The 57,671-nt window shown below is 37.2% G+C and carries 56 protein-coding genes and 1 rRNA gene (1 of these 57 running past the window's edge); 37 read left to right on the top strand and 20 right to left on the bottom strand.

All coding sequences use genetic code 11. The annotated features are described in order from the left end of the window. Together rrf and EIY84_RS05810 are read left to right on the top strand one after the other, a co-directional pair. A 5S ribosomal RNA gene (gene rrf, locus EIY84_RS05805) occupies positions 1-80 on the top strand; the annotation flags it as partial. Positions 81-532: 452 nt separating this feature from the next. After that, positions 533-1,804, top strand: coding sequence for a DEAD/DEAH box helicase (locus tag EIY84_RS05810; protein ID WP_124641132.1), 1,272 nt, complete (start codon positions 533-535; stop codon positions 1,802-1,804). Between the two features lie 5 nt (positions 1,805-1,809). Here EIY84_RS05810 and EIY84_RS05815 read toward each other — a convergent pair whose 3' ends face one another. Next, entirely contained in the window at positions 1,810-2,415 is a 606-nt protein-coding gene (locus EIY84_RS05815) for an alpha-ketoglutarate-dependent dioxygenase AlkB family protein (RefSeq protein WP_124641134.1), read from the bottom strand. Further along, entirely contained in the window at positions 2,402-3,007 is a 606-nt protein-coding gene (locus tag EIY84_RS05820) for a methylated-DNA--[protein]-cysteine S-methyltransferase (protein WP_124641136.1), read from the bottom strand. Before EIY84_RS05820 ends, EIY84_RS05815 begins: the two co-directional genes overlap by 14 nt. 225 nt (positions 3,008-3,232) lie before the next feature. On the opposite strand from EIY84_RS05820, the gene EIY84_RS05825 reads away from it, so the two are divergent. Further along, positions 3,233-6,049, top strand: a complete 2,817-nt coding sequence (locus EIY84_RS05825; protein WP_241154740.1) for an aminopeptidase — start codon at positions 3,233-3,235, stop codon at positions 6,047-6,049. Positions 6,050-6,142: 93 nt separating this feature from the next. Further along, a complete protein-coding gene (dcm, locus tag EIY84_RS05830) occupies positions 6,143-7,399 on the top strand; it encodes a DNA (cytosine-5-)-methyltransferase (protein WP_394336897.1) in 1,257 nt (418 codons plus the stop codon). Here the strand turns inward: dcm and EIY84_RS05835 are convergent. Further along, entirely contained in the window at positions 7,375-8,139 is a 765-nt protein-coding gene (locus tag EIY84_RS05835) for an Eco47II family restriction endonuclease (protein WP_124641140.1), read from the bottom strand. The genes dcm and EIY84_RS05835 overlap by 25 nt on opposite strands. 87 nt (positions 8,140-8,226) lie before the next feature. Continuing rightward, complete coding sequence (gene fmt, locus EIY84_RS05840; RefSeq protein WP_124641142.1) at positions 8,227-9,177, bottom strand: methionyl-tRNA formyltransferase; 951 nt, start codon at positions 9,175-9,177, stop codon at positions 8,227-8,229. Positions 9,178-9,313: 136 nt separating this feature from the next. Here fmt and secG point away from each other — a divergent pair, with 136 nt between their 5' ends. Beyond that, positions 9,314-9,679, top strand: coding sequence for a preprotein translocase subunit SecG (gene secG, locus EIY84_RS05845; protein WP_124641144.1), 366 nt, complete (start codon positions 9,314-9,316; stop codon positions 9,677-9,679). Between the two features lie 129 nt (positions 9,680-9,808). Here the strand turns inward: secG and EIY84_RS05850 are convergent, their stop codons facing one another. The 3 genes from EIY84_RS05850 to EIY84_RS05860 are packed head-to-tail and all read right to left on the bottom strand — an operon-like array spanning position 9,809 to position 12,211. Further along, on the bottom strand, positions 9,809-10,831 hold the full coding sequence (locus EIY84_RS05850; RefSeq protein ID WP_124641147.1) for a CgeB family protein: 1,023 nt from the start codon (positions 10,829-10,831) through the stop codon (positions 9,809-9,811). A gap of 8 nt (positions 10,832-10,839) precedes the next feature. Then, positions 10,840-11,652 (bottom strand): glycosyltransferase family 2 protein, encoded by an 813-nt coding sequence (locus EIY84_RS05855; protein WP_124641149.1) that lies wholly within the window; start codon positions 11,650-11,652, stop codon positions 10,840-10,842. Between the two features lie 10 nt (positions 11,653-11,662). Next, on the bottom strand, positions 11,663-12,211 hold the full coding sequence (locus EIY84_RS05860; protein WP_124641151.1) for an L-threonylcarbamoyladenylate synthase: 549 nt from the start codon (positions 12,209-12,211) through the stop codon (positions 11,663-11,665). A gap of 176 nt (positions 12,212-12,387) precedes the next feature. Between EIY84_RS05860 and EIY84_RS05865 the strand changes: the two genes are divergently transcribed. Both EIY84_RS05865 and EIY84_RS05870 read left to right on the top strand, forming a co-directional pair. Beyond that, positions 12,388-13,314 carry a malate dehydrogenase gene (locus tag EIY84_RS05865; RefSeq protein ID WP_124641153.1) on the top strand — a complete coding sequence of 309 codons (927 nt, stop codon included), beginning with the start codon at positions 12,388-12,390 and terminating at the stop codon, positions 13,312-13,314. Positions 13,315-13,393: 79 nt separating this feature from the next. Next, the gene (locus tag EIY84_RS05870; protein WP_124641155.1) at positions 13,394-13,636 is read left to right on the top strand and encodes a hypothetical protein; all 243 of its coding nucleotides are present in this window, start codon (positions 13,394-13,396) and stop codon (positions 13,634-13,636) included. 59 nt (positions 13,637-13,695) lie between these two features. On the opposite strand, the gene hemB is transcribed toward EIY84_RS05870, so the two are convergent. Further along, entirely contained in the window at positions 13,696-14,688 is a 993-nt protein-coding gene (gene hemB, locus EIY84_RS05875; RefSeq protein WP_124641157.1) for a porphobilinogen synthase, read from the bottom strand. Between the two features lie 123 nt (positions 14,689-14,811). Here hemB and EIY84_RS05880 point away from each other — a divergent pair, with 123 nt between their 5' ends. The 13 genes from EIY84_RS05880 to EIY84_RS05940 all read left to right on the top strand — a co-directional run bounded on the left by EIY84_RS05880 (position 14,812) and on the right by EIY84_RS05940 (position 28,025). Then, complete coding sequence (locus EIY84_RS05880) at positions 14,812-15,165, top strand: T9SS type A sorting domain-containing protein (RefSeq protein WP_124641159.1); 354 nt, start codon at positions 14,812-14,814, stop codon at positions 15,163-15,165. Between the two features lie 100 nt (positions 15,166-15,265). Further along, positions 15,266-16,174: an ABC transporter ATP-binding protein gene (locus EIY84_RS05885; RefSeq protein ID WP_124641161.1), complete on the top strand. Its 909-nt coding sequence runs from the start codon at positions 15,266-15,268 to the stop codon at positions 16,172-16,174. Positions 16,175-16,220: 46 nt separating this feature from the next. Beyond that, positions 16,221-17,531, top strand: coding sequence for an ABC transporter permease (locus EIY84_RS05890; RefSeq protein WP_124641164.1), 1,311 nt, complete (start codon positions 16,221-16,223; stop codon positions 17,529-17,531). A 16-nt stretch (positions 17,532-17,547) separates the two neighbouring features. After that, the gene (locus tag EIY84_RS05895; protein ID WP_124641166.1) at positions 17,548-18,759 is read left to right on the top strand and encodes an HD domain-containing protein; all 1,212 of its coding nucleotides are present in this window, start codon (positions 17,548-17,550) and stop codon (positions 18,757-18,759) included. A gap of 156 nt (positions 18,760-18,915) precedes the next feature. Further along, positions 18,916-19,950: a UDP-3-O-(3-hydroxymyristoyl)glucosamine N-acyltransferase gene (gene lpxD, locus EIY84_RS05900; RefSeq protein ID WP_124641168.1), complete on the top strand. Its 1,035-nt coding sequence runs from the start codon at positions 18,916-18,918 to the stop codon at positions 19,948-19,950. Next, on the top strand, positions 19,943-21,337 hold the full coding sequence (locus EIY84_RS05905) for a bifunctional UDP-3-O-[3-hydroxymyristoyl] N-acetylglucosamine deacetylase/3-hydroxyacyl-ACP dehydratase (RefSeq protein WP_124641170.1): 1,395 nt from the start codon (positions 19,943-19,945) through the stop codon (positions 21,335-21,337). The genes lpxD and EIY84_RS05905 overlap by 8 nt, the downstream gene beginning before the upstream one ends. A 4-nt stretch (positions 21,338-21,341) precedes the next feature. Beyond that, on the top strand, positions 21,342-22,130 hold the full coding sequence (gene lpxA, locus EIY84_RS05910; protein ID WP_124641172.1) for an acyl-ACP--UDP-N-acetylglucosamine O-acyltransferase: 789 nt from the start codon (positions 21,342-21,344) through the stop codon (positions 22,128-22,130). A gap of 29 nt (positions 22,131-22,159) precedes the next feature. Continuing rightward, positions 22,160-22,723 carry an elongation factor P gene (gene efp / locus EIY84_RS05915; RefSeq protein ID WP_124641174.1) on the top strand — a complete coding sequence of 188 codons (564 nt, stop codon included), beginning with the start codon at positions 22,160-22,162 and terminating at the stop codon, positions 22,721-22,723. 71 nt (positions 22,724-22,794) lie between these two features. After that, on the top strand, positions 22,795-23,697 hold the full coding sequence (locus tag EIY84_RS05920; RefSeq protein ID WP_124641176.1) for a UDP-3-O-(3-hydroxymyristoyl)glucosamine N-acyltransferase: 903 nt from the start codon (positions 22,795-22,797) through the stop codon (positions 23,695-23,697). A 112-nt stretch (positions 23,698-23,809) separates the two neighbouring features. After that, positions 23,810-24,682: a succinate--CoA ligase subunit alpha gene (gene sucD, locus EIY84_RS05925; protein WP_124641178.1), complete on the top strand. Its 873-nt coding sequence runs from the start codon at positions 23,810-23,812 to the stop codon at positions 24,680-24,682. A gap of 24 nt (positions 24,683-24,706) precedes the next feature. Beyond that, positions 24,707-25,375: a porin family protein gene (locus tag EIY84_RS05930; protein ID WP_124641180.1), complete on the top strand. Its 669-nt coding sequence runs from the start codon at positions 24,707-24,709 to the stop codon at positions 25,373-25,375. 251 nt (positions 25,376-25,626) lie between these two features. Next, on the top strand, positions 25,627-27,171 hold the full coding sequence (porX, locus tag EIY84_RS05935; protein ID WP_124641182.1) for a T9SS response regulator signal transducer PorX: 1,545 nt from the start codon (positions 25,627-25,629) through the stop codon (positions 27,169-27,171). Positions 27,172-27,266: 95 nt separating this feature from the next. Next, positions 27,267-28,025 (top strand): exodeoxyribonuclease III, encoded by a 759-nt coding sequence (locus tag EIY84_RS05940; RefSeq protein WP_124641184.1) that lies wholly within the window; start codon positions 27,267-27,269, stop codon positions 28,023-28,025. 52 nt (positions 28,026-28,077) lie between these two features. Here the strand turns inward: EIY84_RS05940 and pyrF are convergent, their stop codons facing one another. The 6 genes from pyrF to EIY84_RS05970 form a co-directional block, all read right to left on the bottom strand. Then, positions 28,078-29,439 carry an orotidine-5'-phosphate decarboxylase gene (gene pyrF / locus EIY84_RS05945; protein WP_124641187.1) on the bottom strand — a complete coding sequence of 454 codons (1,362 nt, stop codon included), beginning with the start codon at positions 29,437-29,439 and terminating at the stop codon, positions 28,078-28,080. Between the two features lie 93 nt (positions 29,440-29,532). Next, positions 29,533-29,871: a YkvA family protein gene (locus EIY84_RS05950; protein WP_124641189.1), complete on the bottom strand. Its 339-nt coding sequence runs from the start codon at positions 29,869-29,871 to the stop codon at positions 29,533-29,535. A 54-nt stretch (positions 29,872-29,925) separates the two neighbouring features. Beyond that, the gene (locus EIY84_RS05955; RefSeq protein WP_124641191.1) at positions 29,926-30,465 is read right to left on the bottom strand and encodes a TlpA family protein disulfide reductase; all 540 of its coding nucleotides are present in this window, start codon (positions 30,463-30,465) and stop codon (positions 29,926-29,928) included. Positions 30,466-30,520: 55 nt separating this feature from the next. Then, positions 30,521-31,081, bottom strand: coding sequence for a thioredoxin family protein (locus EIY84_RS05960; protein ID WP_124641193.1), 561 nt, complete (start codon positions 31,079-31,081; stop codon positions 30,521-30,523). Between the two features lie 30 nt (positions 31,082-31,111). Next, the gene (gene aroC / locus EIY84_RS05965; RefSeq protein WP_124641195.1) at positions 31,112-32,176 is read right to left on the bottom strand and encodes a chorismate synthase; all 1,065 of its coding nucleotides are present in this window, start codon (positions 32,174-32,176) and stop codon (positions 31,112-31,114) included. A 12-nt stretch (positions 32,177-32,188) separates the two neighbouring features. Next, positions 32,189-33,238 carry an NAD(P)H-dependent glycerol-3-phosphate dehydrogenase gene (locus EIY84_RS05970; protein WP_124641197.1) on the bottom strand — a complete coding sequence of 350 codons (1,050 nt, stop codon included), beginning with the start codon at positions 33,236-33,238 and terminating at the stop codon, positions 32,189-32,191. 317 nt (positions 33,239-33,555) lie between these two features. Here EIY84_RS05970 and EIY84_RS05975 point away from each other — a divergent pair, with 317 nt between their 5' ends. The 9 genes from EIY84_RS05975 to EIY84_RS06015 all read left to right on the top strand — a co-directional run bounded on the left by EIY84_RS05975 (position 33,556) and on the right by EIY84_RS06015 (position 41,921). Continuing rightward, positions 33,556-34,416: a M23 family metallopeptidase gene (locus tag EIY84_RS05975; protein WP_124641199.1), complete on the top strand. Its 861-nt coding sequence runs from the start codon at positions 33,556-33,558 to the stop codon at positions 34,414-34,416. Between the two features lie 231 nt (positions 34,417-34,647). Continuing rightward, positions 34,648-35,961 carry a M16 family metallopeptidase gene (locus EIY84_RS05980; RefSeq protein ID WP_124641201.1) on the top strand — a complete coding sequence of 438 codons (1,314 nt, stop codon included), beginning with the start codon at positions 34,648-34,650 and terminating at the stop codon, positions 35,959-35,961. Between the two features lie 7 nt (positions 35,962-35,968). Beyond that, positions 35,969-37,990: a M16 family metallopeptidase gene (locus EIY84_RS05985; protein ID WP_124641203.1), complete on the top strand. Its 2,022-nt coding sequence runs from the start codon at positions 35,969-35,971 to the stop codon at positions 37,988-37,990. A 142-nt stretch (positions 37,991-38,132) separates the two neighbouring features. Next, positions 38,133-39,791: an apolipoprotein N-acyltransferase gene (lnt, locus tag EIY84_RS05990; RefSeq protein WP_124641205.1), complete on the top strand. Its 1,659-nt coding sequence runs from the start codon at positions 38,133-38,135 to the stop codon at positions 39,789-39,791. Between the two features lie 129 nt (positions 39,792-39,920). Continuing rightward, positions 39,921-40,157 carry a 50S ribosomal protein L28 gene (gene rpmB / locus EIY84_RS05995; RefSeq protein ID WP_124641207.1) on the top strand — a complete coding sequence of 79 codons (237 nt, stop codon included), beginning with the start codon at positions 39,921-39,923 and terminating at the stop codon, positions 40,155-40,157. An 11-nt stretch (positions 40,158-40,168) separates the two neighbouring features. Continuing rightward, a complete protein-coding gene (rpmG, locus tag EIY84_RS06000) occupies positions 40,169-40,357 on the top strand; it encodes a 50S ribosomal protein L33 (protein WP_124641209.1) in 189 nt (62 codons plus the stop codon). A gap of 22 nt (positions 40,358-40,379) precedes the next feature. Next, positions 40,380-40,532 carry a DUF4295 domain-containing protein gene (locus tag EIY84_RS06005; protein WP_124641211.1) on the top strand — a complete coding sequence of 51 codons (153 nt, stop codon included), beginning with the start codon at positions 40,380-40,382 and terminating at the stop codon, positions 40,530-40,532. A gap of 96 nt (positions 40,533-40,628) precedes the next feature. Then, the gene (gene ftsY / locus EIY84_RS06010; RefSeq protein WP_124641213.1) at positions 40,629-41,582 is read left to right on the top strand and encodes a signal recognition particle-docking protein FtsY; all 954 of its coding nucleotides are present in this window, start codon (positions 40,629-40,631) and stop codon (positions 41,580-41,582) included. A 72-nt stretch (positions 41,583-41,654) separates the two neighbouring features. Beyond that, on the top strand, positions 41,655-41,921 hold the full coding sequence (locus EIY84_RS06015) for a GlsB/YeaQ/YmgE family stress response membrane protein (RefSeq protein WP_124641215.1): 267 nt from the start codon (positions 41,655-41,657) through the stop codon (positions 41,919-41,921). Between the two features lie 37 nt (positions 41,922-41,958). Here the strand turns inward: EIY84_RS06015 and sppA are convergent, their stop codons facing one another. Then, positions 41,959-43,707: a signal peptide peptidase SppA gene (sppA, locus tag EIY84_RS06020; protein WP_124641217.1), complete on the bottom strand. Its 1,749-nt coding sequence runs from the start codon at positions 43,705-43,707 to the stop codon at positions 41,959-41,961. Between sppA and folK the strand changes: the two genes are divergently transcribed. The 6 genes from folK (at position 43,628) to EIY84_RS06050 (ending at position 51,667) form a co-directional block, all read left to right on the top strand. Next, a complete protein-coding gene (gene folK / locus EIY84_RS06025) occupies positions 43,628-44,158 on the top strand; it encodes a 2-amino-4-hydroxy-6-hydroxymethyldihydropteridine diphosphokinase (RefSeq protein ID WP_316248105.1) in 531 nt (176 codons plus the stop codon). The two genes, sppA and folK, sit on opposite strands and share 80 nt — an antisense overlap. Beyond that, positions 44,155-45,636 (top strand): OmpA family protein, encoded by a 1,482-nt coding sequence (locus EIY84_RS06030; RefSeq protein ID WP_124641229.1) that lies wholly within the window; start codon positions 44,155-44,157, stop codon positions 45,634-45,636. The genes folK and EIY84_RS06030 overlap by 4 nt, the downstream gene beginning before the upstream one ends. Positions 45,637-45,671: 35 nt before the next feature. Next, positions 45,672-47,180, top strand: a complete 1,509-nt coding sequence (locus tag EIY84_RS06035; protein ID WP_124641231.1) for an OmpA family protein — start codon at positions 45,672-45,674, stop codon at positions 47,178-47,180. An 86-nt stretch (positions 47,181-47,266) separates the two neighbouring features. Continuing rightward, positions 47,267-49,168, top strand: a complete 1,902-nt coding sequence (locus tag EIY84_RS06040; protein ID WP_124641311.1) for a RecQ family ATP-dependent DNA helicase — start codon at positions 47,267-47,269, stop codon at positions 49,166-49,168. A 36-nt stretch (positions 49,169-49,204) separates the two neighbouring features. Further along, the gene (locus EIY84_RS06045; protein ID WP_124641233.1) at positions 49,205-51,229 is read left to right on the top strand and encodes a M3 family metallopeptidase; all 2,025 of its coding nucleotides are present in this window, start codon (positions 49,205-49,207) and stop codon (positions 51,227-51,229) included. 60 nt (positions 51,230-51,289) lie between these two features. Further along, on the top strand, positions 51,290-51,667 hold the full coding sequence (locus tag EIY84_RS06050; RefSeq protein WP_124641235.1) for a YchJ family protein: 378 nt from the start codon (positions 51,290-51,292) through the stop codon (positions 51,665-51,667). A gap of 59 nt (positions 51,668-51,726) precedes the next feature. On the opposite strand, the gene EIY84_RS06055 is transcribed toward EIY84_RS06050, so the two are convergent. The 5 genes from EIY84_RS06055 to EIY84_RS06075 all read right to left on the bottom strand — a co-directional run bounded on the left by EIY84_RS06055 (position 51,727) and on the right by EIY84_RS06075 (position 56,257). Next, a complete protein-coding gene (locus EIY84_RS06055; RefSeq protein ID WP_124641237.1) occupies positions 51,727-51,969 on the bottom strand; it encodes a VF530 family protein in 243 nt (80 codons plus the stop codon). Positions 51,970-51,983: 14 nt separating this feature from the next. Further along, positions 51,984-52,271 (bottom strand): GNAT family N-acetyltransferase, encoded by a 288-nt coding sequence (locus tag EIY84_RS06060; RefSeq protein WP_124641239.1) that lies wholly within the window; start codon positions 52,269-52,271, stop codon positions 51,984-51,986. 59 nt (positions 52,272-52,330) lie between these two features. After that, positions 52,331-53,140 carry a hypothetical protein gene (locus tag EIY84_RS06065; protein ID WP_124641241.1) on the bottom strand — a complete coding sequence of 270 codons (810 nt, stop codon included), beginning with the start codon at positions 53,138-53,140 and terminating at the stop codon, positions 52,331-52,333. A 127-nt stretch (positions 53,141-53,267) separates the two neighbouring features. Next, entirely contained in the window at positions 53,268-54,929 is a 1,662-nt protein-coding gene (locus EIY84_RS06070; protein ID WP_124641243.1) for a GLPGLI family protein, read from the bottom strand. 122 nt (positions 54,930-55,051) lie between these two features. Beyond that, entirely contained in the window at positions 55,052-56,257 is a 1,206-nt protein-coding gene (locus tag EIY84_RS06075) for an RsmB/NOP family class I SAM-dependent RNA methyltransferase (RefSeq protein WP_124641245.1), read from the bottom strand. A gap of 157 nt (positions 56,258-56,414) precedes the next feature. Between EIY84_RS06075 and EIY84_RS06080 the strand changes: the two genes are divergently transcribed. Further along, a complete protein-coding gene (locus EIY84_RS06080) occupies positions 56,415-56,747 on the top strand; it encodes a zinc ribbon domain-containing protein YjdM (RefSeq protein ID WP_124641247.1) in 333 nt (110 codons plus the stop codon). A 15-nt stretch (positions 56,748-56,762) separates the two neighbouring features. Further along, positions 56,763-57,671 carry the 5' portion of a ferrochelatase gene (gene hemH / locus EIY84_RS06085; RefSeq protein ID WP_124641249.1) on the top strand. It continues 105 nt past the right edge of the window, so the window shows 909 of its 1,014 coding nt (coding positions 1-909); its start codon is at positions 56,763-56,765; the stop codon falls past the right edge of the window.

Below are 57,671 nucleotides of genomic sequence, written 5' to 3' on the forward strand. Positions count from 1 at the left end.
TGTTCCCATTCCGAACACAGAAGTTAAGCCCTCTAGCGCCGATGGTACTGCTAACGCGGGAGAGTAGGTCGCCGCCAGTTTTTATTAGAATCCTCGATTACGAAAGTAGTCGGGGATTTTTTTTGCTCAAAACTCTTTGGTTGATGGTTGATGGGAGTGTTTACATAATATCCTTTTATGGAATATATTTGAATGGGGAAGAAAAAATGACCGTTTGTTTGTGCTTTGATTAAATATTGTTGGAATTATCTCTAATTCTCCATTAACTAAACACCAAACACCAAACACCAAACACCAAAAACTAAAAACCAAACCTCCATCCCGACTGGAGGGTTCTTCTCTTTGTTCTAGCCCCGATGGGAGCGGCATCCTTTTGTAAGCCTTGGGAAAGCCCAGGCACAAAAGATACAGCGGACAGCGGGTGGTGTAGTGAAAAGAGACGGAGTTGTGGTGCTCCCAAATAATCTGAAAAATGTGCTTTGTTTTTCGTATATTTGCATTTCATTTTTATTAAAATAAAATAACAAATTCATTGAGTTTTAAAGAATTAGCGTTATTGGATAAAATCCAAAAAGCGATAGACGAACAAGGTTATACACAACCAACGCCGATACAAGAAAAGGCAATTCCAGAGATATTAAAAGGTCGAGATTTTTTAGGATGTGCACAGACAGGTACAGGAAAAACGGCAGCATTTTCTATTCCGATTTTACAAAATTTGACGAATATAAATCTACAGAATAAGCATATAAAAGCCTTGATCCTAACGCCGACAAGAGAGTTGGCCATACAGATTGAAGAAAATATAAAAGCTTACGGAAAGTATCTTCCGCTTAGGAAATTGGTAATTTTTGGTGGAGTAAAGCAAGGCAATCAAGAAAGAGAGCTTAGGAAAGGTGTAGATATTTTGGTCGCTACACCGGGAAGGTTACTGGATTTTATTGGACAGGGAATTATCAGTCTAAAACACCTGGAGATTTTTGTTTTGGATGAAGCCGACAGGATGTTGGATATGGGCTTTGTACACGATGTGAAAAGGGTGATAAAATTGCTTCCACAGAAGAGACAGACTCTATTTTTCTCGGCGACTATGCCTGCAGAGATACAAAAATTGGCTTCGTCGATATTGAATAATCCAATAAAAGTAGAGGTTACTCCGGTTTCGTCCACTGCAGAAACCATCAAGCAATCGGTTTATTTTGTTGATAAGGACAATAAGTTGGAATTGCTGACGCATATTTTGAAAACGGATATTTCGGATTCGGTTTTGGTATTTGCAAGAACGAAACACGGTGCCGACAAAATTGCAAGAAAGCTACAGAAAGCTGGTATAGCAACAGAAGCGATCCATGGAAACAAATCGCAGAATGCCCGACAAAATGCACTTACCAATTTCAAATCCGGCAAAACGAGGGTCTTGGTAGCTACGGATATTGCTGCCCGAGGAATTGATATTGATGAATTGAAATATGTTATCAACTTCGAGCTGTCCGATGTTTCTGAAACCTATGTGCATAGAATAGGTAGAACGGGAAGGGCAGGAGCAGAGGGAAGTTCGATTTCTTTTGTAGACGGTTTGGATCTTATTAATCTAAAAAATACGGAGAAACTTATTGGGAAAAAGATTCCTGTCGTAAGGGATCATCCGTACCACACCGATGATTTGGTGGTCCAAAAAAGAGACTCTAATAACAAACCTATGGCTGCTGGACAATCCAACAAATCCAGAAAACCTCAAACCCATAAAAAAGAGGACATAAGTTTTAAAAAAGTAAAGAATAAGAATTTTACCAGGAAAAAATAATGGTATTATTTTTCGATAATATTTCTAAAAGTAAGGTTAATCCTTGCTTTTTTTGTTGTTGTGGTTGGTGGTAGTCGGTGCAGCCAATGGTCTTGGGTGTTTTCCTTCATCAACAATAAGCTGCCGTGTTCCAGTATAAGATCAATTTTTTCTTTAGAATTTTTATGTTTGAAAGAAAATTTTCTTTCTGCACCAAAGGTTAGGGATGCTATTGTACCCCTTTTTTTAAGATCTTTTTCTCCATCGCTGTGCCAAGCCATACCTTCTGAACCGTCATGATAAAGATTGACCAAACAAGAGTTGAAGGTTTCTTGAATTTTATTTTCAAGAATCTTTTTCAGCTCCAATAGTTCTTGTGTCCAAGGCAAAGCTTTTTTGGTATAATTGGAGTAGGTATATCCAAACGCACGATCTCCATACCAAGCTATTTTTCTTTTGGTGATGATTTCTTTCCCGAAAATATAAACTTTGTCGTTTTCCCATGCCAACGATTCTAAAAGGATTTTAAAATAACGGTCAGTATCTTTTTTGTTAAAAATAACAGACCAATATTCCACGCAACCGTCGTAAGGAAGAATATTTTGCGGATACTCTGGGTTAAATAAATCCATCTTGTCTATGATTTTCCCACTCTATCATTTCAAATTTTCTTTCGCTGGACCATTTATAATTTCCGATTTTGCCAGTTGTGTTTATAACCCTGTGGCATGGGATAAGAAAAGCGATAGAATTGCTTCCCACTGCTGTACCAACAGCTCTACTAGCTTTGGGTTGTCCAATATATTCGGCGATTCCTTTGTAAGTTGCCAGTTTTCCAATTTCTATATGCGATAGGGCTTCCCATACTTTCATTTGAAAATTCGTTGCAGCAACATGTAAAGTGATTTGGAATTTGACGGTGTTTTTTTGGTTAATAAAATCCAATGCATTTTGTTGCAATTCGGTCTTGCAATTTGTAAAATTTGCAATTGGGCAAGAAGCGATAAGATCAATCATGGCTAACTCTTCACTGTCGTAAAATTCAATTTGATAGATGCCAATATCTGTATTTGAAATGATGATTTTTCCGAATTTGCAAGTGTAAAAATTATATTTTATCTCCGAGTTTGGGGTAGGGTCAAATTTCACTAAAGAAACTTCCTCTCCATGAGCTTTACTTATTGGAGAAATTCTATTTAATAGGGTATTGGATTTCGAATTCATATTTAAAATGGTTAGACAAATTTAATGCAAAATAATTTTTTTTGTTGAAGTAAAATTAGAAGAAACTTTTAATTCGGTAAATTCGGATTCAGCTTAATTGCTCAATATTCTATGCTGCTGTGTGGTTTTATTAATTGATTCGTTCTGTGTTACAAATTTGTCATGCACTAAGTAAAAGTAGGTAAATTTCGGAATTTTATATTAAATTTGATTTTTACACTTTCATTGAAGAATATATTTGCATTTTTAGGATTGATATTTTGGGTTTGTACTTCTGCGCAAACCGATAGCATCTCTGTTTTTGCTCAGCTTTCTGAAGACAAAAAAACACTGTTGGTTCAACAAAAAATCCGCTATTACAACAACAGCGAAAGTCCATTAGACACCATAAAACTTCTGAATTGGACGGCTGCCTATCGCTCGAAGAATACTCCTTTGGCTAAGAGGAAGTTAGAAGATCGAAATTCGGATTTGTATTTTGCAAAGTCCTTAGATTATGGAAGCTTGAAGCATTTGGATCTGAACATTAACAACATATCTGTTCGGTTTCTAGAGTCCGATCAAGAGAATTTATGGATCCCTTTGGATGCTCCGCTTTCTCCCAATAATTTTGTTGATTTGAGTCTTAATTACACCTTAATTTTACCCAATCAGAAGTTTACAGGATACGGAACTTCACAAAATTCAGTTTTGTTGAAATATTTTTTCATTGTACCGGATCGATTTCAACCTTCAAAGGAAAGACATTTTTTAGACACCGAGGAAAGGGTGAGTTATTCTACATTTTGGTCGGTAAAATTGGATATTCCGCCACATTATTATTCGAGTAGTAATTTAAAGAAAATAGGTAAAAATAATTTCGAATCTTTTTCAGCGATAGACCCGGAAATATTGATCAGTTCCAGAGAGTTGCCTGAGATTTCAGCTCAAATAGATGGACAGACAGTGTTGGTTTCTTTTGGTTATGAGCTCAATCCCTATGAAAAATCAAGGTTAGAAGTTGACCTTATCAAACTCTTGACTTTTTTAAAAAACAAGTGGGGCTTTTTGCCGGAAAAGATTTTTATCTCTGAAAAATTTAAAAATAAAGAAGATTTTTTCGGAAACAACGACATCCGTTTTTGGAAGTTCAATTTTCCACTTTTTGCACCCGGCGAAAACTTGGAAATGGACTATGCCAGCATACTTTCCAAAAAATATGTAGATGAAGCCTTGGCCGTGCACAAGGAAGAAAATCACTGGATCAGCAACGGACTAAAGAGTTATTTGGAACATCAATATCTTAAAAAATATTATTCGGATGCTAAATTGTTTGGCAGTTTGCCGGATTCGTTCAGCTTGTTGGGGATTAAGCCGTTGAAATGGTTCCACGCATCCAAGTTAAAGTTGATGGAGCGGTACGGTTTGGCATATCAATATATGGTTTCACAAAATTTGGATCAAGCCATTGCCACACCCTTTTCCGAGCTTAGTAATTTTAATGAAATGGCCATTAGCCAATTCGAAACGGGAAGTGTTTTTAACTTTGTAGCGGACAAAATGAAAGTCGAAGATTTTGATCGTCTGTTGAAAACCTATATCGAACAGCATCAAAATCAAATTATTAATCAAGACGATTTGCTTTTGGAGCTGGCGAAAAACTCCAACGGAGCATCGGATTTTTTTGCACCTTTTATTAAAAATAAGCAAAGAGTCAATTTTAAAATCAATAATTTCAAACGCAAAAATGGAGATTTGTTGGTTGATGTCAGTAAAAATACAGCGCTATCCGTCCCTTTTCGTTTAGAAACTCAAAGCTCAGTAAAAAATGGTATTCGAAAACAATATTGGTTTGATACGCCGGCAAGAAAAAGTCGTGAGATCTATGTCGTTCCGGATAGTTCGGCAGTAAAATTGACTTTGAATAGCGAATATTTTTTCCCGGAATCCAATTTTAGAGACAATTATCTGTACACCAAAGGTCTATTTTCCAATGCTAAAAAATTTAAGTTCAAACTCATAAAAGACATTCCCAATCCGGAATACAACGAAATCTATCTGAATCCAAAGCTGAATTTTAACATTTATGATAAAGTACTTTTAGGGCTCAATTTTTCCAATGCTTCATTTTTTAGTCAGCCGTTTTTGTACAGTTTTACACCGTATTTCAGCACTGGAACGGGACGCGTAACGGGTTCGGGTGGCATTTCATACAGTATTTTACCGGCAAATTCTTTCTTTAATGCTCTTTCGTTTGGAGTTTCGGGATCGTTTTTTCATTATACACCAACTTTAAGTTATGGTAAATTTTCTGCAGGAGCATCTATGTTATTTTCAAAAAATCCAAGAAGCAGCATCAGTCGAACTGCATTTGCATCGTTTACTCATTTTCAAAAAGATTTGGATCTGTTGATGAAACTAAATAACGAGTACGAAAGTTATAACATCTGGTCTCTGGGTTATGGTTTTTCTGATAGGAAAATGATTCATGAAAAATCTTTAGGACTCTCACTACAAGGTATGGAAGACTATACCAAAGCTACAGCTGAGGCTTTTTATCGTTGGGAGTTTGCCAAAAATAAGAAAGTGAGTTTTAGGCTCTTTGCTGGAATGTTTTTGAACAATAAAACCAGGAATAATTTTTTTGATTTTGGAATTTCCAGAGTTTCCAATTATTCATTTTCCTATGGATTGTACGGACAAGGTGAGACGGATGGTTTTTGGTCGCAACAATTTGTTTTGGCCGATGGAGGTTTCAAATCCATTATACCGCATACGGCCGACAAGTGGTTGGCATCCCTGAATATCGATGCTCATGCATGGAAAATGTTTAATCTCTATGCCGATTTTGGAGCCTTCAACAGCCAAGGATTGGGCACTCAGTTCATTTGGGATTCTGGAGTTAAGTTGAAGGTGATACCGGATTTTCTTGAAATTTATTTTCCCATACAATCCAGTCTTGGCTTCGAGCCTGGTTTTCAAGATTATGCCAAACGAATCCGCTTTTCACTCGTCTTAAGCCTCAATTCCATCATTGGATCGGCAAGGAGAGGGTGGTTCTGATAGAATTATTTTTATTCGCTATATTGGTGTATAATTTTTTTGATAGAAGTGATTTTATTAAAAAAAATGCTTTAAATTTGTAACCAATGTCTAATGTTGTATAATTTGGTTATGAGTGAGTATTTAACAATTTCAGAAACAGCGAAATTACTGAATAAAAGCACGAAAACTCTTCGTCGTTGGGATGAAGAGGGAAAGCTTTCTGCAGTTCGTGAACCGATGAGTAATTATAGAGTTTATAGAAGAGATGAAGTGGAAACTTTATTTGCTGAATTTCTAAACACTGATATTCAAGAATCGGTTTCTAATTTTGTTGTACCTGATAATGAATATAAAGTTTTAGAATTGTTCGCAGGAGCTGGAGGTTTAGCGGTTGGAATGGAAAAAGCTGGTCTTAAATGCGTTGCTTTGAATGAAATTGACAAACACGCTTGTGAAACTTTACGAAAAAACCGACCCAACTGGAATGTTTTAGAAGGAGATATTAATAATTTCAATTTCTCTGAATATCATAACCAGGTGGATGTGGTTACAGGAGGATTCCCTTGTCAAGCATTCAGTTACGCAGGAAAAAGATTAGGCTTGGAAGACGCAAGAGGAACTTTGTTTTATGAATTTGCTCGTGCGGTGAAAGAAGTAAATCCTCCAATTTGCATTGGCGAAAATGTTAAAGGACTATTAAGTCACGATAACGGAAAAACTTTGCAAGGAATGATTTCAATTTTAGATGAAATAGGCTATAATGTAGTTCCAGTGCAAGTTTTAAAAGCTATCAATTATAAAGTTCCACAAAAAAGAGAACGATTAATTTTGGTCGGAATTAGAAAAGATATTACTGCGAAATATGAATATCCAAAACCTTATAAGAAAATCTATAATCTAGAAGATGCCTTGAAAAAAGGCGAGTTATTTGATACCAATGTTCCCAAATCTTTGGGTGCGAAATATCCCGAAAGCAAAAAAGTGGTTTTAGATTTAGTGCCTCCAAAAGGTTATTGGAGAGATTTACCTATTGATATTCAGAAAGATTTTATGGGTGCAAGCTTTTATTTAGGTGGAGGAAAAACAGGAATGGCAAGACGCATTGGTTGGGACGAGCCTTGTCTAACACTAACTTGTAGCCCGGCTCAAAAACAAACAGAAAGGTGTCATCCAGATGAAACCCGTCCATTTACGGTTCGTGAATATGCTAGAATTCAAACTTTTCCAGATGAATGGGAATTTTCGGGACCAATGGCTCAACAATACAAACAAATAGGAAATGCAGTTCCAGTTAATTTAGGTCGGGAAGTAGGATATTCGATTGTGAAATTTTTGAACGATTATTACAATTTATCAAATCCCAAATAATAGCTGTAATTTTCAAAAGTTATTTGGTCAAGAATAGAACGCATAGATTTTTTGGTTTCGGAAGTAATTTCATCTAAAGCCGAATTTTCTTTGGTAGTTTCGTTTTCTTCTATTGATTTTAGATAATAGTCAATAGCTTTTGGTAAAGCTTTGTATAATTGAAAAAGTGCATCTTCTTGTCCAGAAAGTAAGGCATAAAATTGGTCGCCTGAAATTTTATAAACTCTTGAATGACTGTATTCTTTTCCATTTATTTCGCCTTTCCAAAGTTCGTTAAAGCTTCCTTTTGCTAAAATCTGAACCCAATAACACTTCGCCCTTTTGTAATCGTCAGCATATCGAGCCAATTTTTGAAATAAAGCTTCAGCTGAACTGCTGTTCATTGTGTTATGTTTGTTTTTGATGTCAGCAAATAGCGTATCATCACTCGCTTTAATATCAAAACCGCTTAATTTTCCAACTTCAAAACCTTTAATACCTCCTAAAATTTGCTCGTGAAAAGTTCCGATTGAGTTGTTTATGGATTTGTCAATTTGTCGTAGAATTTCAGATTGGATTAAATCGTCTTCGTTGATATCGTTGAATTTAGCGTCAAAAGTCAGCTTTATGGTATCAACTTTATTGGTGTAGAAGCTCTTTTTTGAAATGTTGTTTTTGGCTTTCAGATAGGATTTGTGCAAATTTTCTATACAAGTTAGAAGATGTTTGTCAGAGATGAAGTTTACATATTTATTTGCCATTTTGTTTTAGATTAAAAAGTTTTCTAAATTACAAATTCTATTTGAAAATCTTTTAAAAATACATACTCGATGTTGCGAAATAGTGACTTACCCATCAATTAAGATGTTCTCAAAACTTTGGAAACCGTTGAGGAACGATTTTATATCCATTCTTTTTTTGCCCTCCAATTGCAATTCCGAAGGAAGGTAGAAACCGTCTTCTGTATAAATTTTGAATTCGTTTTTGTTGATGTCAATGCTTCCTGCTGTTTTGTTATGATTGAAAATCTCAAACGAACCCGAATATATTTTTAAAGATTTTTTGTCATTACCCACGGTTAATGTTGTAAATGCACACGGATAAGGCGACATCCCTCGTATAAAATTATGGATCACTCGACATGGATTTTGCCACTGTATTTTCAAGTCTTCTTTAAAAATTTTGAATGCATTTTTAGGATGTTCCGCTTCTTTTTGTGGTCTTTCAACAATGGAATTTTCTGCAAGTCCGTCCAAAGTTTTCACCACCAAATTAGCGCCCAAAACCATCAATCTATCGTGTAAGGATCCTGCATTTTCGTTTGCTTCAATATCCAATTCGGATTGCAAAAGAATATTTCCTTCATCAATTTTTTCATTGATAAAGAAAGTGGTAACCCCCGTTTTCTCGTCCCCATTTATCAACGCATAGTTGATGGGTGCAGCACCACGATAGTCCGGAAGCAAAGATCCGTGCAGGTTGAAAGTCCCTAATTTTGGCAATTGGAAGAGTACTTTTGGCATCATCCTAAATGCGACTACGACAAAGACATCTGCATCAAGATTTTTCATGGCATTCAGAAAATCTTCATTTCTTAATTTTTCCGGCTGAAAAAGAGTTAAATTGTTTTCTACAGCATAATTTTTTACCGGAGAGCTGGTCATTTTCTGGCCTCTACCTGTGGGTTTGTCGGCAACGGTTACTACTCCAACAACGGTATGTTTGCTGTTGTGTATGGCTTCTAAACTGGCTTTTGCGAAATCTGGAGTTCCAAAAAAAACGACTTTCAAATTTTTCATGTTGCAAAAGTAAGATTATAAACTTAATTTTAAAAACCAGAGATGCATCAAAAAGTTTAAAATAAATCAAGGATATCTTTGTATTTATATGAAAAAGAATTAAATTTGCCAATTCATAAAAATAAGATATAAAAGAATGGGTACTATTTTCACATTATTCATGATTATAATAATGATCGCTTCGGTATTGTTAACTATCGTTATCATGGCTCAAAATCCTAAAGGTGGAGGTCTTTCTGGTACTTTTGGTGGTACTTCTTCTGCTCAGTTTGGTGTACAAAGAACCAACGATTTTATGGAAAAAGCGACTTGGGTTTTAGGCTCAATAATCATTGTACTTATCTTATTAAGTGTTGTGATGACCGGTAAACCTTCACAAATGGCTGCGCCAGTTGCAGTTCCGGCAAAAAAAGAAGCTCCAGCTAAGACAAACGAAACTCCGGCTACTCCTGCAGCCGATGTGCCTGCAATGCCTGCTCCAATTGGTAGTCCTGCAAAATAAGAGATTGACCTATAAAGAAATAGAGAAAATATACAAAGTCACTGAAATAAATTCAGTGGCTTTTTTATTGTAAATAAATTTCAGGGAATAAGAAAAACAGAAACCGCCCAGGTTAAGAGACGACTTCATTTATTTCCACCATTTCCAATACTCGTCTTGGTGATCAAAGAATAAGGCGTCTAACCAGGAGTCCAAAGTTAATTTTTCAATTTGTTCTTTTGGTAGATCCTGAAATTCGGTTTCGAAAAACACCTCAGGAATCTCTACGGCATCTCTATCGATAACCAAGATGTTGTTGGGGTTGTAGAACGGGTAGTTTATAATTTCTGTGTTGGTAGTAATCATTTTTCTTCCAGAAATTAATGTCTCAAAAGGTCGCATGCTGAGCCCAAACTGAAAGGGTTTGTTGATGTCTAAAATGGCAAACGATTCTTTATAGATTTCAGCTACTTTCTCATGCTTCAGAGATTGAAACTTTACTTTTTCAATGTTGAATTTTTTAAAATGAGGATCGAATATTCTTTTCAAATAAAAAATTATTTTGCTGGGAGCGTAGTAATAAAAAAAGGTATTTAGTCCCCGCTTTTTGCTTTCTTTTTCGATGTTTTCACCAACGGTGTATCGATCGGTATGCGCACTGCCTATGAAGGTGATGTCGTATTTTTTAAGTTGATTTTTTTCTACCCTCGTGTAGTCGTCTATGAAAAATAAAGGCCTGAAATGGACATCGTATTTCTCGGAATCTCTGGCTTCAAAAGTAAAATTTCTATCAAAAAAAACATTTAATTTTAAAAATTTAGGATATTCGGCAACCGAATCGTAAGCGTAGAAAATGCTTGTCGTTTCTGGATGTTCTTTTTTGAAAATTTCCAAGAAAAATTCCGGAGTTGCTTCGCCTTTTATCAAAAGAAAAAAATCGTATTTTTTAGATTGCGTTTCGTCTAAAATCCTTTTGTAATACGACTGTGTTTTCCATGTCAATAGCTTTGGAGCAACACGGATAATGCCCTTTGTCCAATTGCTGTTTGATGGCCTTTCGTCATAATAATCTACAATTGCACCCAATGTTTCTAACCGACGAACGATGGCTTTTTCATAATCGAAAAAACGAGTGGTAAGTAATAAAATGCTTTTATTTTTGAATTTTTCCATGGTTTAAATTACGGTTTTAGCAATAAGCGCAAAGGTCTGGAAAGGTATTTTATTTTAGAGATCACATAAAAAAAAGCATATTCAAAATTGTTCAGCCTTTTCTGTTGATGCATCTCTTTTAAATTTTTTTGGAATCCTTTTTCCATTTCTTTCAGGTTGGCAGACAATCCGCTTTCTCCAAAAGATTTTTTTCCAGATCCCGTGGTTACAAGGTTTTCCGCTAAAATATACATTTTGAATTTTCCGGAAATTTTCAACCAAAAATGAGCGTCTTCGGCATGTTTTTGCAAGGGGTCAAAGTAACCAATGGCATCCAGTATTTTTCTTTTAAAAATTACGGTGGGCGTTGCTGCAACATTCCGGATCAGAAGTTTCCTGAATGATATTTTCGCCAAATTATTTTTTGAGTTAATGAAATACGGCCAGCCTATTTTCTCGTTATTCCTGGTGGTTGCAAGAAAATCTACGGCATCTATATTTTCCAAAAACACTTTCATTTGTCTTTCGGTTTTGTCCAAATGCCATTCGTCATCAGAATCTAAAAGTGCAATAAAATCTCCTGTTGCTCTTTTCAGACCTGCGTTTCTAGCAGCCGAAACCCCTTGGTTGTTTTGGTTGATGATTGTAATGTTGATTGCCGGATTGTTTGAAATAAATTCTTCTACAATTTTTTGAGATTGATCCGTACTGCCATCGTTCACCACAAAAATTTCAAAAACATTTCCACACGATTGTTTTTTTACAGAATTCAGAGCCTGTAAAATTGTTTTCTCAGCGTTGTACATGGGGATGACAACTGAAATGGAATGTGTTTCGTTCATTATAATGCTATTATTCGCGAATGACTTTTATCCGACCATCGTTCCAAATTTTTATAATGGACGAACCGGAAAATTGAGAGACTCTTTCTCGGTTTTCTTCCACCACAAAGTCCACAGCTTCTACAATTTCTTTAGAAATATCGCTGTATTTCATAGGGCTTTTGTCCCCGCTAAGATTTGCAGAAGTAGAAACCAAAGGTTTGTTTAGTTTGGAAATTAATTTTTTGCAAAAATCATCTTTCACCAATCTGATTCCGATGCTTCCGTCTTCGGCGAGCAATTCTTTTGGTAAGCCTTTTGGACTTTCGTAGATGATGGTAACCGGTTTTTCGCTAAGGTCAATAATCTCCCAGGCCATAGCAGGAACATCCACCAAATCCTGAAGTCTTTTTTCGCTTTCAACCAAAATAATCATCGATTTGTTAGCGTCTCTTTTCTTTATATCATAAATTTTTTGGATGGCCTCGGTGTTGGTGGCATCGCAGCCTATGCCCCAAATGGTATCGGTTGGGTAAAGGATGGTGCCTCCGTTTTTTAAGATTTCGATTAGGGTGTTCATGTTGGGTTTTGGGATAAATAGTTACTTCGATTAACAACGATACAAATTTGCAAAAAGAAAAATAGAAATCAGAAAAAACAAAGATAAAATGACCTTGTGAAACTAAATTATTTGTAATTTTGACAATCTTATTTCGAATAAAAATTAATTTAAAATAAATTTAAAATATTTCAAACATGAAAGTAACTGTAGTAGGAGCTGGTGCTGTAGGAGCATCTTGTGCTGAATACATCGCAATGAAAAACTTCGCATCAGAAGTGGTTTTGGTAGATATCAAAGAAGGTTTTGCCGAAGGTAAAGCCATGGACTTGATGCAAACGGCATCGTTGAACGGTTTTGATACCAAAATTACTGGAACAACTGGCGATTATAGCCAAACGGCTGGGTCTAAGGTTGCTGTAATCACTTCAGGAATTCCAAGAAAACCAGGAATGACCAGAGAAGAGTTGATCGGAATAAACGCAGGTATCGTAAAAGAAGTTACAGCAAACTTGGTAAAATATTCTCCGGATGTTATCATCATCGTTGTTTCTAACCCAATGGATACCATGGCATATTTGGTACACAAAACTTCTGGATTACCAAAAGAAAGAATCATCGGTATGGGTGGAGCTTTGGATAGCGCAAGATTCAAATACAGATTGGCAGAAGCTTTAGAATGTCCTATCTCTGATGTGGACGGTATGGTAATCGCTGCACACTCCGATACTGGAATGTTGCCGTTGATGTCTAAAGCAACTAGAAACGGTGTTCCTGCAACTTATTTCCTAAGCGAAGAAAAACAAAACTATGTAATCGAAGAAACCAAAGTAGGGGGTGCTACACTAACTAAATTGTTAGGAACTTCTGCTTGGTATGCTCCAGGTGCTGCGGTGTCGGTTATGGTACAGTCTATCCTCTGCGATCATAAGAAGATGATCCCTTGCTCTTTAATGTTGAATGGCGAATACGGACAAAGCGATATCTGTCTTGGTGTGCCAGCAATCATCGGTACTAACGGTGTAGAGAAAATCGTAGAAATTGAACTTTCTGAAGCGGAAAAAGAAAAATTCGCAACGGCTGCTCAAGCGGTAAGAGAGGTAAATGGCGATCTAAAATTCTAAAAAGTTTTTGATTAGATAAATGTAAGAAAAGCACACTTTTTATAGGTGTGCTTTTTGATTAAATTTAAACCTTAATCCTATGGGACAAAAAATAAAAATGATTTGGGACTTTCGAGGTATGGATGCCTTGCAGTTTGCCAAACATCACATCCATCATTTAGAAGAATATGCCGTGGCCGAAAAATTAATCCATAACATTACCAATACCGAAGTGTATTCGGATATGTTTGCTGCAGCATACATGATTATCGACGAAAGTGAAATGCTAAAAGTGAGGGACGATCTAAAACCCAACCGTGCCGAGTATGTTGATGAAGAGTAACTGAAAAAAACACTCAATCCTTCAAGGATTTAAAAATCCTTGAAGGATATTGAGATTAATTATTTTTGAAGTAAAATTGCCGCTTCTTTTGCCGCATAGGTGAAAATCATATCGGCGCCGGCTCTTTTTATACAAGTCAAACTCTCGATAATCGCCTTGTCGTTGTCCAACCAACCGTTTTGTGCAGCCGCTTTCAGCATGGCATATTCGCCACTAACATTGTAAACGGCAATAGGAAGGTCAATCACTTCTCTAACTTTTGATACGATATCCAGATACGGCATTCCTGGTTTTATCATGATGATGTCCGCACCTTCATCCACATCTTTCAATACCTCATTTATGGCTTCTCGGGAATTGTGAAAGTCCATTTGATAAGTTTTTTTATCCTTTGGGATGTCTGTGTTTTCTTTAGGTGCGCTGTCCAAAGCCGATCTAAAAGGACCGTAAAAAGAACTGGCATATTTCGCAGCATAACTTAAGATCCCAACATTGACATGACCATTTTCTTCTAATGCTTCACGGATTACGGAGACTCTACCGTCCATCATGTCGCTTGGAGCTACCACATCGGCACCGGCTTCGGCTACGGAAACTGCCATTCTGGCAAGGGCTTCGTTCGTGGCATCGTTGTCAATTTGTCCGTTGGTGATAATGCCGTCGTGTCCAAAAACAGAATACGGATCTAGTGCAACATCCGGCATTACAACCATTTCTGGAATGGCATTTTTAATTTCTCGTATGCTTCTTTGCATCAATCCATTGGGGTTCCAAGATTCTGTTCCTTTGTTGTCTTTTAAGTTTTCAGGAACTTTCATGTAAATGTTCACGGCTTTTATGCCCAATTGGAAAAGTTCTTTACATTCTTTTACCGTAAGGTCTATGCTTCGTCTGAAAATTCCAGGCATAGAAGGGATGGGTTCTTGTATGTTTTCTCCTTCCATAACAAACATCGGCATCACAAAATCGTGACTGCTAAGTGAGGTTTCTCTTACCAAGCTTCTGATGCTTTCGTTGGTTCTTAATCGACGGTTTCTAGAAAAAATTATCATCTTTGGTATATTCTTTGTTTTATGAAATGCAAATTTAATGATAGTTTGTTGAAAAAACTATTGTGAGTTTCTGTTATAAATCATAAATTTGTTTCATATTTTAAAGTCAGATTAATAAAAAAAATGAAGAAAAATCTATTAATGTTGATGTTTTTTGGGATTTCTCTTGTTTTTTCAGGTAGTTTATCCGCTCAATATTCAAGAGAGCCCTTGTCGTTGTCGCAAAAAAGTGACGATGGAGTTCTTGTGGCTTACCCTAATCCGGCTAAAGATTATATCTTGGTAAAGTCAAAAGATGCTTCGGTAAGAATAAAATCTGTAACTTTTTATTCCATTTTAGGAATGCAGGTCGCCAGTTATGGTCTGAATTCCAACTCTGCAGAAATTAATATTGAAAAACTTCGACCGGGAAAATATTTGATGCGATACACCCTAAGCGACGATACCCAGAAAGTAACCCAAATCATTAAACAATAATCCTTATCCTGAAAATTCGTTTTCAGGATATTTTTTATCTGGTTTTTCCAAATCCATCCCTTTTCCGTAACTTTAGCCCTTTTAATAATCATTATCGACAATGCTAAGAGCTGAAAATGTTTTGAAAACCTACGACTCTGGTCGGAAAATAGCCTTGGATCGTTTTTCCATTTCTGTACCTCAAGGGAGTATCTACGGATTGTTGGGTCCAAATGGAGCCGGGAAAACTTCCTTTATCCGAATCATCAATCAGATTACTCAAGCCGATTCGGGTGAAATTTTTATTCACGATGAAAAGCTTAACCCCAAACACATTCGTGAGATTGGTTATATGCCCGAAGAAAGAGGCTTGTATAAAAACATGACGGTTGGTGACCAGATTTTATATTTTGGCGAACTGAAAGGGATGACGAGAAATGAGGCGCTAAAACAGGCAAAATATTGGTTTGATGCCCTAGAAATTGAACATTGGTGGAAGAAAAAACTCTCCGAACTTTCCAAAGGTATGGCGCAAAAAATTCAGTTTGTCGTTACGGTACTGCATCAGCCCAGATTGCTTATTTTGGACGAACCCTTTTCGGGTTTCGATCCGGTGAATGCCAACCTGATTAAAGATCAAATTTTGAAGTTGAAAGAAAATGGGACAACCATTATCCTTTCCACCCACCGAATGGAAAGTGTAGAGGAAATGTGCGATTCGGTTGCTCTGATCCACCAATCCAAAAAAATCTTGGACGGCTCTGTTTTTGAGGTGAGAGAACAATTTAAAAAAAATATTTTTGGAGTTTGTCTTTCTCAAGTAAATGAAGATTTGTGGAAACCTTTTCAGCAAAAATTCAACATCGAAAATGAAAATAGGCAACACGATTTGTTAAGTTTTGAACTGAAAAATTCTGGCAACCAAAATGCGTTGTTGGACGAACTTTTAAAGATTGGAAAAATCCGTTCGTTTGATGAGAAAATCCCAAGCATGAACGAGGTTTTTATCTCTGCAGTTAGCGGGCAATAGCCTTGTGGTAAAGTCTATTTTTATTTTATAACCTAAATTAAAATCATTGAAAAATATAATCCTCATAACCAAAAGAGAATATCTGACTCAGGTTAAAAAGAAATCTTTTGTGGTATTAACCCTTTTGGCACCACTGATGATGTTGGGCTTTGGCTTGTTCATCGCCTATCTGATGAATGCCAATACATCGTCCTACAAGCTGGATGTTTTGGATAAAAGCGGTTTGTTTGATGGGAAGTTGAATTCCGATGAAAATGTGCAATTTGTCTATCTTTCGCCCAATTCCGAAAAACAATTGGTGCAGCTGATGAAAGACAAAAAGGGAGATGATGGCATTTTGATCATCCCGGCTTTGGAAAATTCGGACTACAAAAAATTGGAAGCAGAAACCCGTTTGCTGGTAAGCGAAACCATGGACAAAACGGCTAAGAAAAATGTTTCGGATCAACTGTCGGAGGTCATAAAAAAAGAAAAAATTAAAAAACTGGGACTTCAAGAAGCTCAGATTGAAGAACTGAATGCTTCTTTCGATCTGAAAACTCAGAATGTGGTTGATGAAAATGCGGAAGACAGCGATACGATTTTTGGTGTGAAATCCGTTCTTGCCATGCTGCTGATGTACGCTACTTTTATGTTCATCATCATCTACGGAGTGCGTGTGATGCGCAGTGTTTTGGAAGAGAAAAACAATCGAGTAGTAGAGATTATCATTTCATCCGTAAAACCTTTTGAATTGATGCTAGGTAAGATATTTGGAGTAACCTTGGTGGCGCTAACTCAGTTTGTAGTTTGGATTGCCATGTCCGTTGGTGGTGCGCTGTTTTTTAACACCGGTTTTTCTAAAATGTCAACCAGTCCTGTAGAAACTTCTGGGATGCCGATGTCTCAAGATATTGGATCCATGATTGGTGAGGTCTCTCATGCTTTGTTGAGCCTGAATTATCCTTTGATAATCGGAGTTTTTATCCTGTTCTTTTTGTTGGGGTATGTTTTTTATTCGTCCATGTATGCCGCAATAGGTTCTGCGGTGGACAACGATACCGAAACGCAACAATTTACGCTATTTGCCGTAATTCCGCTTATGATCGGTATGTACGGAAGTTTTACCATCATGAACAATCCGGACGGTCCTTTGGCGTTTTGGTTGTCCATTGTTCCGTTTACCTCACCAGTAGCCATGGTGGCAAGGATACCATTTGGGGTACCTATTTGGCAGATTTTATTGTCTTTGGTTTTGCTGGTTTGTGCCGTGTTGTTCATGGTTTTTGTAGCCTCCAAAATCTATAGAATAGGAATTTTAATGTACGGAAATAAAGCCAGTTTCAAAGAAATTTGGAAGTGGATCAGAACGAAATAATCCCCATCCTTTTATTATGCAAAACAAACTGAAAATCATCAATGATCCGGTTCATGGATTTGTGAAAATTCCACATGAAATTCTTTTCGATGTGATCGAGCATCCGTACTTTCAACGCCTGAGAAGGATTGGGCAAACCGGTCTGTTGAATTTGATTTTTCCAGGTGCTACGCATACCCGCTTTCATCATGCCATTGGTGCAATGCATTTGATGTTTACCGCATTGGAAACATTGAAATTAAAAGGAGTTCAGATTTCTAAGGAAGAAGAGAAGTCGGCCATGTTGGCCATTTTAATGCACGATATTGGTCACGGTCCATTTTCGCATGCCTTGGAAAGTATGCTGATGGACGATTGGCATCACGAGAAACTATCTCTTTTGTTGATGAAGGATCTGGATCATCAATTTCAGGGTGAACTCTCTTTGGCCATCGAAATGTTTTTGGGCAAATACCATAGAAAATTTTTCAATCAACTCATCTCTTCGCAGTTGGATGTCGATAGGCTGGATTATCTGAAAAGAGACAGTTTCTATACCGGAGTTACGGAAGGAAATATCAACACCCAAAGAATTATATCGATGATGAATGTCGCAAATGACGAATTGGTGGTGGATTCTAAAGGGGTGTATTCCATAGAGAATTTCTTAACGGCAAGGATGTTTATGTATTGGCAAGTGTATTATCATAAAACATCTGCGTTGGCAGAGCATCTTTTAGTGAAGATCCTGGATCGAGCCAAAACATTGGTGGCACAAGGTGTATCGTTGCCGGCATCGGAAAATCTGAGCTATTTTTTAGAGAAAAATAAATTTATAAAAGCATCGGTTGAGGACATCTACCGTTTTACCCAATTGGATGATACCGATGTGGTACAGGCGATAAAAAGTTGGAGTACCTGTGAAGATTTCGTCTTGTCGTACTACTGCACCAGTATTTCCAAGCGAAATTTGCCCAAGACCATTATTTCGTCCCATCCTTTTTCTGAAGAATTAAAAGCAGAGAAAATCGATCAAACCAATCGATTCTTTAATACCCAAGACGGAGCTTTATTGGTTGATGAGTTTCAAAGAACTTTACTTCCGTACAACAACAAGAAGCAACCCATTGTTTTATTGAAAAAGAATGGAGAAGTTGTTGATTTGGACCAATCCGAAAATCAGATACTTACTTCGGCCATTACCCAAGAGAATACCAAGTATATACTTTCTTTTCCTAGGGAGATATAGATTTTTGGTCCAAGAGAATGTTCGGAAAAAGAGATAAGATGAGTTAGAAATATCCGGACTTTTGCTGTTGGTAAAATTTAAACTTTCTCTTCGTTGAAAACATTGTTTTAAGAAAAAAAAATCGTTGGTTCTAAGAAATTTGTATCTTTGCAAGATATGGAATTTACAGCATCGCAAATTGCAGGATTTATCAATGGGAAAATTATCGGTGACGATAATGCCGTAATAACAGGGGTTTCTCCAATAGAAGGAGGAGAGTCTGGGCATCTTTCTTTTGTAGCACAAGAACGATTTTCTCATTTTTTGGAGAATACAAAATGTTCCGTTCTGATCGTTTCGGAAAATTTGATCCAAAAAGACAAACACTATCCAGCAACAATAATCGCTGTAGAAGATGCCTATCTTTCTTTTCAAATTCTGATGAATCTCTACCAGCAAATGCAAGGAAGAAGGACAGGAGTGGAAAGCGGATCTTTTTTTCATCCAAGCTCAGAGTTGGGAGAAAATGTCTATGTCGGAGCGTTCACCTATGTTTCTGAGAAAGCAAAAATTGGCGACGGATCTCAAATTTATCCTCAAGTTTATATCGGGAAAAATGTTAAAATTGGTAAAAATTGTATCATTTACAGTGGTGCAAGGATATACGATTATTGTGTTTTGGGGGATAACTGCATCATTCATTCCAATACGGTAATTGGGAGCGACGGTTTTGGTTTTCAACCCACAAAAGACGGATTTCAAAAAATCCCTCAATTGGGAAATGTGGTTTTGGAAAACGATGTAGAAATAGGTTCCAATTGTTCCATAGATAGAGGGACTATAGGTTCAACAGTCATTGGGAGAGGAACTAAAATTGATAATCTAATTCAGATTGCCCACAATGTTAAGATTGGTAAAAACAATGTGATTGCAGCTCAGGCCGGTATTGCCGGATCTACTGTAATTGGAGATTGGAACCAAATCGGTGGACAAGTGGGTGTGGTAGGACATATCAAAATTGGGAATCAAGTGAAAATACAGGCACAAAGTGGTGTCAATAATTCTGTGAAGGATGGCGATGTTTTGTACGGTTCTCCTGCTATTTCAGCAAGTGATTATCGTAGAAACTATGTGCATTTTAGAAACCTTACAGAAATCGTTAAAAGAATTAATCAACTAGAAAATAACTCAAAAGATCAAACTAATGAGTGACTTGCAAAAAACACTTAAACAAGAAGTAACACTTTCAGGAATTGGACTGCATACAGGTGCAGAAGTACAACTAACCATAAAACCGGCAAAAGAGAATACAGGATTTGTATTTGTAAGAACCGATTTGGAGGGACATCCTCAGGTGGAAGCCGATGTCAATTTCGTTACCACTACTGAAAGAGGGACAACTCTGGAAAAATTAGGAGTAAGAATTCATACCTGCGAACATCTTTTAGCCGCTCTTGTGGGGTGCGATATCGACAATGCTATTTTGGAAATGAACAGTGCTGAGCCCCCAATCTTGGACGGTTCTTCAAAGTTTTTTGTAGAAGCAATAGAACAAGCAGGTGTTGAGGTTCAGACCCTTCCTAGAGAATATTTGGTAATCAAAGAAGTCATGAATTATGTAGATCCTGCAACGGGATCGGAAATTACCATTATTCCTTCTGAAAATTACGAAATTACCACCATGGTTGATTTTGGGACTAAAGTTTTGGGTACTCAAAATGCAACTTTAAAGGACATCTCAGAATTTAAAAAAGAATTTTCTTCAGCTCGTACTTTCAGCTTCTTACATGAGTTGGAAATGCTTTTGGACGCTGGACTTATCAAAGGAGGAGACATTACCAATGCCATTGTTTATGTAGATAAAGATCTAACACCGGATACAACTGAAAAGTTGAAAAAAGCGTTCGGGAAAGATACGGTTTCCATAATGCCTAACGGAATTTTGGATAATCTGACCTTAAACTATCCTAACGAAGCCGCAAGACACAAATTGTTGGATGTCATTGGAGATCTAGCTCTTGTGGGTGTGAAAATAAAAGGAAAAGTGATCGCAAATAAACCCGGTCATTTTGTAAATACTCAGTTTGCAAAAAAACTGAACAGACAATGGAAACTTCAAAAAAAGAAAAATGTTCCTGATTTCGACTTGACCAAAGAACCGGTGTACGATATCAATGGAATTATGAAATTGCTTCCGCACCGTTATCCGTTCCTATTGTTGGACAAGGTTCTGGAGTTGTCAGACTCTCATGTGGTAGGGTTGAAGAACATTACCATGAACGAGCCCTTCTTCCAAGGACATTTCCCAAAAGAGCCCGTAATGCCAGGGGTTTTGCAAATAGAAGCATTGGCTCAAACGGGTGGAATTTTGGCTTTGGCAAATGTTGAAGATCCGGAAAATTATTCGACTTATTTTGTAAAAATTGATAAAGTGAAATTCAAGAAAAAAGTAATTCCTGGAGATCAAATTATCTTTAAAATAGAATTGATGGAGCCTATCCGTCGTGGAATTGTGCACATGCAAGGTTACGGTTATGTAGGCGATAATGTCGTTGTAGAAGCCGAACTTATGGCACAAATCGCAAAAACTAAAGCATAATCGTATGATTCATCAACTTGCTGCCGTAGATAAAAGAGCAAAAATCGGTAAGAATGTCGTTGTAGAACCTTTTACAACCATTGCTGCCGATGTAGAAATAGGCGAAGGCACATGGATTGGTCCCAATGTGACCATCATGGATGGAGCCAGAATTGGAAAAAATTGTAGAATCTTTCCAGGAACCGTCATTTCTGCCATTCCTCAAGATTTAAAATTTGACGGAGAAGATACTCAAGTCATCATTGGAGATGGAAGTACCATACGAGAGTGTGTGACCATCAACAGAGGGACAAAAGCATTGGGGTACACCAAAATAGGGAAGGATTGTCTGATCATGGCGACTTCTCATATCGCTCACGACTGCGTTTTGGGGGATCATGTCATTATTGTAAACGGTTGCGGTATTGCAGGACATGTAGAGATAGGCGATTATACCGTGATGGGAGGTCTCTCTGCGGTGCATCAGTTTGGTAAGATTGGCAAACATGTCATGATTTCTGGTGGAACATTGGTGAGAAAAGACATTCCGCCGTATGTAAAAGTGGCTAGAGAACCCATGAGTTATGCCGGTATCAATTCGGTCGGGTTGAGACGAAGAGGTTTTACCAACGATAAAATTTTTGAACTTCAAAAAATTTATAAATACCTATTTCAAAGCAAGATGAATGTCTCGCAAGCCATGAAGCTGATCGAAAAAGAAATGCTTCCAACGGCAGAAAGAGATGAGGTTTTAGAATTTATCAAAAACTCACCAAGAGGTATTGTAAAAGGATACGGAACAGGTAAAGAATAACAATTAAATTAGAAATAAATTAACATTTAATGGCAACAACAGCTGATATTAGAAAAGGACTTTGTATTGAATTCAGTAATGATATTTATAAAATTATTGACTTTCAACATGTTAAACCAGGGAAAGGTCCAGCTTTCGTAAGGACAAAACTAAAATCTGTAACCAACGGAAAGGTATTGGACAATACTTTTTCTGCAGGTCATAAAATTGATGAAGTAAAAGTAATCACTCGTAAATTCCAATACCTTTACGACGATGAAAACGGATTCCACTTCATGAACAATGAAGATTTCGTACAAATCTACATCAACAAAGAAATGATTGAGAATGCTCAATTTATGAAGGCGGGTGAAGAAGTAACCATCATCCTGAAAGAAGTGGATGAAACCCCACTTTCTGCAGAGATACCTCAAACGGTGTATCTAGAAGTTATAGAAGCAGATCCAGGAGTAAAAGGAAATACGGCAACCAATGCATTGAAAAATGCCATCGTAGAAACGGGAGCTCGTGTTTTGGTACCTTTGTTTATAGAGGCTGGTGATAAAATCAAAATCAATACAGAAGACGGATCTTACATAGAAAGAGTGAAGTAATCTTTTACTGTTCATATATAAAATCTCCAATTAGTGGAGATTTTATTTTTTTTAATTAATTTTTTTTAGAAATGACATTTCAACAGCCTCAAACTCTAAAAACAATTGCGGATCTTATCCAAGCAAAATTTATAGGCTCAGAAGATTTTAAGATCCTAGGGACCAACGAAATTCATCGGGTGCAACCTGGAGAAATTGTTTTTGTGAACCATCCCAAATACTACGACAAAGCATTGCAATCCCCAGCAACCATCATCTTAATAGACAAAGAAGTGGATTGTCCCGTAGGTAAAGCATTGCTTATTTCTGAAGATCCTTTTAGAGACTTTAACATCATCAACACGCATTTTACTAAAATTCACAACTTTCGTGAGGATCTTAACGATGCTCTAATCGGAGAAAATACTTTTATCCATCCTTCCGCAGTTATTGGTAATGGAGTGAAGATCGGAAAAAACTGCCATATTTTTCCCAATGTGGTTATTGGAGATCGAACGGAAATTGGCGATCATGTCATCATACAATCCAACACCGTTATCGGTGGCGATGCTTTTTATTATAGAAAATTAAACGGAAATTTTGACCGACTCATCTCCGTAGGAAATGTCATCATCGAAGATCATGTAGAAATAGGGAACGGTTGCACCATAGATCGTGGTGTTACGGATAGTACCATCATTGGCGAAGGCTCTGTCTTGGATAACCAAATCCAAATTGGGCACGATACCAAATTGGGCAAAAAATGCCTTATCGCTTCCTTGGTAGGTATTGCCGGATGTTGCGAAATTGGCGACGAAGTCAGCATTTGGGGACAAGTAGGGATGGCATCAGGACTAACCATCGAGAAAGGTACCGTTATTTTAGGACAAACCGGGGTGAATAAAAGTTTGAAGAAAGGAACCTACTTCGGTCCACTAGCTCAAGAATTTAAAGATTATCTTCGTAATGAAGTGAAATTGAAAAATTTAAAATAATTTTTTTTAAGTTTGAATTCTATTTTTCGTATTCAAATTTTTTTAGCCACTGAATAATCAGTAAATTTGCCCAAAGTATATAATTTTTAATTATCAAAAAAACAAATAAATAATGTCAGTATTAGTAAACAAAGATTCTAAAGTAATCGTACAAGGTTTTACAGGAAACGAAGGAACTTTCCATGCAGGACAAATGATAGAGTACGGAACCAATGTTGTTGGTGGTGTAACTCCAGGTAAAGGTGGAACAGAACACCTTGGCAAACCGGTATTCAACTCTGTTGCAGATGCTGTAGCAAAAGCAGGAGCCAATGTATCCATCATTTTTGTACCACCAGCGTTCGCAGCAGATGCCATTATGGAAGCTGCAGATGCAGGGATCAAAGTAATCGTTGCCATTACAGAAGGTATTCCTGTTGCTGATATGGTAAAAGTAAAATCGTATGTTGCTGACAGAGATTGTAGATTGATCGGTCCTAACTGCCCAGGAATCATCACTTCTGACGAAGCAAAAATCGGAATTATGCCAGGTTTTGTTTTCAAAAAAGGAAAAGTAGGTATCGTTTCCAAATCAGGAACTCTAACTTATGAAGCTGCTGACCAAGTAGTAAGAGCCGGTTACGGAGTTTCTACTGCTATCGGTATTGGTGGAGATCCAATCATCGGTACAACCACTAAAGAAGCCTTGGAATTGTTCATCAACGATCCGGAAACTGAAGCCGTTGTAATGATTGGTGAAATCGGTGGTAGCCTAGAAGCGGAAGCTGCAAGATGGTACAGAGATAGCGGTTCTAAAAAACCGGTTGTTGGTTTTATTGCAGGACAAACAGCACCTAAAGGTAGAACAATGGGACACGCTGGTGCAATCGTTGGTGGTGCAGAAGATACCGCACAAGCTAAAATGGAAATCATGGCAGAATGCGGAATTAATGTTGTAGCATCTCCTGCAGATATCGGTAAAACGGTAGCTAAGATTTTAGGATAAGAATCTAAAAAACACACACATATCATGAAAAAATTAGTATTAGCTTCTGCTCTAACGCTTTCTTCTATGGCATTTGCACAAATAGATTTTAGCAATACCCGTTACGGTGTAACAGGTGGACTGAACTACTCCAGAGTGAGACATGCACACAACCCTTCAGGACCAAGATATTCTTTCCATGCTGGGGTTTTGGCATTGATACCGGTCGATAGAAATCAAATGTTTTTTATACAACCGGGTGTTGAATACTATGGAGCAGGCGAAACCGGAAAAGACAAAGATGCTAAAGGAACTCCAGGATATAATGCGGTATATGCCGAAGATTATATCTCTGTGCCTTTAATGTTTAAAGTTTATTTCTCCGAAGCCGAATCTGAGTTCTTTGGTTTGATTGGTCCTCGATTCAACTTTTTGGTAAATCAAAAAGTAACGGATCCTTCAAAAGCATATTATGCCGTGGATCAATTAACCGCCTATCCTGGAGTGAATGGTAAAGCCAATTCTTTTAACTTCGGACTGGGTGCAGGTATTGGCTATAGCTACATGCGAAAGATGGAACTTACCCTAAAGTACGATATGGGATTCTCGAATACCTATCCTAACTTGATGAAAGAACCGGGTATGGATCCTAACATTCAAAAAGCAAAAACAACCCAAGTGGTTAGTGTAGGACTTAGTTATATATTTGACTAAATACTGTTTTTTATGAAATCATAAACCGGAGCTCAGTCTCCGGTTTTTTATTTTTTTTCAAAATCAATTGCTTATTTTCATTTTTTTTAAAGGTTTTATAATGAGTACTTTAAACGGGTTATTCATTTTGTTTAACGAAAATTTAACGAAACTTCATCTTAATTTTGGTTAATATTAAGAAGAATTGGTCGTATTTTTGATTTCAATTGCTGGCTGAAAAATCATTCAGCATTCACAATTAAACTAGAAAAATTATGTCGAAAATATTATGGATTGATGACGAAATTGAATTTCTAAAACCACACATTGTGTTTTTGGAAAATAAAGGTTATCAACTCACTCCCGTCAATAATGTAAATGAAGCCTTGGAATTGATTGAAAAGGAAAAATTTCAACTCGCATTGTTGGACGAAAATATGCCTGGAATTTCCGGATTGGATGCCATTCCCATGCTCAAAGAAAAGGATTCGTCCATGAAAATTGTGATGGTCACCAAAAGTGAAGAAGAACACATTATGGAGATGGCCATAGGATCTCAAATTTCAGACTATATCCTAAAACCTGTCAACCCCAATCAGATTTTACTCTCGCTGAAAAAAAATCTGCAAGAAGAAAATCTTGTAGAACAAAAGACCATTTTGCAATACCAACAAGAATTCAGAAACCTGTCTATGGAGCTGTCTTATCTTAGAAATCACCAAGATTGGGCCGATTATTATAAGAAAATTCTGAATTGGGAAATAAAATTTGATAAAGTTTTTGATAGCGAATTTGCAGACTTGTTACAATCTCAAAAAGAAGAAGCCAACATTCAGTTTTCTAAATTTATTGAAAGAAATTATGAAGATTGGTTGCACACATCAGACAAACCGATGATGAGCCACACCCTTTTTAAAGACAAAATAAAGCCAGAACTTCAGGAGGATAAAGTCTTGTTGCTCATGATAGATAACCTGAGATTCGACCAATGGAAGGTGATAGAGCCTTTGTTTACCAAATTTTATAATAAGGTTTCAGAAGATTCGTATTACAGCATACTTCCAACGGCTACTCAATATGCAAGAAATGCTTTCTTTGCAGGATTAATGCCTAGTGAAATTGAAAAAAGATTCCCGGATAAATGGTTCAACGATAACGAAGACGGCAATAAAAATGAATTTGAAAAAGATTTTCTTGCCGATCAAATGAAACGATTGGGGCTGGGTGACAAGAGCATGAAGTATCTAAAAGTTCTGAATGCTGACTATGAAAAGAAAATTTTAGACGAATTCAATCAATACAAAAAAAATGACCTTTTGGTAGTGGTGTATAACTTTATAGATATACTGTCACATGCCAAAACGGATAACCATATTGTAGATCAATTGATCCGTGACGATAAAACATTTAGGTCTCTGACCTATAACTGGTTCGAAAACTCTTCGATCATTAAGCTTATAAAAGCCGCATCGGAAAACGGTTTCCGACTGGTAATCACTACCGATCACGGTACCGTATATGTCAAAAAAACCAGTCAGGTGGTTGGAGATAGAGAAACATCGACCAACATACGCTACAAAACCGGAAAGTCCCTAACCTACGACGAAAAAGAAGTTTGGGCCGTAACGCAACCGGAGAAATTATTTTTACCAAAAGGAAATTTGAGCTCCAAATACATCTTTGCAAAAAACAATACTTTTTTGGCATATCCCAAAAACTACAACCATTTTGTGAATTATTATAAAGACACTTATCAGCACGGTGGTATTTCTCTGGAAGAATGCATCATCCCCATTTGTGTTTTAGAACCTAAGTAATTTTATTTTCATAGATTATTTTTTTAGGAAGTCGGAAGGAAGTCAAAAATTTTTTCCGACTTTTTTATCATAACTTATTTCTGTATTTTCGTCTTATGAAAATTATCTCTTACAATCTCAATGGCATTAGAGCTGCCATGACCAAAGACCTTACCGGATGGTTGCAATCCGAAAACCCCGATGTAGTAGGTGTGCAAGAAACCAAAGCCAGTCCCGAACAGATCGATACAAAAGCTTTGGAAGCGTTAGGATATTATTGCTATTGGTTTTCTGCACAAAAAAAAGGATACAGCGGTGTGGGGATCTTAACCAAACAAAAACCCAATCATATCGAATACGGTTGTGGCATTGAAGAATACGATGCCGAAGGCCGAATTATCCGAGCAGATTTTGATGATTTTTCCGTTCTTTCCGTTTATGTGCCATCGGCTTCCAACATCGAAAGATTGGATTTTAAACTCCAATTTGCAGAAGATTTCCTAAAATACATCAACACAATTCAAAAAGAAGTTCCGAATTTGATCATCTGTGGCGATTTTAATATCTGTCATGAAGAAATAGACATTCACAATCCCAAGGGTTTAAAAAATGTTTCCGGTTTCTTACCGATTGAGCGAGAGTGGATGACCAAATTTATGAAGGAATGCAATCTTACAGATTCTTTTAGAAACCAAAATCCAGGTGTACAGACTTTTTCATGGTGGAGTTACAGACAAAGTGCGAGAGCCAAGAATCTAGGCTGGCGATTGGATTATCATTTTGTGACCCAACCTCTATTGCCACGAGTGAAAAATGCTAGTATCCTGACCGATGTGGTCCATTCCGACCACTGTCCGGTAGTGATAGAAATATAAAAAAAGAGCTGTCCAAATGATGAGGACAGCTCTTTTTTATATGAAATACAGATTAAGCTAATGACTTTTCATAAGCTTCCCAACCGGCTATTTTGTAGTGTAAAGCCGATTTTTCGATATCTGTAGATTTGTAGATGCCTCTGCCAACAATCATAAAATCGGTGTGCAGGTTTTTAAAAACATGTTCCGGTGTGTTGTATTGCTGACCTTTGCTATCTCCTTTGCTGTCCAAATTTACACCTGGTGTGAAAAGCAATAAATCTTCTGTGAGGGGTCTTTGAGAAACTCCTCCGAAAACATTCGGATGGCTAAGAGCAATTTTCAAAGCTTCGTCTTGGTAGTTTTGGTCGGTAAGTGTGCCTTTAGAAGACATTCCCAGTATGGCAACCACACCGACATTACGGAAGCAGTCCAAACTTTCGTAACCGCCAATGACTTGTGAGGTTACAAAGTCGGCCCATTCAGCAATTCTGTAGATTCCGTGGCTGAATTGCAATTCTTGGGTATTGCCGATGTCCGCAAACTTTCTATCTTCCATCAGCAAGAAATTGTGTTTTTCTGCCAAAGCTTTTAGTGGAAGTATGGTGGTTTCCATGTCAAAATCCGAAAGAATATCGATGTGGGTTTTTAGCGCAACAATATGCGGACCTACTTTTTCTGCCAAATCCAAAAGTTCTTTGGTGGTCAGTACATCCGCAGAAGCAATAAGGTTGGATTTTTTCTCAAGAGCAATAGAGATGATTTTTTTTGAAAGAGAATGTTCGGAAATTTCCATTTTTTTCTCGTAGCTCAATCTTTTTTTCTCTTCGAATTTCACCACATTACCCGCTAAGAAATCGTTGATTCTGCCGATTTCATCTTCTAAAAGATGACCTTCTTCTTGCAAAATACTGCATACTTCTTGTATGGTGAACAGGGTGTGTACACGATAACCTTTGCTTTCTAGCAATTCTTTACCGCCTTGTCCTCTGTCCAAGACCACAACAACATCAGAAACTTTTATGCCTTCGTTTTCAATTTCAGGGATGGTTTCCAAAAGGGATTTTCCTGAAGTAATCACATCTTCAACCAAAAGACAGTTTTGTCCTTTTTGGAAAAGACCTTCAATTAATTTTTTTGTGCCGTATTGTTTGGCTTCTTTTCTTTTGATGATGAGGGGCAAATTGCTTTCAAGCGACATGGCGGTAGCCATAGGTAGTGCTGCATAAGGTACACCGCAGATTAAATCGAAATTGTCCAACGGCAACATGTTCAGCAAGTGATTGGCCAGGTTTTTAAGGATTTTTGGATCCGAAGCCAATGGTCTTAAATCTACATAAAATGGACTTTCTATACCGCTTTTTAAGGTGAATTGTCCAAACTTGATGATGCCGTGTTTGTAGCATTCTAAAAAGAATTCTTTTTTATTTTCCATTTCGATTTATTAGATTTTGCAAATTTAAGCAAATGATTTGTCTTTGTTGTGCTTAAATAAAAAAGTCGTCAGTTTTTTTCTGACGACTTTCGTTTATTCAACAATTTCAGCTTCTTTAATTTTTAGATCCGGATTCTTGTCGTTTTCCCACTCTTCAAAACGGTCGGCTTCTTTCATTAAAAAAGGGATGGCAAAGGCCAATAACGCAAGGTCATCCGCAATTCCAATGAGGGGGATCCAATCGGGAAGTACATCGATGGGAGATATGAGATACAAGAGAATGAGTCCCGGTACAAAGAGGTTTTTCTTGCCGGGTTTGTATCCACCTTTAGAAAAAATGGATTTTAACATTCTAATAATGATGGGCAGTTTCTGTAAAAACCCTTCATGCTTGATTGCTTCTCTAGCAATTTTGAATTTTGAATACTTCATTTTGTGTTTTGGTATCTTTTTTCTTTGCAAAGATAGACAAATTGTGTACCAATATTATTTTAAGAAGGTGTTAATTAAATCGTTGGAGTCTTTGTTATTCCAATCCTTTGATGCGTCTTCTTTGAAAAAGATCTTCCCATCCGTATTCAGTAACAATGTGGTCGGAAATGCTTTGGGTAATAGTGAGGCCGGAATTGGACTTTTGGCAATGTACACCGGTACACTGTACTTGTTTTCTTTCAAAAATTTTACAACATTTTCTTCCTGATCCTGCATGGCAATCAGTACAAAATCCAACTGACCTTTTTTGTTGTTGTACAAAGCTTGTATGGTGGGCCATTCTGTTCTGCATGGTGGGCACCATGTTCCCCAAAAATTTAGAAACAACTTTTTATTTCTGAAGTTTTTAAGGTTGGTATCCGGTGCATTGATTCCTTTTAGGTCGATGTCGTAATCCGCCTCGGAGAGCTTATTGATTTCTTCCACCGTCGCTGTTGGAGAAAGAGGAGAGTCCGAAGTACTTTGGTTAGCAATCCAATACAAGGCTCCTGAAATAACAATGCCTATAATGAAATAAAAGATGTACTTTTTCATACGATTTGTTTGTAATTAAAATAAAGGGAAGAACAAAGCTCTTCCCTTTGGGTAATTAGATAAGTTCTAAGATTTCTTGTATTGCATCTCGACCTCTGTTTTTTGCGTAATAAACTTGAAGATCGTTGTAAAACTCCTCTCTTGGGTAGCTTTCTGGATTTTCTTTGAATTTCTTTAACAATTCCAATCCGAATTTTGGTCTAGGTCCCCAAGATGCTTTTACGCTAAAATCTTCGTTCAAAATAAGAACTTTAGGGATGGATTGCGTTCCGTCGGTTAAAAATTGATCGATAAGGCTAGTGTCTTGGTCTCTAAGGAAGATTTTGCAGTCAGTACCACATGCTTCGAAAAAATTGTACAATGCCGGTACAGTTGCGCTGGCATCACCACACCAAGGCTCGGAGATGATCATGATTTTTCCATTGAAGTTTTTCGCTTTAAATGCCTCAGACAGGTCATCCTCAACTTTAAAAGTTTTCAAAGTACGATTCATTCTTTGTACACCAAGGTTGTAGTATTCTTGTTTTTCGTCGCCTTCAATCGGATTTTTTACTCTTTCGTCTGCAATGTTGAAATATTCTTGAAAGTTTACGGTTTTGTCCCAGTAGTTTTTCATGTTGATTTTAAATTAGATTTATGTTGTTAATTATTTTATTTTTCTTGATTGGTTGATGAGGTACAAGTCGGCCAAAACAAAGGCTGCAAGGTTTTCTACAATTGGTACGGCTCTAGGTACTACACATGCATCGTGTCTTCCTTTTCCCTCAATAATTGTGGGATTGCCTTGGGCATCAAAACTTTCTTGCGCTGACAATAAGGTGGCTACCGGTTTGAAAGCCACTCGGAAATAGATGTCCATTCCGTTACTGATCCCACCTTGTATGCCTCCAGACAAATTGGTCTTGGTGCTAAAATCAGCATTGAAAAGATCGTTGTGGTCTTTGCCTGTCATTTTTGCGCCACAAAATCCACTTCCGTATTCAAATCCTTTGCAGGCATTGATGCTCAACATGGCATGTGCCAATTGGGCCTGTAGTTTTCCAAAAATAGGTTCGCCAATGCCGATCGGCACATTCTTAATCACGCAAGTAACGGTGCCTCCAATGGTATTGCCCTCTTTTTTAATCTCTTTTATCTTGGTCATCATTTTTTCTGCCGTTTCAGCATCCGGACAACGGACATCGTTGCTTTCGGTTTTGCTGAAGTCCAAATCCTGATAGGGTTTCACACAAAAAATATCACCAACAGAAGAAACATAGGCATTGATTTCTATTTCTTCCGGAAGGATGTGTTTGGCCAAAGCTCCGGCAACAACCCAGTTGGTGGTTTCCCTAGCTGATGATCTTCCGCCTCCGGCAAAATCTCGAATGCCAAATTTTTGCTGATAAGTAAAATCGGCATGCGAGGGACGAAATTGATCTTTAATGTGATCGTAGTCCTTGGATTTTTGATTTTCATTTTCAATGATGAATCCAATGCTTGTACCTGTTGATTTTTGATCCAAAATACCAGAAAGAAATTGGACGGTATCGCTTTCTTTTCTTTGAGTGACAAGAGCGGACTGTCCTGGTCTTCTTCTGTCCAATTGTCGTTGGATTTCTTCTAAATTTAATAAAATTCCAGATGGAAAATTGTGAACGATGCCGCCGATGGCTTTTCCATGGCTTTCTCCAAAAGTAGAGAGTTGAAGGTAGTTTCCAAGATTGAACATTGACGGGAAGGCTTAATTTAATTTGGTTACTAATTTAGAAAATGTTTTTTCGGCATCCTTGCCGTCGTACAATATTTTGTAAATGCTTTCGATGATTGGAGCATTTACATTTTTTTCTTTTGCTGTAAAGTAGATGCTGTCACAAGCGTAATAGCCCTCGGCAATTTGATTCATGGATTGCAAAGCCGATTTTACGGTGTAGCCTTTGCCGATGAGATTTCCCAGGTTTCTGTTTCTGGAAAAAAGCGAATAGGCAGTTACCAATAAATCACCAAGATAGGCGCTCTCATTCACATCCCTCGGGGCTTCATAAATGGCTTCAAGATAGGTTTCCATCTCACGGATGGCATTGGATACAAAAACGGCAATAAAATTGTCTCCATATCCCAAACCGCTAGCAATACCTGCTCCAATGGCATAAATGTTTTTGAGTATTGCGCTGTATTCGTTACCCAAAACATCTTTGGAACAGTGTACATTGATGAAGTCCGAAGAAAATAGTTTTAACAATTGATCGGCAACCTGATCTTCAACCGTAGCAATGGTCAGATAAGAAAGCCTTTCCATGGCGACTTCTTCGGCATGACAAGGGCCGGCAATCACGCCTTGGCATTTATAGCCAATACCAAATTGCTCTCTCAAATAATTGGCAACGACATCATTTACTTTCGGCACAATACCTTTAATGGCGGAGATGAAGATTTTGCCCTTGACATCCGCATTCATCTGATCTAAAGTGTCGGACAGATAGATGGAGGGAGTTGCCAAGACAACAATATCGCATTGCTTGACCAATTCGTTGATGTCTGTGGTGATATTTATTTTTTTTAAGTCGAAATGTACCGCCGTAAGGTAGGTGGGATTGTGCCCTTTTAGTTCTATGGCGCCTTTAACAAATTCATTTCGTACACACCAATGAACAACGGGTGCGTTCTCTACCAACATTTTTACAATTGCTGTTGCAAAGCTACCACTTCCTACAACGCCTACTACAGGTAGACTCGGGTTGATGTTTTTTGTTGTTTGCGTGTTAGAGGGATGCTTTTCAGTCTTTTTTGCCATGTCAAATTAAAATGACTACAAAGATAATGATATTTAAGTAGAATTGTTTAAATGTTAAAGTCTGTATCTTATGATATATTTTAGGTTGAGGAAAAGGTCGAATTGTAATGACTGTAATTGTTTTGTTTGTGTTTATAAGTATTTGTAAATTAATAATTTATGGTGTTTGGAGATTATAAAGTTGTTTTTAAAGAAATCAGAATGATAATTAAATTGAATTGAAAACTTATTAAAATTATGTTAAATAAATTTTCTATTTCAGATATTATTATAATTTTGTCGCGTTTTTAGATAAAAAATAATTTAAAGAAAGGCTAATGAAAAGAATTTTGGTAAAAGTTAGAAAACCTAAAAATGCAACCTTGTTGTTAGGAATTTTTCTATCTGTAATCATCGGTCAGGCACTGTTAATTGGGAAATTATTTGCAGAAAGAGACAATAAAAATTATGAAGTGAATTTGGTGAAAATCAATACAAAAAAAGACAGTATCGATTATTCCAAAATGAAAACAGACCTTCATTTAATCAACAATACGGTGCGATCTCTTCGTTCATTTTTAGCTTCTAAAAACATTGTAGATGCAAAAGTAGAGCAGTTGGCACAAGATAGTTTGGATAATTCTGTATATCTGGCCAAGCAAAGCAACAGATACAGCCAGTTTTTGGTGGACTTACAGAACAAACTTATGCAAGTGCCTTTGGGTGCACCAACGGACGGCAGGGTTTCTTCTAATTTCGGGAAGAGGGTTAATCCCATTCCTTTCAAAACCGTTTTAGCAACCGTTGGGACTCCGGTGACCAACTCGAATACGAGTAAAAGCGATAGCGCCATGACCAAAAAAGGAAGTGAAAAACCGGCGGTTCAGATGCAATTTCACAAAGGGATGGATTTTGCTGTGCCTTTTGGGAGTGATGTAAAATGTACCGCTGCAGGAAAAGTGGTGTTCTCCGGAACTAAAGGTGGGTACGGAAAATGTGTGATAGTCTCTCATGGAAATGGTTTAGCGACGCTCTACGGACATTTGTCTGAATTGTTGGTGCAAACCAACGATGAGGTAGAGGTAGGAACAGTTGTTGCAAAATCCGGAAATAGCGGACGATCTACAGGACCTCATTTGCATTATGAAGTGCATAAAAACGGAACTCCAATCAATCCAAAATTGTTTTTGAATTTATAAACGATTAAAAGATCTTTAAAGAAAGTACTTGGCATCCTTTGTTAGGTACTTTTTTTATTAAATTTTTAAAAGGATCAGGTGTTTTTAAGGAAGTTCTTTGCTGTGTTTCATGAATTTTGAAGCAGAAAGTTTTTGTTTTCTTAATTTTTTTAAGAGATTAAAAATTTTATCATAAAGGTTGTAACAAAATGGTTATTTTTGACACTTATTGTTAAAATTAATTTAGTCTATATGAAAAAAAGATTTCTATCTGCAGCAGCAGTGGCATTTTTCGGAATGATGCTCAATGCGCAGCAAATCAAATTCGAAGAGTACGACTTGCCAAATGGGCTTCATGTAATTCTTCATCAAGATAATTCAGCTCCGGTGGTAACTACCGGCGTAATGTACCATGTAGGTGCAAAAGATGAAGCAAAAGGAAGAACCGGTTTTGCACACTTCTTCGAGCATTTGCTTTTCGAAGGTACTCCTAACATCAAAAGGGGAGAATGGTTTAAGATTGTTTCGTCCAACGGAGGGTCCAACAATGCCAATACGACTAACGATAGAACTTATTACTTTGAAACTTTCCCGTCCAATAACCAACAATTGGGTCTGTGGATGGAAGCCGAAAGAATGAGACACGGAATTGTAAACCAAGTGGGTGTAGATACCCAAAGAGAAGTGGTGAAAGAAGAGAAAAGATTGAGAATGGACAACCAACCTTACGGTAATCTTCTGAACTCTATTTTGGCAAACTTGTTCACCAACAGTCAGTATAGCTGGCCAACTATCGGGTCTATGGAGGATCTGAATGCGGCTAAGTTAGAAGAATTCCAAGCGTTCTACAAAAAATACTACATCCCGAACAACGCAACTTTGGTTGTTGCCGGAGATATCAAGCCTGAGCAAACAAAAAAATGGATTCAGGAGTATTACGGTTCTATTCCAAAAGGAGTAAAATCTACATTTACTTACATCCAAGATGCGCCAATTACCAAAGAAAAAGAAGTGACGGTTACGGATCCTAACATCCAATTGCCGGCTTATATTTTTGCGTACAGAATACCGGGCAACACCACCAGAGATTCTAAAGCTTTAGACATGCTTTCTGCGTATTTAAGCGGTGGTAAATCTTCTGTTTTGTTCAAAAAATTAGTAGATCAGGACAAGAAAGCGTTGCAAGTAGCAGCTCCAAGTATTGGTTTTGAAAAAGAAGGAGTATTTGCATTCTTCGCAATTCCAATGGGTACTACGCCAAAAGCAGATTTGCAAAAAGACATCGATGTTGAGGTGAAAAAAGTTCAAACCGATCTAATTTCTGAAGAAGACTATCAAAAACTTCAAAACCAGTTCGAAAATCAGTTTGTAAATGCCAATTCATCCATCCAAGGTATTGCCGATAACTTGGCAACCAATCATGTGTTGATGGGAGATACCAACTTGATCAATAAAGGAATTGATATCTATAGAGGAATTACCAGAGAAGATATTCGTGAGGTAGCTAAAAAATACCTGAATCCGAACCAGAGAGTAATCATCAATTATGTTCCTGAAAAAAAATAATTAAACAATGAAAAAGCAATTATCATATATCGCGGCAGCATTTTTACTTTCAGGAATGCTTACTGCACAAAAAATTGACATCAACAAAATGCCCGTTGCTGGTCCAACTCCAGTAATCAACATTGCAAAGCCTAAATCCTTCCAACTGAACAACGGACTAACCGTAATGATTGTGGAAAATCATAAATTACCAAGAGTAAACATGAGTCTTTCCATGGACAGACCTCCAATCTACGAAGGTGCCGTTGCTGGTGTTGCCGATGTAATGTCCGATCAGTTTGAAAACGGAACCATGAACATGTCCAAAGACGAATTCAACAAAAAAGTGGATTTCTTAGGAGCAAGCTTAGGGTTCTCTTCTTCCGGTGCTAGCGCCAATACTCTGTCCAAATATTTCCCACAAGTTTTGAGCTTAATGTCCGATGCTGTGGTGAATCCGAAATTTTCTGCAGAAGAAATTAAAACTTCTAAAGAAAGAATGATAGAAGGTCTGAAATCTGAAGAGAAAAACGCTTCGTCTATCGCAAGTAGAGTTTCAAATGCATTAACCTACGGTAAAAATACTTCTAGAGGTGAGTTCGTTACAGAAGCGAGCATCAACAAAATTGGCTTGAAGGATGTTCAGGATTTCTACAATAAATACTATGCTCCGGACAATGCTTATTTGGTAATCGTGGGCGATGTGACTATGGATCAGGTGAAACCCATGATTGAAAAAGCATTCGGAGGTTGGAAAAAATCCAATACGGTATTCCCTAAGTTGGAGCCGGCATCCAATGTAGCAACTACAGAAATTGATGTGGTAGATGTTCCTACGGCAGTACAGTCTGTAATTTCCATCAACAACCTGAACAATTTGAAAGTGGGAACTCCTTTGTATTTCCCATCCATGATTGCCAATTACATCCTTGGTGGTGGTGGCGAAGCTAGATTGTTCATGAATCTGAGAGAGAAAAATGCCTTTACCTATGGTGCATATTCTTCCATGAGTCCAGGGAAATATTCTTCCGAATTCTCGGCTGAGTCTAGCGTGAGAAATGAAGTAACTGATAAAGCAGTGGTTGAATTCATGAAAGAATTAAACGGAATCTCTACCGTGAAGCCTGAAGAATTGGCAAATGCAAAAGCAAAATTGAAAGGAGATTTTATCCGTTCTATGGAAAGCCCGGGGACCATCGCACGATTTGCTTTGAACCAAAAAGTTCAAAACCTTCCGGATTCTTTCTATGCCGATTACCTAAAGTCTATTGATGCTGTTACAGCAGCCGATGTAACCAAAGCCGTAAAAGCAAATATTTTACCTAACCAAAGTAGAATTTTTATCGCTGGTAAAGCTTCTCAAATTACCGAAGGTTTGGAAAAACTTGGATATCCTGTGAAATTCTTCGATAGCCAAGCCAATCCTGTTGCAAAACCACAAGCTCAAAAAGTAGATGCGAGCGTTTCTGTTGCTTCGGTTATGGACAAATATATCACTGCAATCGGTGGGAAAGAGGCACTTGCTAAGATTAATTCCCTTACAACCAATGCTTCTGCAACCGTACAAGGTATGGCTTTGGAACTGAAAGAAATTAAAGCAAAAGGCGGAAAAATCAACCAATCGTTAAGCATGATGGGACAAACCATGCAAAAAATGGTTTTTGATGGTAAGGACGGTAGAATGGAAGCTCAAGGTCAGAAAATGCCAATCCCAGCACAAAAGAAAGAAGAGTTGTTGAAGAGTTCAGAGATTTTCCCGGAATTGACTTTGGCTAAAGCAGCTGATGTTAAATTGGGTGGAATCGAAAAGTTCAATAACGAAGATTGCTATGCCGTTAAGGAAGGGGGTTCTGTTTCGTATTATTCTGTAAAAACCGGATTGAAAACCGGAGAGACTGGAGACGGAGCAACGACCAATTTCTCAGATTATAAAGAGGTTTCCGGAGTTAAATTGCCATTTACGATGACTCAATCAATGGGTGGACAAGATTTCGAATTCAAAGTAAAATCGTATGAATTGAATAAGGCTACAGATGCCGATTTCAAATAATTGTTCACTTATTTTTACTTATAGTATGCCATGGATTTTTTCATGGCATTTTTTATATCACATTCTTTCGTGTAATCGTATTTTCATACTTATAAATGCAGTAAATTTGTTGTTTTAAATTTTTAAAGTTTCATTTTCAATTATGAAATATTTGTTTTACGCTCTACTATCCGCACTGTTGTTTTCCATATCATGGCCTGTTTACGGGATTCCCTTTTTTATATTTTTCGCATTGGTTCCTTTGATGCTATTAGAGCATGAGGTAGCGAAGTTTTCAAAAATTAAGAAAAAGTCATGGGCGATTTTTGGCTATTCGTATTTAACATTTTTTATTTGGAATGTCATAACTACAGGTTGGTTGTACGGATCCAAAAACCCAGACGGTAGTCATTCCATTATGGCGGTGGCTTTTCCGGTAATTGTCAATTCTCTTTTGTATGCTTTAATTTTTATTGCATATCACAAATTCAAAAATTTTTTAGGAACCTATTGGGGCTTTGCATTTTTAATTTCCATTTGGATGAGTTTCGAAAAGTTTCACCTAACATGGGAGCTTTCCTGGCCTTGGCTCAATTTAGGTAATGCCTTTTCAGAATACCCCAAACTAATACAATGGTACGATACGCTTGGCGCAACAGGAGGGAGTTTGTGGGTATTGGTGGTCAATGTATTTGTCTATTTTTCTTTTAGAACTTGGCAGGCAGGTAGGAAAAGAGCAGTGTTGATAAAGAATATAGTCGTTCTTTTGGTGATGATTCTCTTTCCCATGGCGCTTTCGTATTCCAAATACCAGTCGTTTGATGAAAAACCTCTCGCAGAGATTTCTGTCCTAATGTTGCAGCCCGATTTGGATCCGTACAATGAAAAATATGCCAAAGACAGTCTTCTAATTTTGGATGAACTTTTACAATTGGCAAACGATAACGCAAAAGGGAAAATAGATTTTTTTATTGCACCCGAAACGGCAATACCGGGAAGCGGTTCTATCTCCGAAACGGGTTTTGAGCAAAGCATATTGTTGAATAAGGTCAAAGAATTTTTAGTAAAACATCCTCAGTCGGTCTTCGAAACCGGAATTTCTTCGCATCGTTTTTTTAGACCTGGACAGCCTGCTCCAAAAGAAGCCTATCCGTTGCAGGATGGAGTGAGTGTTGTGAGTTACAATTCAGCTGTTCAGCTTGTTCCGAATCAGAAAGTTGAGGTCTATCACAAAGGGAAATTGGTGCCGGGTGTGGAAATTTTCCCATACATGTCCGTTCTCAAACCCCTTCTTGGTGATGCAATGATCAATCTGGGAGGTGCCGTGGTGTCCCTGGGTTGGGACAAGGAGAGGAAAGTTTTTTCTAACCCCTACAACAAAGGAAAGATGGCACCAATTATTTGTTATGAAAGTATTTATGGTGAATTTGTAACCGATTATGTCCGTAATGGAGCAAATTTCTTAGGAATTATGACCAACGATTCTTGGTGGGGTGTTAGTCAGGGACACAAGCAATTGTTGTCGTATGCTCGACTTCGAGCTATAGAGACTCGTAGGGAGGTTGCAAGAGCTGCCAATAGTGGAATTTCGGCTCATATCGATGCAAGAGGAGAGATGGTTGCGGATACTTTTTACGACGATAAAACTGTGCTTCCGGCAAAAATAAAATTGTACGAAGGGCAGACCATCTATGTGAGAAGCGGTGATCTTCTGTCCAGAATTTGTATTTACACTTTTGGTTTTCTCATTTTTTACGGTTTGGTACAATGGATACAAGAGAAAACCAAAAAAGAAAGAAAAAAAATAGTAATCAAACGCTAACTGATGCAGAGTGAAAGCAATTCGTTTGAACTATTTTAAGATGATTTTTGAAAAAAGTTGTCAAACTGAAAAAAAAAACATAATTTTGCACACTCAAATATTTAAGTAGAAATATAAGAACATCGAGATATGTCAAGAATTTGTCAAATTACAGGAAAGCGTGCCATGGTAGGAAACCATGTGTCGCACGCAAACAACAAGACGAAGCGTCGTTTTGAAATTAACTTATTGGAGAAAAAATTCTTTCTTCCAGAGCAAGGGACAAGCATTACCCTAAAGGTATCTGCACACGGGTTGAGAATCATCAACAAAGTTGGTATTGAAGAAGCTTTGGAAAGAGCTGTAAGAAACGGTTTCATTAAATAAATTTATTCAAAATGGCAAAGAAAAGTAAAGGAAATAGAGTGCAAGTTATCCTTGAGTGTACAGAGCACAAAGAAAGCGGAATGCCTGGAATGAGCAGATATATTACCGTTAAAAACAAAAAAAATACAACGGAAAGAATGGAGTTGAAAAAATACAACCCGGTTCTTAAAAAGTATACAGTTCATAAAGAAATTAAGTAATAATATATAAAGATATTTTACAATGGCAAAAAAAGTAGTAGCAACGCTACAATCTGGGCAGTCTAAAAAGATGACCAAAGTAGTGAAAATGGTAAAGTCTCCTAAAACTGGAGCTTATGTTTTCGAAGAGAAAGTAATGAGCGCTGATGAAGTTGATGCTTATTTGAAAAAATAAGCTCTTCATGAGTGAATGATATTAAAACTATCCAATTATTTGGATAGTTTTTTTGTTATCTTTGTATAATTTGTAATTTCAAAATAGAAGCGCACTATGTCATGGTTCAAAAAAATATTCAATAAAGAAGAAAAACAATCCCTAGATCAAGGTCTCGAGAAATCCAGTCAAGGTTTTTTTGAAAAAATGACCAAAGCAGTTGTCGGTAAAAGCAAGGTCGATGATGAGGTTTTGGATGATTTGGAAGAAATTCTTATCGCTTCCGATGTGGGAGCTTCTACAACCATTAAAATTATTGAAAGAATTGAACAAAGAGTCGCCAGAGACAAATTTGTGAGTACCTCCGAGCTGGATAGAATCCTAAGGGAGGAAATCGCTGCGCTTTTGTTAGAAAATCCACATGCATCATCTGGGAATATAGATGCTTCCAAAAAACCGTATGTCATCATGGTTGTAGGGGTAAACGGTGTTGGTAAGACCACCACGATTGGTAAATTGGCTCATCAATTTAAGTCCGAAGGTAAAAAAGTTGTGCTGGGTGCTGCGGATACTTTTAGGGCAGCAGCGGTTGACCAACTTGTGATCTGGAGCGAAAGGGTTGGAGTTTCTATTGTGAAACAAGATATGGGAAGCGATCCGGCTTCTGTGGCTTTTGATACGGTACAAAGTGCGGTAGCTCAGCAAGCAGATGTGGTCATAATAGACACTGCGGGTCGTTTGCACAATAAAGTGAATTTGATGAATGAGCTTTCTAAAATAAAAAGGGTAATGCAAAAAGTAATTCCCGATGCTCCACATGAAATTTTATTGGTATTGGACGGTTCTACGGGTCAAAATGCTTTTGAACAAGCAAAACAATTTACCGCAGTTACTGAAGTAAATGCCTTGGCGGTTACCAAATTGGACGGGACGGCAAAAGGAGGTGTGGTGATTGGTATTTCCGACCAGTTCCAAATCCCGGTGAAATATATCGGTGTAGGCGAAAAGATGCAAGATCTTCAACTTTTTAACGGTGAAGAATTTGTGGATTCTTTCTTTAGAAAAAAATAAGTATCAATAAAATTTACCGTGTTTTTGTGAAATTTGTATATATTTGATTGTTTAATCAAAAAAATACAAATTATGTGGACAATTATTTTATGGATTGTTTTTGGGATAGTCGTAGGTGCTATTGCGAAAATGATTATGCCTGGTAAACAGGAAATGGGCTGGCTAATGACCAGTGCTCTAGGAATTGTTGGTGCTTTTGTTGGTGGTTTTGCTGCCGATACATTTTTTGGAGGTGGCGGTGCAACCGATGCAGATATGTTCCATTTCTGGCCTCTGGTTTTTTCGGTTCTTGGTGCTTTAGTTGTACTTTGGATTTATGGGAAAATAGTAAAGAAATAATAAAAAAACAAAGCTCTCGATTTCGAGAGCTTTATTTTTATTTTAAAGTTACGGAATACGGAGATTCCATCATGATTTCCGATTTGTTATTCTCTTTTAAAACTTGTTGGTACAGTTTATATTTATCTACTCCAAGCTTAGACTTTATCCAGCGGGCTTCAATCTCATCACTGCTAAACATAGAAATGATTTCGTCCAACTTGTCTTTTTTTGCAGGGTAGGATGCTACTTCATAATTTTTTGCTCCTGCTTTCTTAGCTGCAAACAAAATGGCGTCGTGCAAACTTCCCAGTTCGTCAACTAATCCAATTTCTTTAGCTCTTGTTCCGCTCCAGATTCTTCCTCCTCCAACTTGGTCTATTTGTTCAAAGGTTTTCTTTCTGTTTTGAGTAACGAAATGAACGAATCGTTTGTAGGTTTGTTCAACGCTTCTGGTAATGATGTTTACACTATGAGGACTCATTCCATTTAACATAGAAAACATATTGGAGTTGGCATTTGTAGCAACGACATCGGCTCTAATTCCATTTTTATTGGCCAATTCTTTTGCGTTAGGAATGGTGCCAAAAACACCGATAGACCCAGTTAATGTATTGGGTTCGGAATAGATTTTATCAGCAGCCATTGCAATGTAATACCCTCCAGATGCTGCGTAATCACCAAAAGAAACAATAAGAGGTTTGGTTTTTTTTAGTTGTTGCAGTTCAAATAAAATTTCATCAGAAGCGTTGGCGCTTCCTCCAGGTGAATTGATTCTCAAAACAACTGCTTTTACTTTTTTGTCGTTTTGCAATTCCTTGATGTATTTTACATAATCTTCGGAATATATATTGTCGTATCCCTCTCCGTTCATAATTTTTCCAGAAGCATAAAGAACAGCAATTTCTTCTTTTTTGGTAGAGGTTTCAAAAGAATTGATGTATTTGTTGAACGAGATTTTATTGATCTCGTCATCATTCTTTAGATTTAGTTTTTTCTTTAAAAACGCATCGTACTCAGTTTTTTGAATTAATCGATCCACTAATTTGTGTTGCAAACTTAGGTCAGGGATGATGCCGTACAGGCTGTCCACTGTGGTTTTAAAACTTTCAGCACTTATTTTTCTTGAAGCAGCAATTTTTGACGAGGTGTTGCTCCAGATGTCATTGAGGAGTGTTGAAAGTTGTTCTTTATTTTCAGGTGAAATTTCATTTCTCAAGTAAGGTTCAACAGCAGCTTTGAACTTTCCATGTCGGATAACTTGCATGCCGATACCGTATTTCTCCATAAAATCTTTTAGAAAAACAACTTCTGTAGAAAGACCTTTCAGTTCAATGCCGCCTGCAGGGTTTAGGAAATATTGATCAGCAACAGAACCTAGATAATAAGCAGGTTGCGAAACGGAATTGCCATAAGCATAAACAAATTTCCCCGATTTTTTAAAATCTTCTAAAGCCAGTCGGATGTCATCCAATTGGGTAATCCCAGCGTTGATGTTGTCGGTTTCTATACTGATCCCTTTGATTTTGTCGTCGGTTTTTGCTTTTTTAATGGCTTCGATGATGTTGTAGGCCATTGCATTTTTCACTTTATTTTTTAGAGTGAAAAAGCTTTCTTGATCTTCGGTTTCGCTATCAATAACTTGAGTCTTTAGGTCAAGGGTCAAGATTGAGTTTTCTTTTACGCTAGGCTTTTCTTCGCCCATGCTACTCATCATCATGATAAAAATGAAAAAGAAGAAAATAGAAGCACATATAATAAATATAGCTACTATATTTGCTAGTACATTTTTAAAAAAACTTCGCATAATTATATATTTTACCAATATGTCGCAACAAGTAGTCGTTTTGTTACTGGGATCTAATCTTGGAGATAAGAAAAAAAATATTCTAGATGCATTAAGAATGATTGAAGAAGAAATAGGAATTATTTTATATAAAACCGATTTTTTAGAAACATTTCCAATAGATTTTGTTAGTAATAATAATTTTATTAATTTTGCTATTGAGTTAAAGACTGTTCTTTCTCCAATATTTGTTTTGAATGCAATAAAAAGCATTGAAAAAAAATTAGGGAGGCTGGAAGACTCAAAAGCTTTAGGTGGGTATTGTGATAGGGTTATTGATATTGATATTGTAAGCTACAATCACTTGCAAATGCAATCTGAAAAGCTGGTAATCCCTCATCAAGAGCATTTGAAAAGAGAGTTTTCTATAAAACTATTAGAGGAATTAAACGAAATAAAACATAAAGTATGAAATTAAATTTATTGTTACTTACGACAGTATTGCCGATTTCAATTTACGCACAAAAAGACTCTGCTCGAGTTAAAGTGATGGAAGGTTATCCCAACACTTTTTCTTCAGGGGCTTCTTATGTCGAAAAATTTGATAACAAAGCAAGAAAACTGAACGACTGGTCCATATCCATAGGTGGTGGACCTGCATTTATGACCAAGGCAGATCTTACATCTTTCTATGGAGGTAAGGTTAATTGGGGATGGAATGCTTATGCAAGTTTGAATAAGCAAATCTCACATACCTTTGGTTTGATGTTGCAATACCAATTGGGTGAAACAAATCAAAAAGGAAAATTACAAGATCCTTATTATGGTTCATTAGCAGGTGTAGCAACAGCTTGGACTAAATTTCATCAAGTAGCTTTAATGGGAGATGTCAATCTTTCTAATCTAATGAGAAGGGTGGATAATCATTCTCCTTATCGTTGGGCTTTGCATGGTTATGCCGGAATCGGTTTGCAAAGTTATACCACTCAATTGCTAGACAATAATGCTTCTCGTTGGAATACAACACCTCCTCGAATTCCTATTGAAATTGATCAAGATTTTAACTTCTCAACTTTCTATTCAACCTTTGGTGCTGGATTAAAATATAAAATTTCCAGAGTGGTTGATATCGAAGGTCGTGTTATGTATGTCTTGACCGGTGACGACGAATTTGATGGCGGCGGATGGACTCATGAGCAACCTGCTGCAATCGATTATAACCGTATAAGTTATAAGAGATCCGATGATATGGTAACTGTTAATTTAGGTTTAACATTTAACCTTGGTAAACACATCAGTCATTTAACTTGGCATGATCCATTGCAAGATGCTTATGCAAGAGTATATGCATTAGAAAATGCAACACCAAACTTTATTGTATGTCAAAATGGCGATCAAGATAATGATGGTGTTTGTGATGATTGGGATAGAGAACTAAATACACCGGCTGGAGCTCGAGTAGATGGTGCTGGTGTCGCTTTAGATCTTGACTTGGACGGAACAATTGATCTTAATGATAAATGCGTAACGGTTCCTGGACCTAAAGAAAATTTTGGATGTCCAATCAAAGAAACTCCTAAAAAGAATGTCGTATCCGATGATACTCGTACTTTGGAAGGAATAGAGTTTGATTTGAATTCAGATAAAATCTTGCCTTCAAATACTCCTATTTTGAATAATGCCGTTAATTATATTAATTCGTCTAACGGATCGTATAAAGTAATCGGAGCTACGGATACAAGAGCTACGGATGCTTATAACCAAAAATTATCCGAAAGAAGAGCGAATAATGTAAAAGATTATTTAATCAAAAATGGAGTTCAAGCAAATAAATTGCAAGCTGAAGGTAGAGGAGAAAAAGATCTGAAATATCCAGAATGCGAACCAGCTACTAAATGTCCAGAATGGAAAAATAGAGCAAACAGAAGAGTTTATTTCGAATCCAAATAATTCATCATCACTATTAATTATTAAAAAACAAAATTATGAAATTAAATAAAGCGATTATCGCGTTTGCATTTTCATTTTCAACATTTGCATTCGCACAAGATACAACCGGAAGTAACGCACAAGTGTACCCAAATACTTTCTCGTCCGGTTCAGCTAATGTGTCTAAGTTTACACAAGAGTCAAAAAGATTTAACGATTGGGCAATCTCTTTTGGGGTAGGGGTTCCATTGGTACAATCTGCAGACCTTACTTCCATCAAAAATGGAAACGGAGGCGATGCCAATTTATTTGGTTATTCTGCTTATGTAAGTGTGGATAAAGCAATAACACATGCTTTTGGATTGGCACTTCAATACGATAGAGGGGAAACCAGACAAGGTTGGTTTGATACCAAAAATGCTATTCCAGCAATGTCTAATCCATATTCTAACAAACCAGTTGCAGGTAGAACTCAGTACGATGCTATTTCTATCCTAGGTGATGTTAACTTTTCAAATTTATTGAGAAGGGTAGATAATAAGTCTCCATACAGATGGGCCTTCCACGGTTATGCAGGGGTAGGTACTTTGGCGTATAGAGCATATCAAAAATCCGATTATACAGGAGGTACTCAAAATTTAATGTCCGAAGTGAAACCTTTTACTTTAGGATCTATGTTCTTTCAAGCAGGTTCTGGACTTAAATATAAGCTAAACAATAGATTCGACTTAGAAGCTAGAGCCATGTATGTAATGACTGGTGATGACGAGTTCGATGGAGGTGGTGCTTACTTAGGAAACGGTAATTTCAATACACCAGTGAATTTGAGAGAAGAACAAACTTCTGATAATTTCTTGAACTTCACTTTAGGAGCAACACTAAAACTTGGAAAACACGAATCTCACCTTTTCTGGCATGATCCATTACAAGAACTTTATTACAAAATTGATGTCTTAGCCGATAAAAACCAAGATGTTGAAGTTTGCAAAAATGGTGATAAAGACAACGACGGTGTTTGCGATGATTGGGACAGACAATTGGATACCCCAGCAGGTGCAAGAGTTGATGGTGCAGGTGTAGCTTTGGATGCTGACTTGGACGGTGTTATTGATCTTTACGACAAGTGTGTGACTGTTCCTGGACCAGTTGAAAATCAAGGTTGTCCTGTTGAAGCTCAAAAACCAAATATTTCTGGTAAAGTGGAAGAGGTTAACAAAACCTTAGAAGGAATTGAGTTCGAATTGAACAAAGCGGTAATCCGTCCTTCATCTTTCGCTAAATTAAATCATGCAGCTGATGTTATTAAATCAGTAGGTGGCGATGCTAAATTCTTAGTTATTGGTGCAACCGATACCAGAGGTAATGATGCTCTTAACCAAAAACTTTCTGAAAGAAGAGCTGCTGCTGTAGTGAAATATCTTGAAGATAAAGGAGTAAGCAAAGGAATGATGGTTTCTGAAGGTCGTGGTAAACATGATTTGAAGTATCCTGAATGTGATCCTGCTACGAAATGTCCTGAATGGAAAAACGAAGCGAACAGAAGAGTTTATTTCCAAGAAAGATAATTTCTTAAAAATAATATTTAATGAAAAGTCATGCAACTTGCATGACTTTTTTTGTGAATTGTATTCAGATTTTGTACTTTTACTCTATGTTCAATGCATCAGAAATCAAACATTTAAAACTTCAGACTTTAAAACATTTTTGGGGGCATACGGCTTTTAGAGATTTACAAGAGGAAATCATAAATGCGGTATTGCAAGGAGAAGATACCGTAGCGTTGTTGCCAACCGGAGGCGGAAAATCTCTTTGCTTTCAGTTACCAGCATTGCTTTTACAAGGCGTATGTATTGTGGTATCTCCACTTTTGGCACTTATGAAAGATCAAGTTGATCAATTGTTGGGGATGGGCATAGAAGCCGATTATCTCTCTTCCGATTTGGACGAGTTTGAAGCCGAAGGAATCTATGATCGATGTAAAAATGGACTTATAAAAATACTCTACATTTCACCTGAAAGACTGAGGAATAAATCATTTTTGCAACATATAGAAGAGGTTGATGTCTCTTTTATTGCCGTGGACGAAGCACATTGCATTTCAGAATGGGGACAAGATTTTAGACCCAGCTTTCAAAATATAAAAGAATTCAGAAATGAGGTGAAAAAAGTACCTATAATAGCACTGACAGCAACAGCAACTCCCACCGTTTTAGTAGAAATACAAACAAAATTAGGCTTGCAGACACCGGCTGTTTTTAAAAAAAGTTTTAGTAGGACCAATATTAAAATTATCACCGAAAAAATAGCGGATAAATTCCAAAAAATTTTCGACTGGCTTCAGTACAATCAAAATTCTGGGATTATTTATGCCAGAACTCGTAAAGAAACCGAAGAGTTGCATCAGTTTTTAAAATCCAAAGGAATAAATAGTTGTGACTTTTTCCATGCGGGTTTATCGTACAAAGAAAAGCAACAAAAACAAGCCCATTGGTTACAAAGCAACAACCATGTACTCATTGCAACCAACGCCTTTGGTATGGGGATAGACAAAGACAATGTACGCTTTGTCATACACCTTTCTGTACCTCCTTCCATTGAAAATTATTATCAGGAAATTGGTAGAGCGGGTAGAGATGGACAGGATTCTTTTGCCTTTTGCTTGTGGAACGATCAAGAATTTAACAAGTTTGATGACATACTAAAAAATTCAATTCCTAATAAAATTGAATTTACAAAAATCCTGTATTACCTTTTTTCGATGTTTCAAATTGCTGAAAATGAACTTCCTGAAGGGTATTTTCAGTTGAATTATCAAAATCTACAACGGTTGACCGGTAGTTCTTTGGCTAAAATTAAAAATGTTCTTCAGTTCTTGCACAATCAAGAGCTGATATATCTTAACGATTTCAAAGACGCCTCTACCGTAGAATTGAAAATTTCAGTGGACGACTTGGACTCTTTACCCAAAAAGGACGCCTATTTTGTGGAATTGTTGTTCCGTTGTTTACCAGGAATAACCAGCAGTAAGGTTCATTTTTACGAAAACACACTAAGTGATAAAATGCGTATAGAACCTTTCCTGATAAAAGATCGGCTAAAGGAACTTCAGAAGCAAAAACTCTTAAACTATATCGATGGAGATATGTCGAGCATTCGTTTTCTAGAGCATAGAAATGACAGAGCCTATCAAGGAAAATACTATCAACTATTCAAGCAGATACAGATCAATAAATTGCAAAAATGGGAAGAGATAAAATTCTTTTTCAGAAATGATGATTTTTGTAAAATGAAAATGATACTCTCTTATTTTGGAGAGAAAAATGCCAAAAATTGTGGACAATGTTCCTACTGTGAACGATCCAAATCTTCGCTATTTTCCAACCAAACACCGGATCAAATCCTGAATGTGCTTAGAAATAAACCTTGCTCATTGGATGAAATTGCTTTTCATCTTTCTTTTGTCGCGCGAGAAGATCTTTTAGAAAATATCATTCTGCTCTTAGATTCAGGACTCGTAAAAATGCTGGACTTTAGAACATATACTTTAGCTTAACTTTAAAAAAATATAAATTTAGAATACCTTAAAATAATGAATATTCTTACAGAAAACTTTAATACACCACACCAAACAGCCCCTTTTGATCAGATAAAAAACGAAGATTACCTTCCGGCCTTTAAAGAGCTAATCGCTCAATCTGAAAAGGAAATTGATGATTTGGTCAACAATACCGAAGCGCCCACTTTCCAAAATACCGTTGAAGCTTTGGCTTTTGCCGGGGAAAAATTAGAGGTGGTTTCCAATATTTTTTTCAACCTCAATTCTGCCGAAACTTCCGACGAGTTGCAACAAATTGCCCAAGAAGTTTCTCCACTTTTAACCGAGCACGCTTCTAAAATTTCTCAAAATGAAAAATTATTCGAGAAGATAAAATGGGTATTCGACCAAATAGAAAAATACAATCTTAACGAAGAGCAAGCAATGTTGCTCACGGAAACCTACAAAGGTTTTGTGAGAAGTGGCGCTTTGCTAAACGAAACCGATAAAGAAACTTTAAAGAAAATCAATATGGATCTTTCTTTAAAATCGCTTCAGTTCGGGCAAAATGCCTTGGCTTCTACCAATGCCTATTTTAAACACCTTACCAACAAAGAAGATTTGGCGGGGATTCCTGAAAGTATTTTGGCGCAATATGCCGAAGATGCCAAAGAAAAAAATCTCGAAGGTTGGGTGGTATCTTTGCAATATCCAAGCTATGTTCCGTTCATGACCTATGCGGAAAACAGAGCATTGAGAGCCGAATTGGCTTTGGCAAACGGCAAAAAATCTTTTGATGGTGGCGAATTTGACAATCAAAATCTCATCAAAGAACTCGTTTCTTTAAAACATCAAAAAGCTCAACTTTTGGGTTATAAATCCTATGCCGATTATGTTTTGGAAGAAAGAATGGCAAAATCTCCGACTCAAGTTCTGGATTTCTTGAATGAACTTTTGGTGAAAGCAAAACCCTATGCCGAAAAAGAAATTGAAGAACTGAAAACCCTTGCAAAAGCTTATGGTATCGATGATATGCAAAGTTATGACCATGCTTTTTATGCGGAAAAACAGAGAAAAGCCAAATACGACCTTAATGATGAAGAGCTGAAACCGTATTTCCCATTGGATCAGGTTCAGGAGGCGGTTTTCGGATTGGCTGGAAAACTGTACGGTTTAAATTTTAAAGAAGTTGAAAACATCTCAAAATATCACCCTGAAGTGAAAACCTACGAAGTTTTTGAGAAAACAGAAAATGGTGAAGAGTTTAAATCTGTTCTTTATGTTGATTATTTCCCAAGAAAAGGCAAAAGAGCCGGAGCGTGGATGACGAGTTATAAAAACCAGTTCAAGCAGAATAACGAAAACCACAGACCGCATATTTCCATCGTTTGCAATTTTTCTAAACCTACGAAAGATACGCCGAGTTTACTGACTTTTCAGGAGGTGACTACTTTGTTCCATGAGTTTGGACATGCGCTGCACGGGATGTTGGCCAACACTACTTATCCCAATCTTTCAGGGACTTCCGTAAAATGGGATTTTGTAGAATTGCCTTCTCAGTTTATGGAGAATTTCTGTTTCGAACCCGAATTTTTGAAAACTTTTGCGAAACATTATCAAACAGGTGAAGTGCTGGCTGATGAAAAAATTGAGAAAATAGATCAATCCAAAAATTTTATGGAAGGCTACCAAACCCTTCGTCAGTTAGGCTTTGGGTTGTTGGATATGGAATATCATACGCATCCTGAAAAAGTGAAGGATGTAAAATCTTTTGAAGACGAGCAATTTGCAAAGACCTCTTTGTATCCACTCAATCCGGAAACGGCGATGAGTCCGACTTTTTCGCATATTTTCCAGGGTGGATATTCCGCAGGATATTATTCTTACAAATCGGCGGAAGTTTTGGATGCCGATGCTTTTGCTTATTTCAAAGAAACGGGAATTTTCAATTCGGAAACTGCAGCCAAATTCAAGGTTTTACTATCCAGCGGTGGAACGAAAGATCCTATGGAATTGTATAAAAACTTCAGAGGAAGCGAGCCTAAAGTAGAGAGTCTTTTGAAAAGAGCGTTTGGGTAATTTAATAAATAATCCTTCAAGGATTCAAAATCCTTGAAGGATTTAATAAAAACGAAAATTATGAAATGTCCTTGTTGTTCAGGAAAAGATTATAAAGATTGTTGTGAGCCTTTTCATAAAATGGAAACTCATGCGCCTACTGCAGAAGCTCTGATGCGATCGAGGTTTTCGGCATTTGCTATTCCGAATGCCGAATATTTAATGGAAACGACTTTGCCCGGGAAAAGAAAATTTCACAACAAAGCCGATTTGCAAGAATGGGGCGAAATTAACCAATGGACGAAGTTGGAAATTGTAGCCACTCCGGCGTTAAATATTGTAGAGTTTATAGCCTTTTACACCGATGCCGAAGGTGAAAATCAAGTTCACCACGAAATTTCTGTTTTCCAGAAAATGCACAACAGATGGTATTATGTGAGCGGAGAGTTTGTGGACTGATAGGGCTATGGAGAGCCGTACGGAGGAGATGGAATCTATCTGTCAACGAAAAAAGGGTTTTACAAAAGCCCTTTTTTCTTTTTTTGTCTGAGGACATAGAGGTACAAACTCTCTACTTTTGTTCTTGCCCAAGGTGTTTTTCGTAAAAATTTTAAAGATGAAGAAATGCTTGGGTTGTCATTGAAACAGCGAATGTTGATTTGCTTTCCCAACTCTTCCCAACCTTTGTAATAGTCCACCAATTCTTCCAAAATGGCATCCAGCCTTTTCCCATGCAAAGGGTCTTTTGATTGATTTGTCATGTTGAGATCTTCTATCAATTTTTCCAAAAACTCTGAATTTCAGGAGTTCTGTCAAAAACTTTATGTGCAAAAGGACAAGTGGTTTTTATAGAAATGTCATTTTCCTTGGCGTACTCTACTGCTGCCATTACCAGGACTTTTCCTAAACCTTTTCCTCCAAATTTTGGATCGACTTCGGTATGGTCTATGTCGATATTTCCTTCCGCATCGATGTTGAATTCTATATGCCCTGCATTTTCAGCATCATAAAAAAGAGTAATTGTTCCTTTGTTTCCTTGGATGTTTATTTTTGTTTCGGTCATGATGTATAAATTAAAAATCTAAATGTAAAAAAAAAATCCGGAGTTTTCTCCGGATTCTGTTATTTCTTCTTTTTCTTTTTATCGACACTTTCCCAAGCACCACCGGCTTCTTTGTATTTTACCAATTCAAATTTTTTGAAATCCTCGGTTCTGTACTGTATGTTCTCATTTCCTTCTTGGAAAGGAGTGATGTAAAAATAATCAGCATCTTTTTTATCGCCTTTGTTTCCTTTCTTAACTTCTGGTGCGAAGCTGGAAAATTTATAATTTGGCAAAATTTCTTCTAGCGATTTGTAGAATTTTTTATCCTCAGTTGGCGGAACTGTACTCATAATTCTGAACTTGTCCTCATCAACCCAAAGGAAGTATGATTTTTCATTCTTAGTTCTTTTGTCGTATGAAGAGAAGGAGTACAATTGCTTAGGAATGATTTCAGAAATTTTTTCTGGATTTACTTCTGTGAAATACAATTTTCTGCTTGGATCAACAAAAGAGATAACATTGTCCATCACCAAAGGATTTTTGTAGTCTTTCTTTTTAAAGAATTGATCCAAAGCTTGCTCGGCATTGTTTCTTAATGTTTGCTCGTCTTTTTCCAATTTTTTAGTCACATTTGCAGGATAAATTTCCTTAACAAACTGAAACAAAACATTGGATTTTATTTTTGCCAAATGCGGATAAGCCTTTAGTTCTTCCGCTTTTACCAGCCAAAAGTACTGTTGAAAATAATCGTCTTTATCTTTTTCCTTGATCGTTCTGTAGGAGACTGCCAATTTTTTAGAAGTATTTATATCTTCAAACTTATTGGATTGCCCAAATAGAACTCCAACCGTAAAAGTTGCTAAAAGAAGTAGAGTATTTCTTTTCATATTAATTTTAATTATTTTTTTAAAGGAGCTCAAATATAAATATTTTTTACAATATATAAGTGTAGTTCTTCTTTTTTTAATGAAATACCAAGAAAATGTATTGAACTCTATAAAAAAATCAACGCGATTATTTTTTTACAGTCCCTAAAAGCGTTCCACTTACATTCCACGAACTGAAACTACTGCCTTCGTTTTCACCTTGCGGAATGCTTATTTTGATACGATGTTTTCCGGATTTCAAATTCCCAAGCGGGATGAAATTCGGATTGGTCACCGTACCGGGACACCAATTGCTTCGGCTAAGATCTGAGGATGAAAGCCCATTTTCGAAATTTCCAGACGCCGGATTGTACAATCGATAGCTTCCGCACTCCGAACGCCAAGGAATAAAGGAATGAACCAATTGACCGTCTATATAAACTGAATTGACCTTGGGTACGAATTCATCACCATTTCCCCAACCTCCATGTCCGGTGGAAAGGTATCGAAGTGTGGCATTTTCCAAATCTTCTTTCAGGTCAAAGTCTATTTCCAAACCTTTGTCGTTGTTGAACATGGTGCTGTAGTCTTGTCCGGCCATCTCCATGATGTTCAGCGTGTTGAACAATGGAAGGTTGAAGTTGTTTTTGAAAACCTCGCCATCGTTTTTATGGATGGTAATTTCCAAATCGATTTGGTGGCCGCCTTTGTCATAATTTCCGATAAAAGCACCTATCCACAGCTCTTTTCCAGAAAGTGAAGGACTCAGCTCGCTGATGTCTTGTCTATAATTGGCTTTTTCTTCCCAATTTTTACCTTTTAGTTGGATGTGGTTGAATTGTTTTACACCAAAAGGAGTGAAAAAGCGCATCAACTCAAGAGCGGGGAGATAATCTTTGGTGATTTCGACACCATAATATTTTTTACCGTTTCCGTTTTCGTATGCAGGTACGGCCTTAATGCCTTTTTCCAATGCATCCAAAAACGACATCGTTCGATCTTGAGGTACGGCGAAAACCGTCCCCGTTCTGTCATAAGCATCTCCTTTGGATTGTTCATTCAGCTGTACAAAAATCTGACTGCCGCTTGCTATTTCCGGGAATTTTATTTTTTTTAGAATGACCGTACCGTTGGCAAATCGTTTGATGATTTCGTCGGATTTGCTTTCTCCGCTAAAATTAATTGTGGCTTGATCAAAAACGCTAAGGGTTTCGAATTTACTTTTCCACAACAAATCTTTGTACGAAAGACCGTCGGTGAATTTTGCTTTTTCGGTATTGAAAAGGGTACTGAAATCCATGCTTTTCACCTTTTTCAGCTCAGTAGCTTTGGTGGTTGTACTTCCGTTTCGGGTGACTTCCAATACCAAACCCAAGTTTTGTCCCATCAGATTGGGACCGGCAAAAAGGTTCAATTGATTGGTGTACCAAATTTCTATTGTATTGGAATTGACCGAGGTGATGGCTTTTTTGCACACATAACCCAAGATTTTTTTGGTCTCGTCTTTTAGTTGGTAGGTGTAGCTTTTCAAGGCTTTGTCCGTTTCGGTTGCTGCAATTTCTTGATGAGCTAAAAAACCAAAGTATATCGTTTTGGATTCTTTACTGATGTTTTTTATAACCTCAAACGGAACTTGCTTTTCCTTTTTCAAGATGGACTCGGTCAGGATATAATTTTCATTGGGATTGGCAAAAACCACTACCGGATCTTGTGGTCTTGTTTTTCCTTCAAAAGAAGTTTGGTAGGTGATTTTATAATTTTGAGAAAATCCCAAAATGGAAATGAATAAAAACAAAAGAGCTGTTCTCATAATGGTTTTTTGGTTTAAATAAATAATCCAAGGGAACTAAATCCCTTGGAAAAATACAGTTTTGTATAACTACGATTATGAATTGAAAGAACGCAATTCGTGATGATTAAAACTCTAATTTCTTACGCTTTTCTTTCAAGCATTGCCATGTAAAAGCCATCGAAACCTTGGCTCGGCAAGACTTTGTTTTCTTTTACAAATTTGAAATCCGGATTGTTGGCCAAAAATAATTTTATCTGATTTTCATTTTCGCTCGGTAGGATGGAGCAGGTTGCATAGACCAATTTCCCGCCTTTTTTTACCATTTTAGAATAGTCTTGAAGGATTTGTTCTTGTTCTTTTTTTATTCGATCGATAAAATCTTGATCGATTTTCCACTTGCTGTCAGGATTTCTTCTTAAAACTCCAAGTCCAGAACATGGAGCATCTATTAAAAGTCGGTCGGCTTTTTCGTGCAATCTTTTGATGACTTTATTGTCGGTAATGGCACGGGTTTCTATGTTATGGGCACCGGCTCTTTTGGCCCTTCTTTTCAGTTCGGTTAGCTTCCAAGCATGGATGTCCAAGGCGATAATTTGTCCTTTGTTTTCCATCATGGCTGCAAGGTGCAGGGTTTTACCACCGGCTCCAGCACAAGCATCAATTACTCGCATTCCCGGTTGTGCATCAACATATTCGCCAATCATTTGAGATCCGGCATCCTGAACTTCAAAAAATCCTTCTTTGAAAATAGAGGTCAAGAAAACATTTTTCTTTTCTTCCAACTGTACAGCATGACTAAAGCCCTGTACTGCAAAGCAATGTACATTTTCTTCTTTCAGCTCTTGGATCAGTCCCTTTGTGCTTGTTCTTAGAGAATTGGCTCTTAGGATGGTCGGAGCTTGTACATTCAACGCATCCATTTCTCTTTCCCATTGGCTTCCCAATTCTTTTTCTAAAGTCTCAACCAACCAATCCGGAATGGAGTATTCAAAAGCTTTTGTAGGGACGGTTCCTTTTTTCAGTTTGTTAAGGATGTCTGCGGTTTTTATGCCTTCAAATTCTTCAAATTTTTTAAATTTGGTATTGCTCCACAGCAGATATGCAAGGATCAATTTGTAAACATTGGATGGTTTTACCCCTTCGCCCATGTAGTATTCCAATCTTTTTTTCCAACGGATGATGTTGTAGAAGATCTCGGAAACAACGGCTCTGTCTTGGCTTCCCCATTTTTTGTGAGCCTTCAATAATCGTTCGATTACTTTGTCGGCATATTTGTTTTTTTCAAAAAAAGTTTCTTGCAGAGAGTCGTGTATTCCTATCAGTAGGTTGCGGTGTATCAGTTCCATAAATTGTAAATATTTTGCAAAAATAAGGTTTTTGAATTTGGAAATTGAAAGTTAATACAAAGGATATGGATTATTTGACTAAATATCTGTTTTATTTCAGGATAGACTTGTCGTTTCAAATTGGTATCTTTGCACAGAAAATTGAAAATTAAAGAACATGAGCGATTTGATGCCTTGCCCAAAATGTGGAAGCGAATTCACCTACGAACAAGATAATCTGCTGGTTTGCAGCCAGTGTTTTCATGAATTTGATCCCAATGAAGTTGGAAATGAAGATAAAATTTTTGACATCAACGGAAACGAATTGCAAAATGGCGACTCGGTTGTGGTGATGAAAGATTTGCCTGTAAAAGGAGCACCTAAGCCTGTGAAAGCTGGGACAAAAGTTAAAAATATCCGTCTAAGACCGGATTCAGACCATAATATCGACTGCAAAATTGATGGTTTCGGAGCCATGGCTCTAAAATCTGAATTTGTTAAGAAAGCTTAATCCGATTTACCTGATATGTCTCCGAAAAAAGGAATTTTATTGGTGAATTTGGGTTCGCCAAAATCAACTCGTGTTGAAGATGTCAAAGAATACTTGGACGAATTTTTGATGGACGAAAGGGTTATCGACTATCGTTGGCTTTTCCGTGCTTTGTTGGTCAGAGGAATTATTTTGAAAACGAGACCCAAAAAATCGGCTGCAGCTTATGAAACGGTCTGGACCAAAGACGGATCGCCACTGATTGTTTTCACTGAAAAAATAAAAGTAAAACTTCAAAAATTGGTCGACTGTCCTGTGGAAATTGGGATGCGATATGCCGAACCCAGCATAGAAACGGGAATTAGAAAATTGGTAAACCAAGGGGTAGAAGAGATTGTGTTGTTCCCGTTGTATCCTCAATATGCTATGAGTACCACAGAAACGGTGGTGGAAAAGGCAAATGAAGTTAGGGAAAAATATTTTTCGGATGTTAAAATCTCGTTCGTACAGCCGTTTTATAACAAAGAAATCTACATCAATTGTTTGGCAGAAAGTATTCGGGAGAAATTACCGGAAAATTATGATGCTTTGCAGTTTTCCTACCACGGTGTTCCGGAGAGGCATCTGTATAAAACGGATCCTACCAAAACCTGTCGTATCGACAATTGCTGTCAGCAAGAAAGTCTGCCAGCACATCCGTATTGCTACCGACATCAATGTTTTGAAACCACAAGATTGGTAACCGAAAAATTGCAAATCCCGAATGAAAAAGTCGTGGTTTCTTTCCAATCTCGTTTAGGAAATGACAAATGGATAGAGCCTTACACTGATGCTACTTTGCAAAGTTTGCCTAAAAAAGGAGTGAAAAATTTGGCCATTTGTTGTCCGGCATTCGTGTCCGATTGTTTGGAAACTTTGGAAGAGATTTCAGTAGAAGGTAAAGAA

Source organism: Amniculibacterium aquaticum (assembly GCF_003852705.1).
GTDB classification, from domain to species: Bacteria; Bacteroidota; Bacteroidia; order Flavobacteriales; family Weeksellaceae; genus Amniculibacterium; species Amniculibacterium aquaticum.

Coding starts and splice junctions, on each gene's coding strand:
- EIY84_RS05815 (WP_124641134.1), bottom strand. CDS start 2,415: ATGGATTTATTTAACCCAGAGTATCCGCAAAATATTCTTCCTTACGAC.
- EIY84_RS05820 (WP_124641136.1), bottom strand. CDS start 3,007: ATGAATTCGAAATCCAATACCCTATTAAATAGAATTTCTCCAATAAGT.
- dcm (WP_394336897.1), top strand. CDS start 6,143: ATGTTGTATAATTTGGTTATGAGTGAGTATTTAACAATTTCAGAAACA.
- EIY84_RS05835 (WP_124641140.1), bottom strand. CDS start 8,139: ATGGCAAATAAATATGTAAACTTCATCTCTGACAAACATCTTCTAACT.
- fmt (WP_124641142.1), bottom strand. CDS start 9,177: ATGAAAAATTTGAAAGTCGTTTTTTTTGGAACTCCAGATTTCGCAAAA.
- secG (WP_124641144.1), top strand. CDS start 9,314: ATGGGTACTATTTTCACATTATTCATGATTATAATAATGATCGCTTCG.
- EIY84_RS05850 (WP_124641147.1), bottom strand. CDS start 10,831: ATGGAAAAATTCAAAAATAAAAGCATTTTATTACTTACCACTCGTTTT.
- EIY84_RS05855 (WP_124641149.1), bottom strand. CDS start 11,652: ATGAACGAAACACATTCCATTTCAGTTGTCATCCCCATGTACAACGCT.
- EIY84_RS05860 (WP_124641151.1), bottom strand. CDS start 12,211: ATGAACACCCTAATCGAAATCTTAAAAAACGGAGGCACCATCCTTTAC.
- EIY84_RS05865 (WP_124641153.1), top strand. CDS start 12,388: ATGAAAGTAACTGTAGTAGGAGCTGGTGCTGTAGGAGCATCTTGTGCT.
- EIY84_RS05870 (WP_124641155.1), top strand. CDS start 13,394: ATGGGACAAAAAATAAAAATGATTTGGGACTTTCGAGGTATGGATGCC.
- hemB (WP_124641157.1), bottom strand. CDS start 14,688: ATGATAATTTTTTCTAGAAACCGTCGATTAAGAACCAACGAAAGCATC.
- EIY84_RS05880 (WP_124641159.1), top strand. CDS start 14,812: ATGAAGAAAAATCTATTAATGTTGATGTTTTTTGGGATTTCTCTTGTT.
- EIY84_RS05885 (WP_124641161.1), top strand. CDS start 15,266: ATGCTAAGAGCTGAAAATGTTTTGAAAACCTACGACTCTGGTCGGAAA.
- EIY84_RS05895 (WP_124641166.1), top strand. CDS start 17,548: ATGCAAAACAAACTGAAAATCATCAATGATCCGGTTCATGGATTTGTG.
- lpxD (WP_124641168.1), top strand. CDS start 18,916: ATGGAATTTACAGCATCGCAAATTGCAGGATTTATCAATGGGAAAATT.
- EIY84_RS05905 (WP_124641170.1), top strand. CDS start 19,943: ATGAGTGACTTGCAAAAAACACTTAAACAAGAAGTAACACTTTCAGGA.
- lpxA (WP_124641172.1), top strand. CDS start 21,342: ATGATTCATCAACTTGCTGCCGTAGATAAAAGAGCAAAAATCGGTAAG.
- efp (WP_124641174.1), top strand. CDS start 22,160: ATGGCAACAACAGCTGATATTAGAAAAGGACTTTGTATTGAATTCAGT.
- EIY84_RS05920 (WP_124641176.1), top strand. CDS start 22,795: ATGACATTTCAACAGCCTCAAACTCTAAAAACAATTGCGGATCTTATC.
- sucD (WP_124641178.1), top strand. CDS start 23,810: ATGTCAGTATTAGTAAACAAAGATTCTAAAGTAATCGTACAAGGTTTT.
- EIY84_RS05930 (WP_124641180.1), top strand. CDS start 24,707: ATGAAAAAATTAGTATTAGCTTCTGCTCTAACGCTTTCTTCTATGGCA.
- EIY84_RS05940 (WP_124641184.1), top strand. CDS start 27,267: ATGAAAATTATCTCTTACAATCTCAATGGCATTAGAGCTGCCATGACC.
- pyrF (WP_124641187.1), bottom strand. CDS start 29,439: ATGGAAAATAAAAAAGAATTCTTTTTAGAATGCTACAAACACGGCATC.
- EIY84_RS05950 (WP_124641189.1), bottom strand. CDS start 29,871: ATGAAGTATTCAAAATTCAAAATTGCTAGAGAAGCAATCAAGCATGAA.
- EIY84_RS05955 (WP_124641191.1), bottom strand. CDS start 30,465: ATGAAAAAGTACATCTTTTATTTCATTATAGGCATTGTTATTTCAGGA.
- EIY84_RS05960 (WP_124641193.1), bottom strand. CDS start 31,081: ATGAAAAACTACTGGGACAAAACCGTAAACTTTCAAGAATATTTCAAC.
- aroC (WP_124641195.1), bottom strand. CDS start 32,176: ATGTTCAATCTTGGAAACTACCTTCAACTCTCTACTTTTGGAGAAAGC.
- EIY84_RS05970 (WP_124641197.1), bottom strand. CDS start 33,238: ATGGCAAAAAAGACTGAAAAGCATCCCTCTAACACGCAAACAACAAAA.
- EIY84_RS05975 (WP_124641199.1), top strand. CDS start 33,556: ATGAAAAGAATTTTGGTAAAAGTTAGAAAACCTAAAAATGCAACCTTG.
- EIY84_RS05980 (WP_124641201.1), top strand. CDS start 34,648: ATGAAAAAAAGATTTCTATCTGCAGCAGCAGTGGCATTTTTCGGAATG.
- EIY84_RS05985 (WP_124641203.1), top strand. CDS start 35,969: ATGAAAAAGCAATTATCATATATCGCGGCAGCATTTTTACTTTCAGGA.
- lnt (WP_124641205.1), top strand. CDS start 38,133: ATGAAATATTTGTTTTACGCTCTACTATCCGCACTGTTGTTTTCCATA.
- rpmB (WP_124641207.1), top strand. CDS start 39,921: ATGTCAAGAATTTGTCAAATTACAGGAAAGCGTGCCATGGTAGGAAAC.
- rpmG (WP_124641209.1), top strand. CDS start 40,169: ATGGCAAAGAAAAGTAAAGGAAATAGAGTGCAAGTTATCCTTGAGTGT.
- EIY84_RS06005 (WP_124641211.1), top strand. CDS start 40,380: ATGGCAAAAAAAGTAGTAGCAACGCTACAATCTGGGCAGTCTAAAAAG.
- ftsY (WP_124641213.1), top strand. CDS start 40,629: ATGTCATGGTTCAAAAAAATATTCAATAAAGAAGAAAAACAATCCCTA.
- EIY84_RS06015 (WP_124641215.1), top strand. CDS start 41,655: ATGTGGACAATTATTTTATGGATTGTTTTTGGGATAGTCGTAGGTGCT.
- folK (WP_316248105.1), top strand. CDS start 43,628: ATGAAAAAGAAGAAAATAGAAGCACATATAATAAATATAGCTACTATA.
- sppA (WP_124641217.1), bottom strand. CDS start 43,707: ATGCGAAGTTTTTTTAAAAATGTACTAGCAAATATAGTAGCTATATTT.
- EIY84_RS06030 (WP_124641229.1), top strand. CDS start 44,155: ATGAAATTAAATTTATTGTTACTTACGACAGTATTGCCGATTTCAATT.
- EIY84_RS06035 (WP_124641231.1), top strand. CDS start 45,672: ATGAAATTAAATAAAGCGATTATCGCGTTTGCATTTTCATTTTCAACA.
- EIY84_RS06040 (WP_124641311.1), top strand. CDS start 47,267: ATGTTCAATGCATCAGAAATCAAACATTTAAAACTTCAGACTTTAAAA.
- EIY84_RS06045 (WP_124641233.1), top strand. CDS start 49,205: ATGAATATTCTTACAGAAAACTTTAATACACCACACCAAACAGCCCCT.
- EIY84_RS06050 (WP_124641235.1), top strand. CDS start 51,290: ATGAAATGTCCTTGTTGTTCAGGAAAAGATTATAAAGATTGTTGTGAG.
- EIY84_RS06055 (WP_124641237.1), bottom strand. CDS start 51,969: ATGACAAATCAATCAAAAGACCCTTTGCATGGGAAAAGGCTGGATGCC.
- EIY84_RS06060 (WP_124641239.1), bottom strand. CDS start 52,271: ATGACCGAAACAAAAATAAACATCCAAGGAAACAAAGGAACAATTACT.
- EIY84_RS06065 (WP_124641241.1), bottom strand. CDS start 53,140: ATGAAAAGAAATACTCTACTTCTTTTAGCAACTTTTACGGTTGGAGTT.
- EIY84_RS06070 (WP_124641243.1), bottom strand. CDS start 54,929: ATGAGAACAGCTCTTTTGTTTTTATTCATTTCCATTTTGGGATTTTCT.
- EIY84_RS06075 (WP_124641245.1), bottom strand. CDS start 56,257: ATGGAACTGATACACCGCAACCTACTGATAGGAATACACGACTCTCTG.
- EIY84_RS06080 (WP_124641247.1), top strand. CDS start 56,415: ATGAGCGATTTGATGCCTTGCCCAAAATGTGGAAGCGAATTCACCTAC.